Source organism: Geminocystis sp. CENA526, assembly GCF_050753365.1.
In the GTDB taxonomy this organism is placed as follows: Bacteria; Cyanobacteriota; Cyanobacteriia; order Cyanobacteriales; family Cyanobacteriaceae; genus Geminocystis.
In genome coordinates, this window is record NZ_JBLZFY010000023.1 from 1 (window position 1) to 46,128 (window position 46,128).

44 protein-coding genes are annotated in these 46,128 nt (G+C 34.0%); 30 read left to right on the plus strand and 14 right to left on the minus strand.

The window, feature by feature from the left end:
• Positions 1-98: 98 nt before the first annotated feature.
• Entirely contained in the window at positions 99-1,244 is a 1,146-nt protein-coding gene (locus tag ACN4EE_RS08710; RefSeq protein WP_431706037.1) for an HNH endonuclease domain-containing protein, read from the minus strand.
• A 126-nt stretch (positions 1,245-1,370) separates the two neighbouring features.
• On the opposite strand from ACN4EE_RS08710, the gene ACN4EE_RS08715 reads away from it, so the two are divergent.
• The 4 genes from ACN4EE_RS08715 (at position 1,371) to ACN4EE_RS08730 (ending at position 3,084) form a co-directional block, all read left to right on the plus strand.
• Positions 1,371-1,619, plus strand: coding sequence for a hypothetical protein (locus ACN4EE_RS08715; protein WP_431706081.1), 249 nt, complete (start codon positions 1,371-1,373; stop codon positions 1,617-1,619).
• On the plus strand, positions 1,619-1,918 hold the full coding sequence (locus tag ACN4EE_RS08720) for a type II toxin-antitoxin system VapC family toxin (RefSeq protein ID WP_431706038.1): 300 nt from the start codon (positions 1,619-1,621) through the stop codon (positions 1,916-1,918). Before ACN4EE_RS08715 ends, ACN4EE_RS08720 begins: the two co-directional genes overlap by 1 nt.
• Positions 1,919-2,268: 350 nt before the next feature.
• The gene (locus ACN4EE_RS08725) at positions 2,269-2,598 is read left to right on the plus strand and encodes a nucleotidyltransferase family protein (RefSeq protein WP_431706039.1); all 330 of its coding nucleotides are present in this window, start codon (positions 2,269-2,271) and stop codon (positions 2,596-2,598) included.
• 147 nt (positions 2,599-2,745) lie between these two features.
• Complete coding sequence (locus ACN4EE_RS08730) at positions 2,746-3,084, plus strand: nucleotidyltransferase domain-containing protein (RefSeq protein ID WP_431706040.1); 339 nt, start codon at positions 2,746-2,748, stop codon at positions 3,082-3,084.
• A 156-nt stretch (positions 3,085-3,240) separates the two neighbouring features.
• On the opposite strand, the gene ACN4EE_RS08735 is transcribed toward ACN4EE_RS08730, so the two are convergent.
• Entirely contained in the window at positions 3,241-3,459 is a 219-nt protein-coding gene (locus ACN4EE_RS08735; protein WP_431706041.1) for a hypothetical protein, read from the minus strand.
• A 159-nt stretch (positions 3,460-3,618) separates the two neighbouring features.
• Entirely contained in the window at positions 3,619-7,308 is a 3,690-nt protein-coding gene (locus ACN4EE_RS08740; RefSeq protein WP_431706042.1) for a hypothetical protein, read from the minus strand.
• Positions 7,309-7,478: 170 nt separating this feature from the next.
• On the opposite strand from ACN4EE_RS08740, the gene ACN4EE_RS08745 reads away from it, so the two are divergent.
• Positions 7,479-7,763 carry a BrnT family toxin gene (locus ACN4EE_RS08745; RefSeq protein ID WP_431706043.1) on the plus strand — a complete coding sequence of 95 codons (285 nt, stop codon included), beginning with the start codon at positions 7,479-7,481 and terminating at the stop codon, positions 7,761-7,763.
• Between the two features lie 4 nt (positions 7,764-7,767).
• The gene (locus tag ACN4EE_RS08750) at positions 7,768-7,974 is read left to right on the plus strand and encodes an antitoxin (protein WP_431706044.1); all 207 of its coding nucleotides are present in this window, start codon (positions 7,768-7,770) and stop codon (positions 7,972-7,974) included.
• A gap of 394 nt (positions 7,975-8,368) precedes the next feature.
• Here the strand turns inward: ACN4EE_RS08750 and chlG are convergent, their stop codons facing one another.
• On the minus strand, positions 8,369-9,367 hold the full coding sequence (chlG, locus tag ACN4EE_RS08755; RefSeq protein ID WP_431706045.1) for a chlorophyll synthase ChlG: 999 nt from the start codon (positions 9,365-9,367) through the stop codon (positions 8,369-8,371).
• A 215-nt stretch (positions 9,368-9,582) separates the two neighbouring features.
• Between chlG and ACN4EE_RS08760 the strand changes: the two genes are divergently transcribed.
• Positions 9,583-10,134 carry a response regulator gene (locus ACN4EE_RS08760; RefSeq protein ID WP_431706046.1) on the plus strand — a complete coding sequence of 184 codons (552 nt, stop codon included), beginning with the start codon at positions 9,583-9,585 and terminating at the stop codon, positions 10,132-10,134.
• A 49-nt stretch (positions 10,135-10,183) separates the two neighbouring features.
• On the opposite strand, the gene ACN4EE_RS08765 is transcribed toward ACN4EE_RS08760, so the two are convergent.
• Both ACN4EE_RS08765 and ACN4EE_RS08770 read right to left on the minus strand, forming a co-directional pair.
• On the minus strand, positions 10,184-11,323 hold the full coding sequence (locus tag ACN4EE_RS08765) for a glycosyltransferase family 4 protein (protein ID WP_431706047.1): 1,140 nt from the start codon (positions 11,321-11,323) through the stop codon (positions 10,184-10,186).
• A gap of 11 nt (positions 11,324-11,334) precedes the next feature.
• Entirely contained in the window at positions 11,335-11,751 is a 417-nt protein-coding gene (locus ACN4EE_RS08770; protein WP_431706048.1) for a GtrA family protein, read from the minus strand.
• Between the two features lie 78 nt (positions 11,752-11,829).
• Here ACN4EE_RS08770 and tyrS point away from each other — a divergent pair, with 78 nt between their 5' ends.
• From tyrS to ACN4EE_RS08830, 12 genes are all read left to right on the plus strand, one after another.
• Entirely contained in the window at positions 11,830-13,044 is a 1,215-nt protein-coding gene (gene tyrS / locus ACN4EE_RS08775) for a tyrosine--tRNA ligase (RefSeq protein ID WP_431706049.1), read from the plus strand.
• A gap of 199 nt (positions 13,045-13,243) precedes the next feature.
• Positions 13,244-13,588: a hypothetical protein gene (locus ACN4EE_RS08780; protein WP_431706050.1), complete on the plus strand. Its 345-nt coding sequence runs from the start codon at positions 13,244-13,246 to the stop codon at positions 13,586-13,588.
• Positions 13,585-13,761 (plus strand): hypothetical protein, encoded by a 177-nt coding sequence (locus ACN4EE_RS08785; RefSeq protein ID WP_431706051.1) that lies wholly within the window; start codon positions 13,585-13,587, stop codon positions 13,759-13,761. The genes ACN4EE_RS08780 and ACN4EE_RS08785 overlap by 4 nt, the downstream gene beginning before the upstream one ends.
• An 84-nt stretch (positions 13,762-13,845) precedes the next feature.
• The gene (gene moaA / locus ACN4EE_RS08790) at positions 13,846-14,829 is read left to right on the plus strand and encodes a GTP 3',8-cyclase MoaA (protein WP_431706052.1); all 984 of its coding nucleotides are present in this window, start codon (positions 13,846-13,848) and stop codon (positions 14,827-14,829) included.
• A gap of 221 nt (positions 14,830-15,050) precedes the next feature.
• Positions 15,051-16,973, plus strand: coding sequence for a transglycosylase domain-containing protein (locus tag ACN4EE_RS08795; RefSeq protein WP_431706054.1), 1,923 nt, complete (start codon positions 15,051-15,053; stop codon positions 16,971-16,973).
• 134 nt (positions 16,974-17,107) lie between these two features.
• Entirely contained in the window at positions 17,108-18,706 is a 1,599-nt protein-coding gene (locus ACN4EE_RS08800) for a protein kinase domain-containing protein (protein ID WP_431706055.1), read from the plus strand.
• Positions 18,707-18,899: 193 nt separating this feature from the next.
• Entirely contained in the window at positions 18,900-19,253 is a 354-nt protein-coding gene (locus tag ACN4EE_RS08805; protein WP_431706056.1) for a nucleotidyltransferase family protein, read from the plus strand.
• Positions 19,207-19,542, plus strand: coding sequence for a HepT-like ribonuclease domain-containing protein (locus ACN4EE_RS08810; protein ID WP_431706057.1), 336 nt, complete (start codon positions 19,207-19,209; stop codon positions 19,540-19,542). The genes ACN4EE_RS08805 and ACN4EE_RS08810 overlap by 47 nt, the downstream gene beginning before the upstream one ends.
• 145 nt (positions 19,543-19,687) lie before the next feature.
• Positions 19,688-21,220, plus strand: a complete 1,533-nt coding sequence (locus ACN4EE_RS08815) for a tetratricopeptide repeat protein (protein ID WP_431706058.1) — start codon at positions 19,688-19,690, stop codon at positions 21,218-21,220.
• 145 nt (positions 21,221-21,365) lie between these two features.
• Positions 21,366-22,010: a COP23 domain-containing protein gene (locus tag ACN4EE_RS08820; RefSeq protein ID WP_431706059.1), complete on the plus strand. Its 645-nt coding sequence runs from the start codon at positions 21,366-21,368 to the stop codon at positions 22,008-22,010.
• A gap of 450 nt (positions 22,011-22,460) precedes the next feature.
• Positions 22,461-23,255, plus strand: coding sequence for a S1 family peptidase (locus ACN4EE_RS08825; protein ID WP_431706060.1), 795 nt, complete (start codon positions 22,461-22,463; stop codon positions 23,253-23,255).
• A gap of 33 nt (positions 23,256-23,288) precedes the next feature.
• Complete coding sequence (locus ACN4EE_RS08830; RefSeq protein WP_431706061.1) at positions 23,289-24,038, plus strand: PD-(D/E)XK nuclease family protein; 750 nt, start codon at positions 23,289-23,291, stop codon at positions 24,036-24,038.
• Between the two features lie 190 nt (positions 24,039-24,228).
• Here ACN4EE_RS08830 and ACN4EE_RS08835 read toward each other — a convergent pair whose 3' ends face one another.
• Complete coding sequence (locus ACN4EE_RS08835) at positions 24,229-26,529, minus strand: ribonucleoside-diphosphate reductase subunit alpha (RefSeq protein WP_431706062.1); 2,301 nt, start codon at positions 26,527-26,529, stop codon at positions 24,229-24,231.
• Between the two features lie 416 nt (positions 26,530-26,945).
• On the opposite strand from ACN4EE_RS08835, the gene ACN4EE_RS08840 reads away from it, so the two are divergent.
• Positions 26,946-28,415 carry a TldD/PmbA family protein gene (locus ACN4EE_RS08840; protein WP_431706063.1) on the plus strand — a complete coding sequence of 490 codons (1,470 nt, stop codon included), beginning with the start codon at positions 26,946-26,948 and terminating at the stop codon, positions 28,413-28,415.
• 71 nt (positions 28,416-28,486) lie between these two features.
• Complete coding sequence (locus tag ACN4EE_RS08845; RefSeq protein ID WP_431706064.1) at positions 28,487-28,636, plus strand: hypothetical protein; 150 nt, start codon at positions 28,487-28,489, stop codon at positions 28,634-28,636.
• 92 nt (positions 28,637-28,728) lie between these two features.
• Here the strand turns inward: ACN4EE_RS08845 and ACN4EE_RS08850 are convergent, their stop codons facing one another.
• On the minus strand, positions 28,729-29,538 hold the full coding sequence (locus ACN4EE_RS08850) for a Uma2 family endonuclease (protein WP_431706065.1): 810 nt from the start codon (positions 29,536-29,538) through the stop codon (positions 28,729-28,731).
• 293 nt (positions 29,539-29,831) lie between these two features.
• Between ACN4EE_RS08850 and ACN4EE_RS08855 the strand changes: the two genes are divergently transcribed.
• Positions 29,832-31,115, plus strand: a complete 1,284-nt coding sequence (locus ACN4EE_RS08855; RefSeq protein WP_431706066.1) for a serine hydrolase — start codon at positions 29,832-29,834, stop codon at positions 31,113-31,115.
• A 266-nt stretch (positions 31,116-31,381) separates the two neighbouring features.
• Complete coding sequence (locus ACN4EE_RS08860) at positions 31,382-31,690, plus strand: hypothetical protein (protein WP_431706067.1); 309 nt, start codon at positions 31,382-31,384, stop codon at positions 31,688-31,690.
• A 7-nt stretch (positions 31,691-31,697) separates the two neighbouring features.
• Here ACN4EE_RS08860 and ACN4EE_RS08865 read toward each other — a convergent pair whose 3' ends face one another.
• The 3 genes from ACN4EE_RS08865 to ACN4EE_RS08875 all read right to left on the minus strand — a co-directional run bounded on the left by ACN4EE_RS08865 (position 31,698) and on the right by ACN4EE_RS08875 (position 34,954).
• Complete coding sequence (locus ACN4EE_RS08865; RefSeq protein ID WP_431706068.1) at positions 31,698-32,855, minus strand: pyridoxal phosphate-dependent aminotransferase; 1,158 nt, start codon at positions 32,853-32,855, stop codon at positions 31,698-31,700.
• Positions 32,856-33,044: 189 nt separating this feature from the next.
• Positions 33,045-33,854, minus strand: coding sequence for an aldo/keto reductase (locus ACN4EE_RS08870; protein WP_431706069.1), 810 nt, complete (start codon positions 33,852-33,854; stop codon positions 33,045-33,047).
• 650 nt (positions 33,855-34,504) lie between these two features.
• Positions 34,505-34,954 carry an ABA4-like family protein gene (locus ACN4EE_RS08875; protein ID WP_431706070.1) on the minus strand — a complete coding sequence of 150 codons (450 nt, stop codon included), beginning with the start codon at positions 34,952-34,954 and terminating at the stop codon, positions 34,505-34,507.
• A gap of 92 nt (positions 34,955-35,046) precedes the next feature.
• Between ACN4EE_RS08875 and ACN4EE_RS08880 the strand changes: the two genes are divergently transcribed.
• From ACN4EE_RS08880 to ACN4EE_RS08890, 3 genes are all read left to right on the plus strand, one after another.
• Entirely contained in the window at positions 35,047-36,357 is a 1,311-nt protein-coding gene (locus ACN4EE_RS08880; protein WP_431706071.1) for an efflux RND transporter periplasmic adaptor subunit, read from the plus strand.
• A 193-nt stretch (positions 36,358-36,550) separates the two neighbouring features.
• A complete protein-coding gene (locus ACN4EE_RS08885) occupies positions 36,551-37,324 on the plus strand; it encodes a TIGR01548 family HAD-type hydrolase (protein WP_431706072.1) in 774 nt (257 codons plus the stop codon).
• Entirely contained in the window at positions 37,321-37,884 is a 564-nt protein-coding gene (locus tag ACN4EE_RS08890; protein ID WP_431706073.1) for a hypothetical protein, read from the plus strand. Before ACN4EE_RS08885 ends, ACN4EE_RS08890 begins: the two co-directional genes overlap by 4 nt.
• Here ACN4EE_RS08890 and ACN4EE_RS08895 read toward each other — a convergent pair.
• Both ACN4EE_RS08895 and argS read right to left on the minus strand, forming a co-directional pair.
• A complete protein-coding gene (locus ACN4EE_RS08895; RefSeq protein WP_431706074.1) occupies positions 37,878-38,831 on the minus strand; it encodes an NAD-dependent epimerase/dehydratase family protein in 954 nt (317 codons plus the stop codon). The two genes, ACN4EE_RS08890 and ACN4EE_RS08895, sit on opposite strands and share 7 nt — an antisense overlap.
• Positions 38,832-39,353: 522 nt before the next feature.
• Positions 39,354-41,111 carry an arginine--tRNA ligase gene (gene argS / locus ACN4EE_RS08900; RefSeq protein ID WP_431706075.1) on the minus strand — a complete coding sequence of 586 codons (1,758 nt, stop codon included), beginning with the start codon at positions 41,109-41,111 and terminating at the stop codon, positions 39,354-39,356.
• Positions 41,112-41,349: 238 nt separating this feature from the next.
• Here argS and ACN4EE_RS08905 point away from each other — a divergent pair, with 238 nt between their 5' ends.
• The 4 genes from ACN4EE_RS08905 to ACN4EE_RS08920 all read left to right on the plus strand — a co-directional run bounded on the left by ACN4EE_RS08905 (position 41,350) and on the right by ACN4EE_RS08920 (position 45,053).
• Entirely contained in the window at positions 41,350-42,141 is a 792-nt protein-coding gene (locus tag ACN4EE_RS08905; protein ID WP_431706076.1) for an MBL fold metallo-hydrolase, read from the plus strand.
• A 63-nt stretch (positions 42,142-42,204) separates the two neighbouring features.
• Complete coding sequence (locus ACN4EE_RS08910; protein ID WP_431706077.1) at positions 42,205-42,765, plus strand: metal-binding protein; 561 nt, start codon at positions 42,205-42,207, stop codon at positions 42,763-42,765.
• 5 nt (positions 42,766-42,770) lie between these two features.
• Positions 42,771-43,592, plus strand: coding sequence for a nucleoside triphosphate pyrophosphohydrolase (gene mazG, locus ACN4EE_RS08915; RefSeq protein ID WP_431706078.1), 822 nt, complete (start codon positions 42,771-42,773; stop codon positions 43,590-43,592).
• Positions 43,593-43,871: 279 nt separating this feature from the next.
• Positions 43,872-45,053 carry an aspartate aminotransferase gene (locus ACN4EE_RS08920; RefSeq protein WP_431706079.1) on the plus strand — a complete coding sequence of 394 codons (1,182 nt, stop codon included), beginning with the start codon at positions 43,872-43,874 and terminating at the stop codon, positions 45,051-45,053.
• Between the two features lie 137 nt (positions 45,054-45,190).
• Here the strand turns inward: ACN4EE_RS08920 and ACN4EE_RS08925 are convergent, their stop codons facing one another.
• Positions 45,191-45,724: a late competence development ComFB family protein gene (locus ACN4EE_RS08925; RefSeq protein ID WP_431706080.1), complete on the minus strand. Its 534-nt coding sequence runs from the start codon at positions 45,722-45,724 to the stop codon at positions 45,191-45,193.
• Positions 45,725-46,128 lie beyond the last annotated feature (404 nt).

Below are 46,128 nucleotides of genomic sequence, written 5' to 3' on the forward strand. Positions count from 1 at the left end.
AGAGGGGGAAGAGGGGGAAGAGGGGGAAGATAAATAATCTTAAAAAAATCAACTTATTCACAATAATATAATACCCTGCATTTATATTTTATTTAGCTTTAATAAGTCCAATTATCGTTAAAACCTTGTATTTTTGCTAAGGATATTAAAGGCTCAAACTGACGGTTATAAATATTAGTTAATAATTCTAAATTTAATAAATCTTCGGTTTGACTTATCTTTAAATCTAGCAGATAATTTTCTGTATATTTTAGCCATTCTTTTCGAGGTAAATATTGATGAGAAATAGTTAAGCCTTGATGTTGTAATTGAATAAATTTGACTAAATATTGAGAAGATGGTATATTATTTGATTTAGAACTATTAACATTATTCATCGTTGGTATTAAATTCCAAAGTCGATCGTGAGCTACAAATGACCAAGGTAAATAATGATCGATCGAAATAGTATTTTTATCTAAAGTTTGCTGAGAATAAATACATTTAATGGGCTGTTTTTCTAGTATAAATTTCCAATAATTAGCTTGATTAGTTAAAGAGTTTCTTTTCTCAGGGGCAAATAATTTATTAACTAAATTGGGTACATTTTGATTATTTTTTTGCATATATTGTAACCATTCCCAAGCTACCCAACCTTTAATAATGATAAAATTTTGTTTAAAATAATCTACCCATTCTGGATGTAAAATAATAGCATCAGATTCTCTATAAGTATTAGCATTAAAACGATATAAAGGTTTTAAGATAGCAAAATATTGATTAGCTATTTCTGGGGTTTTTTTGACTACTTCATAGTTAACATCAAAATCCCGCAAGTTTTCTTGCAAAAAAGGGCGTAATAATCGAAAAGGTACATTCTTTTTAAAATCAGCAATAATAGCAGTTAAATTATTTTGACTAATAATTTCTTTCAACGCTATTTTATCGCTACTATTAAATTTTAAAACGGTAGTGTTTACCGTCAAATCAAGGGAGTCTAACTTATTAGCAATTTTATCTTGTTTCCCAAAGGATAGGCGAAAAAAGGTATGAGGATACCAAGCATTAGCTAACATTTCTATCATTAATTCTTGAAAACTAATTGACATTGACTCTGAATGATCAAATAATCTTTGGGATAAAATATCTAAAATAGAATAAAAAAATAGGTATTTATAAGAATTAGTGGTTGCTTGAAATAATCGAGATAATGCGGATATATTTAGATGGTTAGATTGTGGTAAAATTTGAGAATTAATATTCATATTAGTTCAACTTATTAAATTATTGAACATCATCTTTAGCTTGGGTTAGTGTTAGCCTAACCATACAAAACTTAATCTAACTCATTTATAATTAATTTATAAATTTAGTTTTAATAAAAAACTATGATGAATATTGAAAAAGCAGTGTTAGAAAATCTTAAACGACTTCCTTTACAACAACAAGAGGAGGTATTAAACTTTAGTGAATTTTTGAAACATAAAATGTCAACTTCTCTACCATCTTCCGATACCAACCTTACTCCAGAGGAAAAAATAGCACAATGGCGTAAAGTTATAGCTAAATTACCTAAAACCAGTGCTAATTTACCTGATTCTGCGTTACATCGAGATAGCATCTATGAGGATGATTATTAATGATTCAATATTTACTTGATACTAATATTTTATTACGATCGGCGGATGTTTCTTCTTTGACTCATTCTCTAGCTAATGACGCAATTGCACAAATTATCGCTGATGGTAATGAGTGTGTTATTACATCTCAAGTGTTAATCGAATTTTGGGTAGTGGCTACACGTCCAACTGATGTTAATGGTTTAGGTTGGAGTATCTCACAAACTAAAGATTATGTCAATGATTTGTTAAATAACTTTATGTTAATTACTGAAAATATAGATATTTTTGGCTCTCTTACTTTGAGTATAATAAGCTAATAGTAAATAATCCCTGAAATCATTATATAGATTACGATCGATACTAATAAAATTGAATTTTTATAAGAATTGCATTTTTAAAATTCTGTAACTATTATATATCAATAGTTTTAAGCATTATTTGGTATTAATTTATCATAACTACTGTAGAAGAGCCATATTTTTCCTCATTGGTTAAGACTGGTAACAGACTACAATATTAAAGGAAAACGTAGCCATGATATTAGACTTTTAGCAGTAATGAAAGCTAATAATATCAGTCATTTATTAACTTTTAATTCTCAAGATTTTATTCAACTTTCTGACATTATTATTATTCAACCTCAAGCTCTTATTAATAATTCTTAATAATGATTAATATATATCAAAGATTAAATACTAATCGACAAAATTTAATTAAACTATGTCAAGAGAAAAAAATCATAGAATTAGCTTTATTTGGCTCAATATTAAGAGATGATTTTAATAGTGAAAGTGATATAGATTTATTAGTTACTTTTGCTGAAGATACAAAAATAACTTTCTTTGATTTAGATAGTATCGAAAATCAATTTAGTCGATTGTTTAATCGCCCTGTAGATGTGGTAACAAAAAAGGCAATTAATAACAGTCATAACCCTATTAGAAAAAAGAATATTTTAGATAATTTAAAAGTAATTTATGAACAGAAATCAGGATAATGATTTATCCTCATCATAAGTTAACAATTATTCTATTATTTTTAATAAAATTCTTTATTCATTTTGTTAACAAAATATCACTGATACGATCGAACCTTATCTACTATAATTAAGCTACGATTTTATTAATTAAAATTTTTACACAATATGACTATAACATTAATTAAAAATAAGAATTTAGAGCCTATTATAAAAACCATAAAAGACAAATTTAGCCAAATCTATAAACAAAGATTAACACAGTTAATATTATTTGGTTCACAAGCGAGAGGAGATGCTAGAGAATATTCTGATATTGATATATTAGTGGTTTTAAAAGGGGATATTAATTGTGTTGAAGAAATAAAAAATAATAGTGATTTTATCAGCAGTTTATGTATTGAATATGATGCAGTAGTTAATTGTTTTTATATTTCAGAAAATAGGTTAAATAATGAGGATAATTTATTTATTAAAAATGTTAAACAAGATGGAATATTATTATGAATATAAAAGTAAAAAATTTACTTAATAAAAATAAAATCTGAACAAAGTATCAATGCTTCTGAATATTTACTGGGAGGAGAATTTATTGAGTTTTCTCAACAAGAATTAACTCATTTTTATCAAGAATAAATCAATTTTAGTCAAATCATTATTTATTTATTCATCTTCTAATAATTGTGTTAATATTTCGGGTATTAAACCATTTACTTTTGCTTCCTCTTTAATTTGAGTTACTATTTCTTCAAAGCTATCAGGTTTTAATAATTGTTTTAAAACTAAATTACAAATTTGGATTGCATTTTCTTGTTTAGTCGCATCAGCTTTTTGATAGGCTTTAGCTATTTCTGAATCAACTTTAATTGTTATGGTTTCCATGATTAACTCCTTGATACATTAATTTATTCTGATTATATCTCAAGAAAATTTCTTTCAATTTAGCAAAAAATAGAATTTTGTTGGGTTACGGTATCGCTAACTCCATTAGCAAAAAAAAGAAAATTTGTTGGGTTACGCTGACGCTAACCCAACCTACGTTTAGTTTAAGATTCTTTCCGTGAGTTTTGCTAATACCGCTTCTCTGAGTTTTCGATCGACCCCTTCTAATTGCGCTAGTATTTGATTAACTAAATCATCCGCTTCTTTTTCTCGACTTTCATCTATCCATACCATCCTTAAAGTTTCCTCCCCGTCATCACGGGTGACGCTAATTCTTCTCGCTGTTACTCCCTCTTGAATACCTTGAGTGTTAACCTCCGTTTGGATAGCCTCTAAATTCTCGAATTTGCGCACTATATCCGCTAATTTTACCTCAAATGCGATCGAATCCTCATCACTCCAAGACTCCGCAGGTTTATCCGCAATCACCATCACAACCGCAGACAACCATTGACTATCACTTTGGGAATCATCAATAATCGCTTGAGTAAAACGTTTCAAACTGCGCTCAACACATTTATCCTTGAGATTATAACCACGAAGGCGTAAAGTCACCCTTAACTTATCTCCCTCTACCCCAAAAGCAGTATTTAACAAAGATTGGCAATGAGTAAGTAAACTATCATAGCCTTGATTAATTTCCCGTAACCCTTTAATTAACTCCGTTTTAAAAATTTTCGTTACTTCCACACTGGGGGGGGAGTCTGGAGTAATGGCAGATAAACCACAGGCAAGGGGTAAAGCCGAAAAAAGTAACTCGTCTGGTTCAACAGTTTGCTGTAAAGAGTGTAAAATCTGAAGGGCAGTCTTACTTAAATTTTTGGTTTGTTGAGTATAACGGGGTAACTTTTTCACAAACTGATATAAAGGAGTAACGACACTTAAAAGGGTTGCGTTTCTCACTTGCAAATTATCCTTACCCTTCGCTTTACTTAAAATTGCTTCTAATTCTTTGAAGATTTCTCCCCTTAAACCTTCGATAGCAAAATATTTTACTCCATATCGATCGGGATTTTTAACTAATAACTCAAAATGCTCTTCTCCTAACACTGGTATAAAAGTACCATCTTGATAAACTCCTACTTCCTCTCGATAATATAACAACACCGAGGCAAGGATAACAGGAATAATTCCCTCTTTCACTCCATAGGGAGGTTTTGACAATAGTTGATATAACTTAGAGATGTTTTCTGGTTTTTCTGTTGCCGATAAGCAAAAATGTTCGATCGAACTCCAGACATCCGTTATATTAGGATTATCCCTACTCACAGGCGGATAAAAACCCCATTCTTCTTGATTATTTTCTCCTAAGTTGGTATTATATGTGTCGGGGGGGGTAATCAAGTTGTTTTCAGAAGTCGCATTATGGATGTTTAATTGTTCATTGTTAATTGTACATTGTTCATTGAGACGATGAATCCCTGTTTCTTGCAAAAGGGAAAAATACATAGTAACTTCTGGTCCATAACCCGTTAAACCCAACTTAGGTAGGGTAGAATTATTTATCATGGCAGAGATTAACTGTCGTCTTGCCATCATCCCTTGGGCGGTTAAATTACGGCGATTTATCAACTCATTCCACAAAATCGGGCTTTTAGGAAATATTTGCTCACAAATTCTCGATAATTCAGAGTTTAACTGACTAATACTAGAGATATTCACCAACTCTCCTTGAATCCAACATTGATTATTTTCTTCACTAACATCAAACACCGTAGCTAAAGTTTCATCTAAAAATCTTTCTGCTTCGGCGAGGCGATAACGCACTTCTTTTCTGGCAACTCCATCAGCTTGTAATTCTTTTGCCGTTTTATCTAACCAATTCAAAGCCGAAAATTCTCTCCCTCGTAACCGTAAAATTTGTAAGTTATTAGCGGTGATGATAATAAGCGGCAATCCATCAACGGTAGATGAAGGAAAAGAGGAGGGGATTTCTTCTTCTAACCAATAACCTAAGTAACCATCGGCGGTATCACTATGGCATTTTAACTTGTCTAAATCTGATGAGGAGTCGAGATAATGTCTTTCAAAATAACGTAAAGTGCCTGTTTGATAACTATGTCTTTGAGCTATGATGGGTTTTAATGGACGTAGTGTTGACAGTTTTTTCACCAAAGTCTCTACATCCTGATAAGATTCTAACTCTCGATCGACATTAAAATCTGAACCTTGCCAAATTCTTAATTCATCTAATTGACGGCGATGGGTAATTATCCCCCCTTTCAATAAACCATCTATTTTTTCCTGCCAGTAGTTAACTTCTTCGGCTTGGGGTAAATCACATAAGCCATAAGCCACCAGTTGCCTAGTTGCTTTTGTTATCCCCGTAATCGTCACCAAGTTGAGGATACCAATTACTTTTAACACCCGTAAACTATCCTCATCCAAACTCTTACTATCAGTGATTAAGTCGTGAATTTCTATCCATCTTTGCAAATTAGGGCGCGATGTTAACCCCATTCCTGCCGATTCGATAAAATAATCATAGACTCGATCGAGTTTCAGTGTCGGTAAGCTATACTTAACAAAGTCATCATTGGAATATTTCAAAAACTCCTCTTCCCTTTTCCCTCTTCCCTTTTCCCTACCTTCACCAGTGTCTTTGATTCCCTCACTGAATATAACCGTTTCTGTGAGAAAATTTTTTAAGGAAAAAGGCTCATCAGATGTGATAAAAGTAAATAAAGTTCGATCGTTTTGAGCATAACGCATACACAGAGTAGGTAAAACCAAAGCCGTCAGAGGATGCAGAGGGTAAATTTTTTCTAAGATTGACTCGTCAATTTTTTCTACCGATAAAGTCTGATAAAGACTATCAAACCATTGTTGACTATAATCTCTCACCCCCAACCCCTCAAGAGAAAAGTCTTCTTTGTTACTTTCCCCCTTTGCTAAGGGAGGATAAAGGGGGGATTCTTCTTGATGATTAATTGCTTCTCCCATTAACCGCATCATTTGCGATACCGATTCAGTAAAAGGAATATCCTCAAATCTACCTTGAATTTTTGCCCATTCGTTGCGTTGCACTTTTGCCAATCTTTGCCCATACTCAGTAAAGGCTTGATGAAGAATGCCTAAAATATAGACTCGATTGCCGTTAATTGACTCTAATTCTGCTAATTGTTGTAATAAGTATAAATCCTCTGCACCTTGATTATAAACAGCATATTCTAAATTTTTTCCTAACTCATCAATAATAAAAATTAAGTCTGTTTTACCTTGAATAATTATCTCTTTTATTAAGGCAATAATGGCACTATTATTAACAGGTTTTCCTACTGTTATTAACTCATTAAAACTCTCTAATTGTCCTTTAAATAGAGCTTTATTTTTGAGCTGAAAACTATCTAATCCTACCAATAAAGCCCTAATAATTGTACTAATAATAGGCTCTCTTTGACTAACAGCGATCGACCTAAATAAGCCTTGTTTTGGTAAATTATATATTAATTTTTGATACTCTTTATTTAACTCATTTTCTTCTCTTAAAATAGGCTTAATAATCTCAAAAGCTGATGAATAAATTTTACTATTTTGAGGAGCTAATAAACAACTTAAATAATGACAAAAAGCCGATTTTCCAGTACCATAAACCCCTGTTAAAGTCCAACAATTACTATTATTTTCTCTCGTCAAACCTCGCAAAACCCTCCCTAAAACATCAATGGCTTTATCCGTTAAAATATAACCATCTAAGGCGGTAATATCATCAAAATCTCTCTCTAAGTTGATCGATCGAGTGTAACGTCTTTCTAGGGTAAAATAATTAGCTAATGTAAGATTATTCATAAAAATTGTGATTTTAACAAAAGTAGATTAGGTTGAGGCATGAAACCTAACATCATAGACAAAAATAAACACCAGTAGGTGATGTTTTCAATTATAGTAACTTTTAAGTATATGTTACATTTTATTTAAAATACTGAAATAAATCAAGTGGTTTATTTTAAAATATAGGTATGAGTCGATTAATATTTCAGTGGGACAAAAACAAGGATTTAATCAATCAAAAAAAGCATGGTGTTTCATTTGAAGAAGCAAAATCCGTATTTTATGATGATAATGCGATACAATTTTGGGATGAAACACATTCTGAGTTAGAAGATAGATTTTTGTTGCTTGGTATGAGTTCAAAAATGCGATTATTATTAAGAGTGCATTGTTATCGAGAAGAAGAATCAGAAATTAGGATAATTTCAGCTCGTAAGGCAACGAAAAAAGAAAGTCAACAGTATAGAGGATAAAACTATGAAACCAGAATATGATTTAACTAAAATGAAAAGTTGCCCGAATCCTTATGCAAAAAAACTAAAGCAACAAGTAAATTTACCTTTAGAAATTGAGGTGGTAGAATATTTTGAAAAAAAGGCACTAGAAAAGGGTATTTCTTATCAACAATTAATTAATTTATACCTTTTAGACTGTGTAAAAACTAAACGGGAAATATCCTTCTAAAATAAATTTTTCAGCCAACTAATGTCCAACAAAAGTTTAAATGGATATAGTAACTTGATTAGACTATTTTATATACAAAATGCCAGTTAATCAAACCTCATTTCTTCAAGATTTCCCTCCCATATTTCATCACTTCAGTCTTTAAAATCATTATTATCAAAGGATGAAATAGCTATGTTGCAAGAGTTTGATATTTTTAGTAAGATTTTCTGTCAAGTTTTTTAAGAGGTTCAATCGTAAGTGTATGGAGCGTCACTACTTATAAATAAATCACCATCTGTTAACACCAAAAGGCGGACGTAAATCTGTCTTGAGACATGAGCCTGTGAAAGATGAAGCCTACACTATACCGCTAGGTTAGTGTTGGTAGTTCACCCCTCACCACAAAGACATTTTACATGACTGAATGTCCCAATGCTAATCCCATGACTAACATCCCTAATACAAGGAAAGGTTGCGCACTAGCTTGATATTTAACATCGTTGTTTAAGGGATCTCGTAAAAAGTACATATCTTGGAAAGTTATTTGTGGTATAACTAACAATAATAAAATTGTAGCATAAAGATTTTGATGAATATAAATTAAATATGCCCCCATGCCAATTTGAAACACATCAATCATAATGACGCAAATCCATGCGGCGGTAGTTACTCCAAACATGACGGGTAAGGATTTTAAACCTAATTCTCGATCGCCTTCAACACTTTTGAAATCATTTACCACTGCAATCCCTAATCCTGCCATACTATAGATTAAGGTAAGAATGATAATAGTCCAGTTTAACTCCCCGAATAAAGCATGACCAGCCCACCAAGGTAGTGCGATATAGCTCGAACCTAGTGCATAATTTCCTAACCAACCATTTTTCTTGAGCTTGAGGGGAGGTGCAGAATAAATATAGGAGATGAAAGAGCCTCCAAGGGCTAAACAAGTTAAGATAGGAAACTCATGGTTTGCCCATACATCTAAACCGTAGGCAACACCGATACCTGCAAATAGTAAAACTAGAATTTGGGTTACTACTTGGGGAATGGAAATAATTCCTGATGGAATGGGGCGATATGGCTCGTTGATTGCGTCTATATCTCGATCGTAAAAATCGTTGATAGTTTGAGTATAACCTGCTAAAAGAGGACCAGACATTAACATACAAGTTAACGCCATGAGGAAATGTTCCCAACTCCAGACATAACCCCCAGAGGATGCCGCACCACAGACAACTCCCCAAATCAAGGGAATCCATGTAATAGGTTTCATCAGTTGAAGCCTAATTTGCCAAATATTTTTGGCTTGGGTTGCCCCTTTCATGCCTAATAGTTGTCTAGCTTTCGATCCTTTATCGTCTCGATCGAGTTCCACTTTGGTATAATCTTTGTCTTCTGTATTTGTCATTATTTTAATAAAGCCTAAAAGTTAACATATTCTTTAGAGAATAGTATAACAATCACTGTCACCCTTGACGGATTACTCATTTCTACTCCTATCAGGCAAATTTAGTACATTTTTACTGACTGGAAGATTATCGAAGAGAATTTCATCAATAAAATAAGCAAAGTTTTATTATACTTAATACCATTAAGGTTTTATTTTTTGCAAGGAGTTTGATAGTGGCAAGTCACAAAATTTTACTAATTGAAGACAGCATGGTAATTAGAAAAACTGTCAGAGATATGTTACCCGAAGGTAAATTTGAAGTAGTGGAAGCCAAAGACGGACTTCTGGGAATGGAATTACTCCACAGCGCAAATCCTCACCTAATCATGTTAGATTTTTTCTTACCTAAAGTTAGTGGTTGGGAAATTTATCAAGCAATACAAGAAGATCCTCGTTTGAAACTTATTCCTCTTTTGGTAATGTCGGGAAGAAAAGATGAAGTAACTGGTAAAATTGCTGAACCTTTTGAGTATTTCTCTTTCTTGGAAAAACCCTTTGATCAAAAACAATTAATTCATGGTATCAGAGAATGTATGGAGAAATCCAAGAAATTGGCTCAATCCCTCAAGGTTTCTGTGTCTGATACCCCAACTATGGGCGGTACAAGTGGCGGTGGTGAAATTGAACAGTTACAAGCTAAGGTGATCCATTTAGAATCCGAAGTGGCACAATTGAAAAAACAATTAAATCAACTTATGAATTTCGTGAAGAAAAAATTACAATAATCAATTTACATTTTTAATTATGGGAAAGTTCGATCGATGTATTATCAATTTATAGCAATTTTTGAAAAACTTGTAGATAACTGTCGGCTGTTTTTTCCCAACACCAGTATTCTTGAGCAAAATGAGAAACTTCTGCCCTTAAATTGCTTAATAATGCAGGATTGTTGATGATTTCCTGCGTTTTGTTGTGCCATTCTTCCTCAGAATGAGGTTGATTTACCACTGCTGAGAATATCATGTTTTCTAATTGAGGATATTGATTAGCACTTTCAGTACTTACAAAAGCAGGAGTGCCACAAGCCATAGCTTCTTGAATCACGAGGGGAAAAGCCTCCCCTGTGCTTGGTAATATCAGTAAATCAGCAGTTTGATAAAGGGGTGTTAAGACACTTTTTTCCAGATTTTCCCAGACATAAACATTGGATAACCCCCAATTTTGAGGGTTTAAACTGCCCCATCCCACAAAAACCCATGTTATTTGATGATAATTTTTAGCTAATTTTTCGAGTAAATTTAAGCCTTTTTTTTCAACAAAACGCCCCACAAAAAGAATGGTTAATTTATCTTGAGGTAATGCTAATTCTTCTCTAATTTTTATTCTTGCTTGATTGTCAACGGGATAAAAAATATTAGTATCCACACCATTAGGAATAAATATTGGTTTTTGACAAAACTTAGGCTTTAATTTTAGCCAATATTCTTCTATTACTTTACTACAAAAAACTACTCGATCGACCCTAGTTAACATCAATTTTCCTAAAGTATAATTAACTAACTTTAAGAGAAAACAAAAAACAGGATTACTGAAAGGAATAAAGCCAATATGTTGAGTGATAATTATCGGTTTTTTCTGTTGTTTTGCGATATAAAAAGCGAGAATATTACCTAAATAAATATATTCGTGAATATGGATTATATCCACTTGTTTAATTTGTCGCCATAGTTGTCGATAAACTTTAAAAATATTCCACAAAGGATAAGCAAAACCTAGTTTTTTTTCGATGATATTATTTGACTCGATCGAGATACATTGTAAGTTATTATTAAGTTGGGGAGAAGGATCATTATTACTAGCTATCCACGTTACTTCTAACCCTTGATTACACCATTGAGAAATCAATTCTCCCGCCACAATTTCCACACCGCCTCGATGTGCTGGAAAATAATGAGTAACGACTAAAATTTTCATAGAATCATTGATTATTTACTAGGTAATTTCTTTTTATTAAAGCTCCAATTTTTATGAAAAATATAGTTTAAAGGAGTTAAAATTATCATCAAAATTATATTAGCATATAAGTACCAAATATTAACCAAGTCCACTAAAATAAACATGGCACAGAGATTAATAATATAACTAGATAACATGACACTATAATATTTCCAAAGTTCACGCCAAAATAACTTTTTTTTCGTTTGAAAAGTATAGTATTTATTTAGAGCAAAGCCAATAAAGTTAGTAATAATGATAGTAATAACGCTAGAAATTAAATAGTTAATCTGGAGTAAAGACGTTAAACCATACATCAAAATTAAACTTAAACCTGCACAAAATCCGCCTACTCCTAAAAACTTAAAAATTCTCAGATTTATAAAACTTTTAATTTTTTCGATCATATTTTAAAATTAAGTAATAAGATAGCAATGTCTGATGATAATATATTGTATGGAGTTTTTTTGCTGTAGAAAATAAAAATGACAAGCGACAATTTTTCATGGTTACATCGAGGGATTAGTGATATTTTTCCTCATCAACCCGAATCAGATAATATTAATGATAATTTAGAACAACTTTGCACTAAGATCGATCGACCTTTAAGGGTAAAATTAGGAATTGATCCTACGGGTACAGATTTACATTTAGGTCATAGTATCCCATTTCGTAAATTAAGAGCATTTCAAGATCAAGGACACACTGCGATCGTTATTATAGGTGATTTTACCGCACAAATTGGCGATCCGACAGGAAAAGATAAAGTAAGAAAACAGCTTACATCAGAAGAAGTCAAGGAAAACGCACAAACCTATCTCAATCAATTACGCCCCATTTTAGATTTTGATACCCCCGATCGATTGGAAATAAGATATAATTCTGAGTGGTTATCTAGCCTTAACCTCGCCAAAATACAAGAATTGTTAGCCACCATGACAGTACAACAAATGTTGGCAAAAGAAGGCTTTAACAATCGCTACACCCAAGAAACCCCCATTTATCTCCATGAATTTCTCTATCCTCTCATGCAGGGTTATGACTCCGTTGCCGTCAATGCAGATGTAGAGTTAGGGGGTACGGATCAAAAATTTAATATTGCCGTAGGTAGAGATTTACAAAAATATTTCGGACAAAAACCTCAATTTGGTGTCTTACTACCTATTCTAATCGGTACAGATGGAGAGCAAAAAATGTCAAAATCCCTTAACAATTATGTGGGTTTAAAAGAAGATGCCTTGTCGATGTATTCTAAGTTAGAAAAAACTCCCGATGCTTTGTTAACAAATTATTTCGAGTTATTGACAGATTTACCTTTAAGTGCCATGCCCGAAAATCCTAGAGAGGCACAAAAATTATTGGCGGTGGAAGTTGTCTCTCAATATCACGGTAGGGAATCGGCTTTAACTGCACAAAAAACGGCGTTAGAAATCGTTAGCAATCAAAATCTAGGGAATGTGGAAGCTGTACCCGAATTTTCCCTCAAAAATGTGGAATTTCCTGCTAAATTGTTTTATATTCTCAATGCCTGTGGTTTAGTCAATAGTAGCGGTGAAGGAAGAAGACAAATTCAAGGAGGAAGTGTACGCTTAGACGGCGATCGAATTACAGACCCCAATTTTTCGATCGAAAATGCTACAGAATTAAGTAATAAAATTATTCAAGTAGGCAAGAAAAAATTTATTCGCTTATTAGATTAATCTTAAGTTAAATAGACTGGGAGAAATTATGATTTTTGTACCGTAAAACGGGCATCTTGCCCGTATTTTTTGGAGAAGTCTAGGGTTCGATCAATTTTTAAGCAGATTGCTGATTTGCCTCGCAATGACGAGATAGAGTTCGAGCGAATCTATCGTGTATAATAAATATTTTTTAAGTCCTTTAGAAAAGCTATAAATTATGGCTGATTTATCTCCAGAAAATAAATTATTAGTTAATCATCTTCAAGATAAATTGTTAGAAATTTTGAACGAAGCTAAAAAAGTTGAGTTTTTGTTATTACAGCGTTTTGGTGAAAATTCAGAGACTTTAATCAGTTTAGAACAATTAACCGAAATTAGCGAACAAGCTAGAGAAGGCTTTTTTCAAATTAATAATTTACAAATACATATTGCAGAAGCACAACCAGTTATTTCTGCATCTTTGCTACAATTTATTCATCAAGTAATCGATAAAATTGAAAAGAGGATTCCAGCTTTACAACAAAGTATTAAAGAAATTAAATTAGATTGGAGTTTATCATGAATCAAGAACCAAAAATCCCAAATCCTGAAAAAATTGCCGAAACTCTCAAAAAAGCTCGTCGTGCTTGTCAAGAAATGGAATTAGCAAGGTTAGAACTAGACGAGGCGATCGCACTCTTAGAGCAAGAAAATCGTAATCAACGTAAACAATATTTAAACAAAGTTTTAAACTAATTACAGGAGGGGAGGGGTTGATCGATTTTAAGGAGATTGCTTCGTGCCTCGCAATGACGGGATAGGATTCGATCGAACAATAAAATGAATAAAGTAGATTATCTGAGAATAAGTTTAATTGATAAATGTAATTTTAGGTGTCAATATTGTATGCCTAATGATGCTGAATTAAGCTATATTTTATCTCAAGAATTACTCACAAAATTTGAGTTATTAACTTTGTTAAAAGAAGTATTTATTCCCTTAGGTTTTACTAAATTTCGCCTCACGGGAGGTGAACCTTTATTAAGGCAAGATATAACGGAAATTGTTGAAGAAATTGCTAATTTACCCGAAACAAAAGACTTATCTTTAACCACTAATGCTTATCTTTTATCAGAGAAAGCAGAATCATTATTTTTAGCAGGTTTAAAACGCATTAATATTAGTTTAGATTCTCTCAATCCCGATACTTTCGATCGAATTATTGGTAATACTAATAAAAGTCGTTGGCAAAAAACATGGCAGGGAATACTCAAGGCTTATGAAGTAGGCTTTAATCCCTTAAAATTAAATGTAGTCATTATTCCAGACATTAATGAGCATGAAATTTTAGATTTAGCAGAGTTAACTATTAACAAAAATTGGCACGTCAGATTTATTGAATTTATGCCCATTGGCAATAATCAATTATTCAGTGAAAAAGCGTGGATTCCTTCGTCGGAAATTCGGGAAAAAATTAAAAATAAATGGGGTTTAGAAGAAGCTAATATTACAGGAAATGGACCCGCTGATATATTTAAAATTCCTCATAGTAAAGGTACTTTAGGATTTATTTCTCAGATGTCTGAATGTTTTTGCGATCGATGTAATAGAATGCGTTTATCTGCGGATGGTTGGTTGCGCCCTTGCTTATTAAATGAAACAGGACAAATTAACTTAAAACAAGCCCTAAGAGACGGTATTAACACCTCAGAAATTAGAGAAAAAGTAGCTCAATTATTATTAATAAAACCTGATATTAATTTTAAACAAAGAGACGCAGGTACAGATATGTACGATCGAACCATGTCGCAAATTGGCGGATAATACTGAGAGTTTACCTCATAGTATTGTGATGAAGAGAGGTAATAGGTAATAGGGAAACTTCAAAAATCAAGGTTTTAAGGCTTTTTAATAGATTTTACGAGATTTTACCTAAATTTTGATTTAATTATGTTAGAATCAAGCGCAGTTATTTTTTTATTCAATAAAGATAATATAGAATTAAACTGCTATATTGTTTTTTCGATCGAAACTTGTTAAAAACTGTGTCATCAACTACTATCAAACGGCAAACTGAAAATCAAAAACCGAGTAACCCTAACTTTTTTTTAGGAGTCGCTAAAACCGCAGGAGGTACTTTTCTAGGGTTAACCCTCTTAACCACATCCGCCATTGCTGGAGGAATGGTCGGTTTAGCCATTAGTTTTCGTAACTTGCCTGATGTCAGAGTTTTAAACAATTATGTCCCCTCCCAAACTAGCTATATTTATGACATAAAAGGAGTTCTTCTGACTACGTTTCATGGAGAAGAACATCGCACTACTGTTCCCTTAAATCAAATATCTCCTCACCTAAAAAGGGCAGTAATGGCCATCGAAGATAGTAATTTTTACTACCATAAAGGAGTAAACCCCAATAGTGTAGCTAGAGCGGCAGTGGTTAACCTGCGAAGTGGAGGAGTAGAAGAAGGTGCTTCCACTTTAACCATGCAGTTAGTGAAAAATGTGTTTTTGTCTCATCAACGCAAATTCTCCCGTAAATTAGCAGAAGCCGTGTTAGCGTTACGAGTAGAGCAGGTGTTCGAGAAAGACGAAATCCTCGAAATGTATCTCAATCACATCTATTGGGGACATAATAATTATGGTGCAGAAACCGCCGCCCAAAGTTATTTTAACAAGTCGGCAAAAGACTTAACTCTCCCTGAAGGGGCATTAATGGCAGGGCTAATTCAAGCCCCCGAAGTCTATAGCCCTTTTGCTAATTATAATTTAGCTAAACAAAGACAGGCTACTGTACTCAACCGTATGGCAGACTTAGGTTGGATTACCCAAGAAGAAGCTGACGAAGCCAAAAAAGCACCCTTATTAATAGGTAAACCAAGGGCATGGCAAACCAGTAGATTACCCTACGTTACCGATGCCGTCAGACAAGAAATTATTGAAAAATTTGGACAAGATACCATTACCAAAGGTGGCGTAAACATTCAAACGACTATTGACTATAAAATGCAGACTCGTGCCGAAGAAATAGTCAGAAATGCTCACCGCAACCTACGCAATTCAGGCGTTAAAGCCGATCAAGTTGCCCTAGTGTCGATCGATCCTCGAACCCATTTTGTCAAGGCTGTAGTAGGGGGTATCGACTATGAGAAAAGCCAATTTAACCGGGTTTTGCAATCGAGAAGACAGCCGGGTTCAGCTTTTAAACCCTTTGTATTTTATACCGCTTTTGCCACAGGAAAATATACCCCTTTTACCAGTGTACCCAACTATACCAGAGGTTTTCGAGACGGTAGCGGATATTATCGCCCTCAAAACTATGGCGGTAGTCACGGAGGAGGAGATGTCAGTATAAACCACGCTTTAGCCATTTCCCTGAATATTCCTGCCGTTGTCTTAGGGCAAAGAGTCGGATTAGACAGGGTGATCGAAGTGTGTCGTACTTTAGGTATTGAAAGCCCTTTACAACCCGTTGTTTCTCTTCCTTTGGGTCCGATCGGTGTAACACCAATGGAGATGGCGAAGGCTTACGCCACCTTTGCTAATAATGGTTGGCAATCAGAGACAACTATGATCATGCAAGTTGCCGATAGTAAAGGTAATATCATGTTAGATAATACCCCTAAACCGAAGTTAGTACTCAATGAATGGGCAACCGCTTCTTTAAATAGTAGTTTGCAAAACGTTATACAAAACGGTACTGCCACCAGTGCGAATATTGGGCGCCCCGCCGCAGGTAAAACAGGTACAACATCAGGAGAAAGAGATGTGTGGTTTGTGGGTTATGTGCCACAGCTATCTACTGCCGTCTGGATTGGTAATGATGACTTTAGCCGTAGTTTAGGGAGAGGGGTAACAGGAGGGGGCTATGCCGCACCTATCTGGCGACAGTTTATGACAATGGCATTGCAAAACGAACCCGTCAGATATTTTCCCTCAGCTTCTCAGTTTACCCAACCTAAACCCTAAGTATCCTAATAAACTATCAAAAATTAATGATTGGCTATTATTCTTGATTTTTTATATTGAAATTATAGTTATGCCGAATATGTTATTCTTGAGTAACGAAGATGTTATTCTTGAGTAAAAGAAAATTCGGTTATATGAATCTTGGCATTAAACTTAAACAACGTTACGAAATTATCCAAGAGATAGGAGAAGGCTCTTTTGGACATACCTATTTAGCCAAAGATACTGATTTACCTACTTCTCCCCTATGTGTTGTTAAAGAATTAAAAGCAAACTATGAATCAGAAACCTTGACGATCGCAACCAGACTATTTGAAACCGAAGCTCTTACTTTACACAAACTAGGGAAAAATTCTCAAATCCCCGAATTATTTGCCCATTTTAATATCAATAATCAATTTTTTTTAGTACAAGAATTTATTGAAGGGCATGATTTAAGAAAAGAGATAATTTCAGGGCAAAAATGGTTAGAATTAGAAGTAATTAATCTATTGAAAGAAATCTTAGAAATATTAGTTATTGTACATGAAAATAATATTATTCATCGAGACTTAAAACCAGCTAATTTAATGAGGAGAAAAAGCGATAATAAAATAGTTATCATTGATTTTGGTGCAGTAAAACAAATCATTCAAGAACAAATCCCCTCAAATTCAACCCTTTCCACAGTAATTATTGGCACACAAGGCTTTATGCCAGACGAACAAGCCAACGGTAAACCAGTGTTTGCCAGTGATATTTATGCAGTGGGAATGATTGCCCTCAAGATGTTAACAGGTTTAGACGATTTTAATTTACCAAAACAACCTAATATTGAGCAATTAAATAAAGATTTTGGACTAAATTTAACTCTAAATTTTCAACATTTGTTAAGTAAAATGGTGGCAGAATATCATCTCGATCGCTTTCAAAATGCCCAAGAAACCCTTAACGCACTTTTACAACTTAATAACCCCCCAAAAAAATCAAATTTTACTTTAACCAAAACCATTAAAACTTCTCCGAAAAATAAAGTTAATCAAGAATATATCCACCCCACAAAAATAATTACTACCAATGAATCAGATATTAAAAATCAGGTTGTCGCTCCAAAAAAAACAACTTATGATAAACCTAAAAAAATAGATAAAAATAATTTTAATTATCAACAATTAATAATCATAATCTTAATAATTTCTAGTTTAATTGGTAGCTTTTTTCTAATAAATAAATTAAATATTTTTTCCTCCACAAATGTAGATGAAAGCACTCAAGAAAATAACTCTCCATCAGAAAATCAGTCACTCCTACCCACTATTTCTCCTAAATATCAAAACTTAGAAACGGAATTAAAAATAGGTAATTGGCAAGAAGCAAATTTAGAAACTAGCAAGATCATGTTAAGTTTAGTCGGTAGAAAAAATGAGGCTAATTTTACCACTACTTCGATCGATAATTTACCCTGTGAAGATTTAAAAACTATTAACGAACTTTGGCTTAAATATTCACAACAAAAATTCGGTTTTACCACTCAAAAAGAAATTTATTTATCCACTGGTAATAATATTGGTGAATACAAAGCTGAAAATTATCGTCAATTTATTGCACAAATAGGATGGAATAATTCTGATTTAGGTTTCACTGAAGATGTGCCGAAAGGACATTTACCAGCCCCTCTAATTAATGGCTATGATGATGTTTGGCATGATGATGTGGGCTTACTTTTTAACCGTCTTCAGGCTTGTGATTTATAGGTATTCTTTCAAAAAGAAAAAGGTTTTCTTGTTCAGCCTATCGGCGTTATGTAAAATCTTCCTCTTCTCAGGCAGATTCTTTATTAAGTCGTTTTTTAAATGACTATGGTAGTGATTCGGAAAGAGAGGATTTTCTTTATGGTAACTTGGAAAATATCCCTGATGTGGAAATTTTTGATATTTAGCAAAAAAAATGGACATCTATCAACGCTTAAATACCGATCTCACTTACATTAGTAAAATATGTCAGCAATGGCAAATTATCGAATTAGCTTTATTTGGCTCAGTTTTGAGGGATGACTTTAATCAAAATAGTGATATTGATTTATTAGTCACTTTTGCCCAAGATGCGAAAATAACTTTTTTTGATCTGGATACCATTGAGCATCAATTCAGTTTATTATTTAACCGTGCCGTTGATGTGGTGACAAAAAGATCGATCGAAAATAGCCATAACTGGATCAGAAAAAATAACATTTTACACAATTCTCAAATAATCTATGAACAGAAATCAGGAAGCAATTTTAGATTTAATAAAAGCCTGTAATTTGATTGTTAAATTCTGTGCTAATTTAGATCAAAAATCTTTTTTAAATGACGAAAAAACTCAATCATCGGTACTATATCAAATAGTCATTATCGGTGAAGCAGTTAACCGATTAACTCCTGATTTTATCGCTAAATATCCTCAAATTCCCTTTAATGCTATTCGTGGAATGCGTAATCGTGTGGTTCATGAATATAAAGAAGTTGATCTTCAAATTTTATGGGAGGTGACTCAATCTAATATCCCTGAATTATTAGCTCGAATTGAATCTATTGATCAAACAGCATAGAGATTTTGGTTGTTACAAAAAGAAATTCAAAAGTTTCAAAAAGTGCTGATTTTTGATGGTGTCGGAACTAAGGGTTCAAAAATGTGTAATCCCTACGGATAAGTTATACAATTAAAATATGTCCATAGGTTTGATCTGATAAGCAATGAATTTCAATAATTTTATCTCTCCTTTCGTGATTGGTGTGGCAACTTTGACAGTAATTCAACCACAAATGGTTTTTGCTCAAAATCGTCAAGATATTAACATCATTGCGAAATCCATTACCGTTAGAATTGATGGTAGAGAATACGGCACGGGAGTTATTGTTAATCGTCAAGGTAATACTTACACTGTGTTAACTAATTGGCACGTTGTGGGCAATGAAGGTAAACAAAGGGTTACGACTTTTGATAATCAATCCCATGAGATAAATCCCAGTAGCATCCAACGAGTGGGTAATTTTGATTTGGCTATTTTTGAGTTTACGGCGAATAAGAATTATGGTATTGCAGAAATAGTTGATGAACCTTTAACGGAAAGTGCCACGATATATATAACAGGTTATCCGAAACCACGCCCTCCCATTGATGGTAGAATTTATCAGTTTACGGAAGGTTATATCTCTGGCATTAATCCCCAAGAAAAACAGGGTTATACTCTTGTTTATACTAATCAAACTCGCCCCGGCATGAGTGGTGCACCTATTTTAAATAGTCAAGGTAAGTTAGTGGGAATACATGGTTTAAGTGAAGGTGCGGAAGTGGAAGATTCGGAAACTGGCACAACTCGCATCACTCCTTTAACGGATGGTTATAAGTTGGGAATACCCATTAACAATTATTTGGGTTGGGCAGGAAATAATCAGGTTGCCACGAATAGTAATATTAGTAATTTTAATCAGCAAGTTGATCAAGATGAAGTTACAAAGAATCTTGAAATTGATAAATATATAATTGAAGGTTTGATTTATTCTGAGCTAAAAAACCATGAAAAAGCTATCTCTGAATATGATCAAGCTATCAAACTTGACCCTAACAATACTTTAACTTATATTGCTAGAGGCGTTAGTTATGGTGAATTAGGAGAATATGATAAGGCAATCTCTGATTACACGAAGGTGATCAGTCTCGATCCTAATTATGCTGTAGCTTATAACAATAGAGGTTTTACTTATAATAGTTTGGGAGAATATGATAAGGCGATCGCTGATTATACAAAGACGATTAGTCTCGATCCTAATTATGCTGTAGCTTATAACAATAGAGGAGGTAGTTATAATGAACTAGGAGAATACCAGAAGGCGATCGCTGATTTCACCAAAGCGATTAATCTTGATCCTAATTACGCTACAGCTTATAACAACAGAGGTAGTACTTATAATAGTTTAGGAGAATATCAAAAAGCGATCCCTGACCTTACCAAAGCTATTAATCTTGATCCTAATAATGCTCCTGCTTATTATCATAGAGGTTTTAGTTATAACAATTTAGGAGAATATCAGAAAGCAATCGCTGATTTTACCAACGCGATCAGTCTTGATAGTAGTTATGCCGAAGCTTATGTAATGAGAGGTCTAAGTTATATTTCTGTAAGTCAATATGAAAAGGCTCTCTCTGATTTAACGAATGCTAAAAGTTTATTTATTCAACAAGGAAACACAGAAGCAGTGAAAATAATAGAAGACATATTACAATAACCACTATAGTAAATATAGTTTTGTTGTTGCGAAGTTAGATTGTTTATTTTCAGATAAATTTACACCAAGTAGAGTAAAAGAAACAACAATAAATATTAGGTGATACAATATAAGTAGAAAAACTCATGAACGGGAGAATATCGCCATGAAAAAGAAATTAATTACCGCTCTTGTCAGTGGAATTAGCATTACATTAGGAACTTTAACTCTTAATATGCCTAGCAGTAATGCTCGTCCAAGTTCCCATAGATTTAATTGTGTTAATATTCAAGGCATACCAGCCACTGTGGCGAGAAGGGGAACGGAACAAGTTACAATGATTCGTTGGTCAAAAAATGATGGTTATTTTGGGGATGGATGGACTCCTCAAAAACGCTGTCAACACGTCTCCGCTAAGTTTCAAGAATATGCACAACAGGGCAATTTGCGTTATATCACCCATGGGGTAAAAAATGATTATCCCATTATTTGCGTAGCGAAAACAAAAGGAGGTAATTGTGTTGGGCAGTTATTCACCCTCAGAAAAAGTGATAATCCTCGACAAAAAGTAAGCAGATTATTAGATCGCAACAGTATTTCGAGTAATCCTTTGGCTGAAAGTGATGCGTCCTATATTATCAATGTTAACGATAAAGTATATATAGACCTTAATATTTATCTTGGTACGGAGGAGGATGTTACTGCTGAAAGTGGCGAAAATACCAACAATTCTGTAAATGAAGAATCTACCTCCCCAACGGTGAATAATTCAGACACAAATCAACCCGAAAATGTTTGGTTTTTTGAATAAATAATAGGTGATACATCATAATCTGCCAAGAAATAAATTTCATGGCTTATAGCTAAAGTCTGCTAAAGCGACTAATAATCGGGCTTTTTTCGGCAAAAATTAACATATCTTTCGCAAAAAAGGAGTTTTACCAATCGCTTTAGCCGATTTCTGCTATTAGCTTTGTCAATTTATTGCAAAGCGGTTTATGAGTCGAAACCATTATCTCACAATGAAATTCATTTCATTGCTAAAGTACGATCGTTAAATAAATTTAGATATTGAAATCGTTAAATTAATATAGTTTATCGTCATTTTCAATCTAGTAAAAATAATTATTGGAAAAGTTTAATAGATTTTTTCATTTATCTGAAAATTGTTTTAAATAAAGGGAATTTAATCTGTTATCAAGAAAAAAAACTGATTTTGTTGGGTTTCGTGTTCTCAACCCAACCTACTATATGTAATGATATGAATGAGCTAGGGAAATTTTTTAATTTCAAACTGTTTTTTATCTTTATTTTCACTTTATTCTCTTTACAAATATCCCATCAAAGTTTAAGTATTATTAATTCCACGATCGAACAACAACAAATTATTAAGGATATTGTGGCAGATTTATTTCCCATTGCTAAAGCTATCACGGTGAAAGTTAATTTAGATGAGGGATTTGCTTCGGGGGTTTTAGTGGCTAGACAAGGCAAAAATTTTTTTATTGTGACTAATGCCCATGTGATTCGTGGGGGTAAATCACCCTATCAAGTTGAAACTTTTGATGGTAAGACTTATGAGGCTGAAGTGGAGGAGATGGAAAAATTAAAAGATAAGGATATGACTATTCTCAAATTCCATTCTCCTACTATGGAGTATCTGACGGCTGAAAAGGGTAAATTACCGAAAAAAGATGATTTTGTTTTGGCAGTGGGTTTTACTCAGAGACAACCACAAAACAATGAGAATGAGGAAGATTTAGAGCCTATTAAACCCAAGTTTGAAGTATTAACAGGAAAAGTTACCTTAGTTTTAGATAAACCTCTGAAACAAGGGTATCAGATAGGTTATAGCAATCCTGTGGTTGATGGTATGAGTGGAGGGGCGATTCTCAATAAAAATGGAGAGTTGGTGGGTATTAATGCCATGAGGGCTTATGCTATTTTAGGTGATCCTTATGTTTATGAGGATGATACTATCCCTAGGGATTCTTTACGGGAGTTAATGATTAAATCGAGTTGGGGAATACCGATTTTTCCTAGTGTTTTAGAATAGAATAAGAGTTACTTCTCGATCGAGTTACCTATTATGACAATCCCCGACATAAAAACGATCATTCGCCAAGAGTTACCCCAAATTATTGCCCAAGATGCTTCTATTCGGGATTTTATCCTGCGCACCGTTTCAGAATATTATTCCCCTAAACAGGAAACTGAGAGTAAATTCGATCGAATCTTAGCAGAATTACAACTCGATCGAGAAGAACAAGCCCGTAAGTGGGATGAAAATAATCGTAAGTGGGATGAAAATAATCGTCGTCTCGATAACTTCATCCATGAACAAAATCTGAAATGGGAGGAAAATACCCAACGTTTAGATAGAATGCAAAATCAAATCGATGAAACCTTACAGGAAATCAAAAAACTTAATCGCCAATATGATAGCTCCATCGGAGCTTTGGGTTCAAGATGGGGTTTATATTCTGAAGGCAGTTTTCGTAATGCCCTTAAAGGTATTTTGGAAGAATCTTTTGGGGTAGAAGTATTAAATATTAACACTTTTGATCAAGAAGGGGATGTTTTTGGCAGACCAGATCAAGTCGAAATTGATGTTATTATCAGAAATGGTACAGTAATTGTTTGTGAAATTAAGTCTTCGATCAGTAAAGCAGAAATGTATGTATTCGATCGAAAAGTTACATTCTATGAAAAACATTATCAACGTCAAGTTAATCGCAAAATAGTCATTTCCCCTATGGTGGATAAATGGGCATTGCCAGTCGCTAGAAATTTGGGTATTGAAGTTTATAGTTATGCTGAAGATGTTATTGTTGAATGAAAGAAGTTATCGAATTTACAACATTATTCCAAATGTAGAGTTAAGCTAAAACCCATTTAACTTGCATTTTTTATTAATTCTTACAAATACCTATTAGACATCTTCAAAAATACAGGCAAGATGCCTGTTCTACGTTGATAAAATCATAATTTCTGGAAAAGTCTATTACCTATTACCTATTACCTATTACCTAATTAGCACAAGCTGTACATTCTTCCTTAAAGGAATCTCTTTGCACAATGCGCACATAATAAACGGCTTTACAACCTTTAGCCCATGCCATGACTAAAGTATCATAAATGTCTTTTGCTTTTAAGGCTCTTTCTTCATCATCAGCAAAATAAACACCTTGATTAAGGTTAAAAAGCAATTCCATAGAAATACCTGTGTCAATCCATTGCTGAATCACTGCGATCGAATTTACTACGGTATCTTGATGAAGATTTTTGTTTTCTTGATAAAACCAATTTTTATCGTTGATATATGGAGGAGCTATGGGTACAGTACCTTTTGCCCATTTGTCATAGAAAAAGCGACTATAGACGGGTAAAACACTAGCTGTACAACCTTGCACTAAGGAGGAGGAGGTATTGGGTGCAATGGCAGTAATGTGAGAATTACGAATGCCAAATTGTTGAATATCTTGGGATAGTTGTAGCCAACGGGGTTTAGAGTATGCGTTTTCTTCAAACCACTCTACGGGTTTACTACCGATTAATAAGCCTTTACTCCAGTCGCTACCCTCAAAAGCAGGATAAGCGCCTCTTTCTTTGGAAATTTCCATAGAGGCACGGGTACAATAATAACCAATATCCTCGAATAGATTACTAATTTCTGTCAGGTTGTTATATCTTAACTCCCGTTTCGCTAACCAATCCGCTAACCCCATGGCACCGACTCCAATGGTACGATAACGGTTATTATGTTCCTTCGCATCCGCAAAAGGTGGTAAAGTAATCTCGATCGTATTGTCTAAAATTCTCACTGCCAAGTTGCAAGTAGATTCCATGTCTTCCTGTTCTAAATTGGCAAGGTTAAGGGAGACTAAATTACAGCAGTGGGCATATTTATCAGGAGTAACATTAGAGAAAGATTCTGTACATAAGTTTACTCCGGGGATATAACCATCATGTTTATTGGGATTAGCTTTGTTAATGGCATCCTTGAAGGCAAGATAAGGCATTCCTGTTTCTACCTGCGCCCTCATAATATGTTTAAATAACTCTCTAGCATTGACTTTTTTATAGAGTTTGATTTTGGTGTCGAGGTTTGCCTCAATAGTGGCGTAGGCTTTCTCAAACTCCTCTCCCCATAAAGGCGGTAAATCAATACCTAAATTCATCTTAACTTCAAAGGGATCAACTAAAGTCCAGTCTTGCTTACTTTCTACCCGACGCATAAATTCATCGGTAATCACCAGTTGCGGAAATACGTCATAAGCCTTACGTCTTTGATCCCCGTTTTCTGTCTGCATTTCCAGAAATTCGGGTACGTCTAAATGCCATATATCTAAACCTACAGTTACAGCACCTGCTCGTCTTCCCCCCTGATTCACAGCTATAGCGGTGTCATTGAGGAGTTTAATCCAAGGTATAACCCCCCCCGATGCGTTTTTTTTACCCATGACAGAGCTTCCTGTAGCCCTGATTCTGGACACATTTACCCCTACTCCTCCACCGTTTTTAGAAATTCTTGCAGTGTTGGTAATTTCTTGGAAAATACTTTCTAAGTTATCGTCAATACTAACGATAAAACAGCTAGTTAATGAACCATTAGGCACTCTCAAGTTTGCTAAAATCGGAGTAGCAAGGGAGATACGGCGAGATGCGATCGATTCATAAAACTTACGAGCATAAATCAATCTGTCTTCTTTTTTTTCTACCATAGCTAACAAAAGGCTACAGGTAAGGAAGGCTTCTTGAGGCAATTCTTGGGGCAGGAGATAGCGATTGCTCAATAACACAGCACCAGCATAGTCATAATCTAAATCCCAGTCGGGATTAATCCAACTATTGGCTATTTCCAATTCTTCAGGGGTATAGGTTAAAATGCGTCGATCGTACTTGCCCTGTTCTACAAAAGTGGCAACTGTTTGAGCATAATTACCATAATTATAACCTCTGGAAGCAAGGCAATCTTTCCATAAACTCCAGATGTGCAATCTTCCAGCCACATAGCGCCAATCTGGTTGATCAAGATCACACATTTCTAAGGCACAATTAATCAGATTATCCTGAATATCCCTCGTGGTGATGCCATGTCGCAAACGAGTTTTCAAACCAGATTCAAGGGCAATCGTATTAACATCCTTGCCATTACAAGCCCAATCAACTACTTTTCTGATTTTCCGAACATCGAGAGGGGCAGATTTGCCATTTCTTTTAATCACCTCAATACTTTTGCTTACAGTATCGACACTGTGATTTTGGTTACTATGACTGACGGTATAGGAGTGACTAGAGATCGTACTTTGTTGCGTATCTAATAACATTACTGATGCCTCGCTTACTTTAAGTATTTCTACTCAAAAAAAATTTACTGCTGTTAGTTCTCCTCCTTTATACCACATATCTGGGGTCATCTGTTACCCCCATACACTATATATAGAAATTAGTCAATAAAATTTTTGATGAAAAAATAGAATATAGAGAATGCAGAATTAAGAATTGAGAATTAAAAATTAATAATCTGAGGTGAATGATTGTAAACTACGCACTCTTTTTCTTGATGACTAGATAATAGCAAAATTCTTGTTAACAAAATATTAAAATTATAAGTAGCCGTTGGTGAAATACTAGGTGAGGAAAGGGAGATGTCACGAATTTAAGTTATTTTGTGAAACTCTTATATAGAACAAAAAGAAAGTAATGTACAATAAACCAATAACTGTAGAGAAAAAAAATTAATATGTCACCAATGTTATTAGTTTCCCGTGAAATACCTAACCTATCCTACCATCCCAGTATCGATCGATTTGACTTGACATGGGAAAAGCCATTATCCACATTATTAGGCATGGGGAGAGCGGCAGGAGCAGATTTTGTGGAGTTTTTTCTCGAAAAAGCCAACTATATCAGTTGTTTAGCGGAAGATGATACTATCACCAGTATAACCCCCCGACTCTCTACAGGGGCTGGAGTGCGAGTGTTTCGTGGTAAACAAGATTGTTATGTCAGCACTAACAATTTAACCTTTAACGGCTTAAAACAGGCATTGGAGAAAGCCTTATCTATTTTAGGCTTAAACTTACCCCAAGGCAGTGCATTTATTCCCGAAATTAACCTTGAAATGTTTAGAGACTATGCCACCGCTAAAAATAAGGATAGTTGGTTAAGCAACTGTAGCAATATGCAGGAAATGGGAGATATTCTACTCACTGCTAACGGTAAACTCAATAAAATTGCTAATCATGTGCAATCTCGCCGTGCGACTTATTTCCGTGACTGGCAAGAGGTTTTAGTTGCCTCCAGTGATGGTACTTTTGCTAGAGATATTCGTTTAACTCAGTCCGTAGGTTATAATCTTTTATGTGCTGATGGTGAACACAGAAGTTCGATCGGAAAGCGAGACGGTGACACCAGTAATCCCGATTTTCTGCGAACATGGAATTATGATAACGTAGCGGAGGAAGTAGCAGAATCCGCAGGAAAAATGTTATACGCTGACTATGTGGAATCTGGACAATATCCCGTCATTATGGCAAATCAATTCGGAGGGGTAATTTTCCATGAAGCCTGTGGGCATTTACTCGAAACCACTCAAATCGAAAGAAAAAGCACTCCTTTCATTGACAAAAAAGGCGAAAAAATTGCCCATGAAAACCTCACCGCATGGGATGAAGGATTAACAGATAAAGCCTTCGGTAGTATTGACATGGATGATGAAGGAATGCCTCCTCAACGCACTCTTTTAATCGAAAATGGTATTTTAAAGAACTTTATCGCCGATCGAGCAGGAGCAATACGCACAGGACACCCCCGTACTGGTAGCGGTAGAAGACAAAGCTATAGTTTCGCAGCCGCTTCTCGTATGCGCAACACATACATAGATTGTGGTCAATATACCCTCGATGAAGTATTCAATTCTATCGATAAAGGGATTTACTGCAAAAAAATGGGCGGTGGAAGCGTTGGACCTACAGGAGAGTTTAACTTTGGCGTTGATGAAGCCTATCTTGTAGAAAACGGTAAAATCACGAAACCCTTAAAAGGTGCAACTCTCATCGGTACAGCAAAAGAAATTATGACGAAAATTTCTATGTCGTCTCAAGACTTAGGATTAGCCGCAGGTTTTTGTGGGTCTGTTAGTGGTAGTGTTTATGTTACCGTTGGGCAACCCCATATTAAAGTTGATTCTATCACTGTAGGTGGAAGATAGATCAAATATTCTGTAGGTTGGGTTAAACAAAGTGCAACCCAACACCCTTTATAAATTTTTAGACAAAACTAATGAAGATAAAACGTCAATATATTATTCTTCTGACTCTTTTAATTTTAACCGCTTCGATCGTACCTAATTTTTGGCAGTTAGGAATGACAGCAATGGTAGGATTTTTTCTTGCCTATCTCACTAAAGGAAGTCGTAAAAAAAGTAATTAGGTAATAGGTAAACTAATGTTTCGCCAACAGACTCATAGATTTGAGGGCGGTTTGTAGGGGTTGAATACTATTCAACCCTTATAGCACTTGTGTTAATAATTTTCAGGATTTTCTCCCAACTCTCGTAAACGCTCGGCTAGACGTTGGGCTTTTTCTCGCTCTTTTTCTAGTTCAAGTTGGGTTTCTTGGGCTTGAATTTGAGCTTGTTGAGCTTGAATTTGGGCTTGTTGAGCTTGAATTTGGGCTTGTTGAGCTTGAAGTTGAGCAAATTCTTCAGGTAAAAGAGCTAGAGTTCCATCGTTGTGATAAAATCTCAACCAATGGGCTTGTTCTTTCAGTAAACTTCCTTCCCATGTACCTAACCATAAGTTGGTAGTTTCACACCAAAGCCAACCTTTTTCATTGGGTAATATTTCCTGATAAACAAAGTTACTATCTAAACGCCATCCTTGCAAAGAATTTCGATCGAACGGATCATAGATATAGTATTCTCTTGTTTTGAATACCTTTTGATATAGTTCTTTTTTGTCTTCTCGATCGATTTTTGCCGTACTAGGAGACATCAACTCAATAATAACATCTGGATAGCGACCATTTTCTTCCCATACTACCCACGCTTTACGAGAATTATCTCTGTGAGTATCTAATACTAAGAAAAAATCAGGTCCACGAAAATCTTTATTTTTGACTTGGGCAGTAGTATAGTAAATAAACATATTACCACCGACAAAAAAATCATCTCGATCGACAAAATCCTGTTCAATGGAGTTAATCAGTAAATTCATAGCGATACGGTGACGATTACTTTCCATAGGCTCTCCATCATCATAAATTAATTCAGTGGGGGGTAATTGTATTTCTGGAGTTGTTTCTTTCGATTCAGGGGCGATTACAGTTGTCATAATTTTTGCAGATTGCTTTTAATCGAATTTAGTACTATTCTAGCTTTTGAAACATAAAATCAAAAATCTCAATTAAATTTTGTCTTCATCATCATCTCTTTTTCCATTTTTATAGGACTTACACACTTCTAACGATATTCTGTCATTCCGAGAGTAGCGAAGGAATCTCAATCCTTTGATTTTTAGTACAAGTGCGTAATTTCTATTTCAATCAAAAAAAATTAACTTTTATACCTAATATGCCTTATAAATAAGTTAAACTTTTTACACATCGAACTATTGAGGGGATAACCTTGTCTATATTTTTATCTCGAACTCACGGCGACAACAACTTTAATCGCAAATCATCTTCTGGCAGAAAAAAAAGACAAACCACTCCGAGAAAACCGTCGGGAGTAGGTGCTAGTTCTTTGAATGGTAGAGTAATCAAAACCAGTAATGTCATAACTCCGAATCCATCAATTACCCCCGAAAATTCTACCTCTGGAAATCTTGTTAACACCATCATTAATAATATTTTCCGATTAGCTATTGTGGGAGTAGGTATGGGAACTATTTTTGGTAGTGTTTTAGCCAATATTGACTTAACTCAACCTTTATTTCCCGAAGTGAATTTACCTTTTGTTGACGATTTATTGATGAAAGTTAGCCAAAATCCCGAATCTTCGATCGAGGAAACACTACAAGCTAATACTTCAGTAACAGAAAAAGAATCATCCCCTACCATCAGAAATAGTGAATCTTTAGCATTTAGTAGGGAGTTAGGAGATTTAAAAAATAAATTTGCCCAATTACAAGCTAAATATCCTCATTTAGAAGCAGGGGCGTTTTTTGTGGATTTAGATAATGGCGCTTTTGTTAATTTTAATGGTATCACTACTTTTTCCGCCGCTAGTACGATTAAAATTCCTATCTTAGTCGCCTTTTTTCAGGATGTGGATGCAGGAAAAATATATTTAGATGAGCAATTAGCTACCAGTCCTAGTAATATAGGTGGAGGAGCAGGTGCTATGCAATATCAACCCGTTGGCACTAAATATAGTGCGATTTATACTGCTTCGGAAATGATCATTAATAGTGATAATACTGCTACTAATATGATTATTGAACGTATCGGCGGTAAAGATGAGTTAAATAGACGTTTTAAAGAGTGGGGCTTAGATGTCACCGTCATTAATAATCCTTTACCTGATTTAGAAGGTACAAATACCACTACCCCTAGGGATTTAGCCATGGTGTTGGCTAAAGTCAATCAGGGTGATTTAATTTCGGTTCGATCGCGCGATCGAATGTTAGATATAATGAGACAGACTCGTACTAGAACATTATTACCTCAAGGAATCGAAAAAGATGCCACCATTGCCCATAAAACAGGGGATATAGGGAAAGTGTTGGGAGATGCAGGAATTGTGGACATCCCCACAGGAAAACGTTATATTGGGGGGGTATTAGTCAAACGTCCTCATAATGACTATTCAGCACGAACATTAATACAAGAGATTTCTCGTACTGCTTATCAACATTTTAAATGGTATCTACCACGCCCTCCAGTAAAAACTGCTAATACTTCTAATTAAGGGGTGATGAAAATACACATTTTTTGTTACTGTAGGGGTTGAGCATTGTCCAACCCTATCAATCATTAATTTTAATCGTCTTCTAATCACCTAGGATTTACGCACCTTTAACGATATTCGATATTCCGTCATTCCGAGAGTAGCGAAGGAATCTCAACCCTTTGATTTTTGGTACAAGTGCTTAAACTTCTATTACCAATAAAAAGTCATTAGGAGGTGACGAAGCAATCTTTATTTAACAGATGCAAACTAGCTTTAGTGTAATTATGAAATATTTTTTCTTAACCGAAGGTTGGACTCATAATCGAATATGGGAAAGGGGGGGCATTTGGAATGAAACAGTGTGGCGAAGAAAACCTCATATCCAGTCTTTACCTTTAGGTATGATCGAGAATAATCAAGTTCTCTGGTTAAATGAAGTAGAAGACAATATTATTATGGTGGAAGTTATGCCTATTAGTGAAACACTCAGACAATCTTCCAATATTGGTCAAGTAGTGTTAAAAAGATTAATAGATTCAGATCAAGTTATCGAAACTTTACTCAAAGCACAACAAATTTTCAAATCTCATTAGTTTTTTCTCACTCCCTAATTAATTCTGATAAACCTTCCACTAATCTATTAATACCAATTTCGGCGGTTTCATAGTTTAATGATCCATAGGCTACTCTAAGACAACATTTATCTTCTATGCCAAAAGTAGTCCCCGGTATCACCGCCACCTGATAATTCTCAATAAGTTTTTTTGTTAAATCAAAAGAATTGATTTTTGTGTCAATTTTTAGAAAAAAATAAAATGCACCATCAGAATTACTTACTTGACAAATATCTTTAATATTGCTGAGAGAATCTAACATTTTTTCTCTCACTTTACTGATTTCTAATAAATATTTTTTACAATAATTAATCCCTATTTTTAAAGCACCTAATCCAGCATATTGAGAAATAACAGGCGGACAAATTAAGATGGTATCTTGAACTTTTTTTACTGCCATTTCTAGGTGTTTTGGAATTACCATATAACCAATTCTCCAACTAGCAAAACCATAGGCTTTTGATAAGCTAAATAAAGAAATTGTATGATTATCACTATGGGGAAAACTGGCAGGAGAATAGTGTTTTACATTATTATAAGTAAAATATTCATAAGCCTCATCACTAATATGATAAATACCTTTTTCTCGACAAATATTATTAATAGTTAATAAATCTTCCCTAGAATAAATCACCCCTGTAGGATTATTAGGAGAGATAGTAACAATCGCTTTCGTTTTTGCTGTTATTGCTTTTAAAATATTATTAATATTCGGTTGATATTCGTGATCAGTTTCGACAATTATCGGAGTACAATTTGCTAATCTAATAGCCATTTCATGATTAAAATAGTAAGGGGATAAAATTATAATTTCATCTTCGGGATCACTTAAGGCTAAAATACTATTCATAAAAGCCATATTAGAACCCGCCGTCACAAAAATTGAGGTTCGATCGTCCTGTACTAAAATATTATTATCTATTGCTAATTTATGCTTAATTTCTGTTAATAAAGCTGGTATTCCCAGCACAGATTGATATAAATTATTGTGGGGATTTTTATGAAAATTATTAATGTGATTAAATACTTCTTCTGGTGGAGAATAAAACACTACTCCTTGCCCTAATGAGATAGTATTAGGATTGTTTTTGATTAATTCATTAACTATGGGAATAACGGGTAATTGAATGGAATTTGTACGCATATTTTAATCTTTTTTACAGGATTATTTCAACAATTTTTGGTCAAAAACTAGGCACAAAAAATACAAATATTATACTATATTATAATAACTCCAAAACTATTACCTATTACTTCTCTTCATCAAAAAACTTTTTTATAATCTCCTAAATACGATCGATCTAAATTAATATTATATCCATCTAAATTAATATTAGAGCCATTGAGTTTCAAAACTATCAGTACCATTTCCATAAATTAAATCTCCGTATTTTTTCCATAAATTATATTCATCTTCCTTCATTTTAAGATTATTAAATAATTCTAAATTTTCCTTTAATTCTTCGAGTGTTTTCGGGGATGTTAAGGTTAAATTGATAGCTGAATTTTGTAAAACAAAACGGTAACAATCTACCGCTTTTGGAATGTTAAATTGCCAATTATTATGTCCTTTTAAAAGTGAACTCCAGCGAGTAGCTGTAAAACTTATGACGGGAATTTGGTTGCTTATTGCGGTGGGAAATACTTGTTTTTCTGCCTGTCGATGCGCCATATTATATCGGTGCATTAGTACATCAATTTTACCACTATTTAGAAATTTGACGGCTAAATCTCGATCGTGACTGCTAATACCGACATAACGAATTAATCCTTGTTTTTTCCATTGGTGTAAATGATATAATAACTTTTCTATCTCGACAATATTATCTTGATGATAAATATATTGTAGAAAAAAAATATCAATAATTTCTATGTTTAATAATTGACAAAAATTTCTTCTATAACTTTCTAAATCTTGAATATTTCTATGCTCACTTCCCGTTGCAATGATGATTTCTTGACGATAATTTGCAGCTAATTTAGCACATTCATTAAGTAGATGAGTAGAATTAGAATCATAAAAAAAGAAGTAATTAATTCCCCCTTGATAAGCCTGAAAAATACATTGCAAATCCATTTTTGGGTTAGCACCCAAGCCAAGAATACTAGTCTTTTTTCCAGATAAAGTAGTAATTTGATTCATTTTAAATTACAACCTTGATGAGTATAGTAAATTTAGATAACTCCTAGTTTATAAATAACAAAACCCCCCGTAGAAACTAGGAGGGTTATGCTATATGAGATGATATAAGATTCAAAAATTTATCTCAGAAAAACCGAGTTACTAAAGGTGGACACAATACTAACTTTTAGTCTGGGCTTTGAGGATTCACAAATCACATCTTGAATTTTAACTCAACTAACGTAACCTGAACCAGTAGCACATCGCCACAACGAACTATATAAACGCCTCTTCTTTTGACTTTTTTACTTCACCACAACTATAACAGTCGAGCTAAATAATCTCAGAAGTCACAGTTTTCAAGTTAGCAACCATTAGAGCAGAGGGTACAAACTCTAATGCACTTTTGGGAAAGAGATTTAACTTCTTTCTTTAGTACCTACTCTCTAATATAAAGTATCCCCTTAAAGTTCGCCACTAAAATCTTGATTTTGTAACTTTTCTTGATATTACTTAATAATTCATAACTAAATTTACGGACTTGTACCAAAAATTAAGAGATTGAGATTCCTTCGCTACTCTCGGAATGACAGAATATCCTTAGAGGTGTAAACGTCCTATTAAATCAAATTATCGATCGAGATGGAAGACAATCACCTGATAATCTTGTTTTAGCTTACTTCTACGGAGGTATTATTTTTATTGAACAAATTGAGTTGAATCGTTCTAGTTATTATATGGGATAAAAAGCCCATCGGACCTGCAAATAAGCATAAAATTAAAGAGTGAATTGTCCAAACTTTCTCTGTTTGCCCTTCCCAATAAATATATCTACCTAAGAATAAATCTAAGACTAAAAAATGTACCCATCCTGCAAAAGTTATGGTAGGATCACTAAATACTTTGGCTAAATCTGCTAGTTGTGGATTGGATAAGGTTTCGATCGAATTTGGATTTAAGCCTGTTATAAAGAGGTAAATATAGAGAAAAATCAAAGGTAAAAAGAGTAGGTAAGATTTCATTATTTTTTGAGTAATTTCCCAATTTGGTAAAAAAATCATCAATAACCAAAAAGGCAATACAAAAAAATTAGCGAGATTAAATAATAAGTTTAAGTCCATAATATTGAGGTTTCACCCTAGTTTAAATAAGACTATGATACAATGAAAAGGAATTTTTGTTTATAAATCTTTATATTTATTCCTTCAACATTATGCTATATCCTAAGTCGATCGAACCCTTATCTTCATTTATTAAGAGGAAAAAAATCCGCCAATGGGGAAGCATAACAGCTTTATTTGTTGCCTTATTGCCTTTGGGAGGGTGTTTTTGGGAGGCAAAAAGCGAAGCCCAAGAAGAAAGAGTCGTCAGACAAGCGCCTAGTATTCCTGCGGTGGATGTGGTTAAAGTAAGCACAGGAATTTTAACCCAACCTAGGGAATATATTGGTACGACTGAACCTATCAAAGAAGTAATATTAAGGTCTCAAGCCGAAGGACAGATTTTAAATTTAACGGTGGATGTAGGGGATAGAGTAACCGCAGGGCAAGTAATCGCTCAATTAGATGATACCCTTTTAAAAGCATCATTATATAGGGCTGAAGCCGAATTAGCATCTTTAAATTCTGCGGTGACGGAAGCCGAAGCGGATGTAATTTCTGCTCAAGCACAAGTTAAATCTAATCAGGTACAATTAGCCCAAGCGGAAGTTGACGCAAATCGACTAGACGAATTATACAACGAAGGTGCCATTGCTCGTAGAGAAGTGGAATTAGCGCAAACGGAAGCAAAAACTGTGCAACAAGCGGTTATATCAGCCCAATCTCAAGTTAGTGTTAGACAGGCGGCAGTGAAAACCGCAAAAGGAAGAATTACCGCTCAAAAAGCTATTATTGACGAGGAGAAAAAAAGGCTTAATTATACTCAGATAAAAGCACCTAGTAGCGGTTATGTATTAGAAAGATTAACGGAACAAGGAAACTTAATTCAACCGGGAGGAGAAGTAATTAAAATAGGGGATTTTAGTCAAGTAAAAGTTGCTGTAGCGGTATCAGAATTAGACTTAGAAAATCTGGCTTTAGGAAAGAGTGTTAACGTTACTTTAGATGCGTTTCCTAATGAAAAATTCACGGGAATAATTAATAGAATATCACCTTCTGCCGATCGAAATTCTCGACAAATTCCCATAGAAATTTTATTGAGTAATCCCCAACAAAAAATTAATGGGGGGTTATTAGCCAGAATCAAATTTTCTCAAAATAATGTTGCACCTATTGTGATACCAGAAACGGCGTTAAAAATTAATAATCCTAGAGAAAATATCCTATCTAATACAGTTTTTGTATTAAACAACAGTATAGATAATCCCCAAGTTACTACTCGACAGGTGACTTTAGGGCAATCAAGAAATGGTAAAGTTGAAATCCTTAATGGATTAACCACTAACGATCGAATTGTGGTAAGAAGTAGTGATAAATTAGAAAATGGACAAACTGTGAGATTAAGCGTTATCAGTGAATTATAAAATTAATAAGACGATTTTTAAGAAAGAATTTACCAATCTCCTTTTAAAAAATTAATTATTCTGAAAAACTATGATATTTTTTAGGGAAATTGAGTTAAATTTATTTAACTGTATCTATTAGACGTGTAACTTGTTACACTTTATAATAATAGTTTAGATTGCCTGTGTTGTTGTTTCTGTGAGGTTAAATAGAGTGAAATCCATCGTGATTTTTGATATAGACGGAGTAATCCGAGATGTAACTAATTCTTATCGTAGAGCATTAGCTGATACTGTAGAATATTTTACCAATAATGCCTATCGTCCGACTATGGCGGATATAGATAATCTCAAAGGAGAAGGTATCTGGAATAATGACTGGGAATGTTCTCAAGAATTAATCTTTCGTTATTATGAAAGTCAAGGTCAATCTCGTGAAAATCCCCCCTATACTTATGATGAGATTGTGCATTTTTTTCAATGCCGTTATCGAGGCAGTCAACCCGACAAACCCGAAACATGGGAAGGATATATTACTAATGAACCTCTTTTAGTCGATCGAACCTATTTTGACACCTTAACAAATAATAACTTAGCTTGGGGCTTTTTTAGTGGAGCTACCAACGGTTCAGCCGAATATATCTTAAAATACCGTTTAGGGTTGGAAAATCCCGTTTTAGTGGCGATGGATGACGCACCGAGTAAACCAGACCCCACGGGGTTATTTTTAGCGATAGAATTGATAGAAGCGAGATTCTCTTTACCTTCAGGCTTACCCGTAGTCTATTTAGGGGATACCGTTGCAGATATAATGACGATCGAGAATGCTAAAAACATTAAACCTCAAAGAAAGTGGATTTCGATCGGGGTTTTGCCTCCCCATGTGCAAAATGATGATATTCTTCGTGAAAATTATACTAATCAGTTACTCAAAGTTGGAGCGGATAAAGTTGTCACAAAAGTAACAGAATTTGTAAATCTTTTATGAAAAAAACCTTTATAGATGAAGACACAAAATTAAATTATGAAATAGAAATCAAGAACTTTAATTCTGCAAAAAATGAGTATATTGTCAAGCATTTAAAAGAATTATTGCCTGATTGGTTAACCTATCCTCAAACTATTATTTTTCTGTTTTTTCAATGTAAATATCCTTTAAATGGCTCTAATTTACCTCAAGAACAATTAGAAAAAGATAGATTATTATTAAAGTTTAATCAATTAGGAAAAGAATTTTATTATCAGTCTAAAAAACAAGGTATTTTATCAGAAATTATTTGTCCTAAAAGCGGTTTTCCTCAATATTCCACTCAAGGTACACAAATATTTAGTATCCCCCATCTGCTCGATCGAAACCTATCATCATTTCAAGTAAAATCAGGACAATGTGGGATTATACATCCATTATGGGGACAAGCAGTTTATCCTTGTATAATGTTTTCTATGGGCAATATCACCGAAACTAATCAGATTTTGTCTAAAATTGTGTCAATTATGAGTCTCAACGCCTTATTTTTCCATTTTTTTCATCGAAATCAGGTTTATTGAGAATTTTTCAGTGAAACATCTAAAAGACTTGTTAAATTGGGCGCAAAAGATTGTAAATTAAAAGTATGAGGATTGACAAATTTTTTATGAACAAAATGACGATAGTTTAAGCAAAAATAATCCCATTCTGCCATTTGGACGTTAAAAACTTTAATAAAAACATTTGCTAATAAAATTGATAATGGTATTTGAAAATAAACTTTTTTGCCGAAATAATTACTAATTTCTTGGATAGCTTCATTAACTTTTAAGGAAGGATTTGCTAAGACAAATTTTTGCTCATAACTACTGTCTAAATTAGCTCTATTTTCGATTAAATAAACAATCATAGTTGCTATATCTTGAGCATGAATAAAATGAAAACTACCGTCTGCTTGAAACCAACGAATGAGGTTAATTAATTTAGGTAAATCTTTTAATCCAGCCGATAGATGAGAATAGGGTTTATTTTCTTCTCCACCAAACACCAGAGTAGGATAAACTGTGATGATTCGATCGAATAATGGTAATTCTGAGAGTTTAGTATAACATTGATATTTTGTCTTAATATAGTCTGTCCCAATTTCTCCTGCTTGGTGTAAAAGTTGGTTATCTTGGTTTAAAATACTGGCGGTAGAAAAGTAGATTATTTGTTGGCAATTATCGGGATTTAAACTGTTAATTAAATTTATATTTGCCTCCACATTTATCTGGTAAGACTCTTCTTCTCCTCCCCAACAAGTAGCGGTTAAAATGGCGATATTTATGGTACTTAATAATTCTTGATAGTCGAGAATATGACTTAAATCTCCTTCAATTATATTAACTCCAGTTCGATGGAGATAATTAAATTTTAATTTGCTAGGATTTCTGACTAAAAAAAACAATTCATGCTCAGTATTTTGGATTAATAAATCAGCAATATAATGACCAATACATCCACTACCACCTGTTATAAAAATACGCATATTATTAATTTGATTTATCAAAATTTATTTTAGGGTAAATTGTAATTATTTTAACTTATAAAAGTTTAATTTATTGTATCATTTCATTCTTTGATAATTGAACCAAATACTCTAACATTAGAAGAATGATATTTTTCTGTTAATGCTATAATGCTCGATCGGTATTCTCTCAGTTTTTCTAAGTTCATATAATTATATAGCGATCCTATTTGAGTTGTAAGATTATCATAAAGGTAGGTGTCAGGTATCAGGTGTCAGGTAAAATACTGATAAATCAAAGTGTTTAGTCTAATTGTTGGTTTTAAGAGATGTTTCTTATCACGCTATTATTTCTCATAAATGATTTAGGATTGCTATAATTCTTAATTCTTAATTCTTAATTCTGATTTATTCAGCAAACCCTAAATATATTTAGTCATTGCGAGGCACGAAGCAATCTCTCAAAGTTAGTGTATTAAGGTTAAAATCGTGTCAGGGTTGAATAATATTAAACCCCTACGAAGGATTAAAAAAGTCTCTTAGTTACATTCTTTCTAAAACAGAAATACCTAATAAAGATAACCCTTGTTTAAGCACTTTTGCTGTTAAATCGGCTAACACTAAACGAGATAATTTTACTTTTTCTTCCGCTTGTAAAATGGGACATTGATCATAAAATTGATTAAATTTTTGGCTTAATTCAAACAAGTATAAACAAAGGCGATTAGGTAATAAATCTTTTTCTACTTCGTGAAGAATAAAGTCTAGTTGTAAAAGATGTTTTGCTAATAATAATTCACTATCTTCTGTGAGGATAATATTATCATTAGAAGTTAAACTATTTAAGTCAATATTGCCTTTTCTACTGATACCTTGTACTCGCACATAGGCATATAAAAGATAGGGTGCAGTGTTGCCTTGAAGGGCTAACATTTTATCGAAACTAAATTTATAATCTGTCGTGCGATTTTGGCTTAAATCTGCATATTTTACGGCACTTAAACCGACTATTTTACTCACTTGATTAATGAAGTCTTCACTTTCATTTCTATCCTCGTTGGTTAAGCGATTTTCTAAGTCTTTTTTCGATCGAACTACGGCTTCATCTAACAAATCTTTTAAACGGATAGTTTCCCCCGATCGAGTCTTGATTTTTTTACCATCTTCTGCTAAAACTAAACCAAAAGGAACATGAACTAAATCCACATTTTCAGGAATAAAATTAGCTTTTTTTGCTACTTGAAAAACTTGAGTAAAATGATTAGATTGCCCTGCATCAGTTACATAGATTATGCGAGTAGCTTTATCTTGATTGACTCGATATTTTAAAGCCGCTAAGTCAGTGGTGGCATAGTTATAACCGCCGTCAGATTTTTGAACAATTAAAGGTAAAGGGTTGCCTTCTTTATTGACAAAACCATCAAGAAATACACATTTTGCTCCTTGATCTTCTTTTAAAAGTTCCGCTTTTTCTAAGTCTTCTATTACTTGGGGTAAAAAGGGATTATAAAAAGACTCTCCTCTTTCGGTTAATTTGATGTCTAATAATTGATAAATAACTTCAAATTCTTTCCTAGATTGTTCACATAATAACGTCCATGCTTGGATACTTTCTGCATCTTTACTTTGCAATTTAACTACTTCATTTCGTGCCGTTTCTTGAAATTCTATATCTCGATCGAACTTTAATTTAGCTTGTTTATATAAAGTAACTAAATCTCCAATATCCACCGCATTAGCAGTAGTTAAAACTTCGGGTTTTTCCAGACGTAAATAGGCAATTAACATCCCAAATTGAGTACCCCAATCCCCCACATGATTTAGTCTTAAAACATCATGCCCTCTAAACTCTAATATTCGGGCTATACTATCTCCTATAATAGTCGATCGAAGATGACCAACGTGCATTTCTTTGGCAATATTGGGGCTAGAAAAATCCACAATAACTCGCTGAGGTTTTACAGTTTTTGCTACTCCTAGCCTTGTATCTTGATAAACTAAATTAATTTGTTGACAGATGTAATTAGGTTTAATCGTAATGTTAATAAAACCAGCACCTGCTATTTCTAAAGGTTCACAAAAATTTTCTATATTAACCTTATCAATATTATCAATAATTGTCTGAGCGATCGATCTGGGGGGCTGTTTTAAAGTTTTAGCAAGGGATAAAGCAACATTACATTGATAATCACCAAATTTAGGATTACTAGCAGGTACAACCAAAGGTTCAATAAAAGTGATATTATCTCCAAAAGCCTTAATTAAAGCCGTAATAAAAATATGTCTCAGTTTTTCTATCATGAAAAAGTCAAGTTAATATATATCTTAAATATAATGAAATATTATATCATTAATTGGTGAAGATATTTTAATTATGACTGATTAAAATACTTTAAAGTCCTGAAATCTAGCCTATGGGAAATTAAAAATAACTCGATCGCTAAAAGCGGTGCTGTGCGATCGAACTTTCATACTTCTTAAGAAAATCTCAAAAATTTTTTTATATTATAAAATACAATTATCTTTTATCTTTGACATTATGATTAATCGCCGTGATTGGATTCGCTTAACTGGTACAGGAGTATTAACTACCCTTTTAACCGCTAAATACTCCCAAGGAAAAAGAGCGATGGCATCGACTAACCAAGTAAGTATAGAATGGTTTGGTCACAGTGCCTTTTTATTTTCCAATGATCAAATCAGAGTTTTAGCTAATCCTTTTACTCCTTTGGGTTGTATCGCTAAATATCAAGCCCCCCGTCCTGTAGTGGATTTAGTAATGATTAGCAGTAGGTTACTAGATGAAGGTTCGGTGGCAGGATTGCCTAATAATCCTCAATTAATGGTTGAACCGGGGGTTTATAATGTAAGAAATATTGAATTTCAGGGTATTAGAACTCTCCACGATCGAGAAGGGGGTAGAAGATTCGGTGATAATATAGTATGGAGATGGACTCAAGGCGGAGTGAATTTATTGCATTTAGGCGGTATTGCTTCCCCGATTTCGATCGAACAACGTATTTTAATGGGTTCACCTGATATAGTATTTATTCCAGTGGGAGGAGGTGCAAAAGTTTATAACGCCGAAGAAGCCATGAAAGCGATCGAAGTCTTAAAGCCTCGCATGGTAATTCCTACTCAATATTTAACCAATGCCACCGAAGCAGATGTTTGTGAGTTGCAGGGGGTACAAAGATTTGTGGATTTAGCCAAAGAAGCTAATTTTAATATCAACATCGTTAAGGGTAATCGTATCACCGTTCGTCCTCAAGATTTACCTTCAGAGGGTACTTTGGTTCGAGTTTTTGACGGCAGTAATTTAATTAGTTGATAAAGGAATTAATGAAGGAATTAGGACTACTATTGACTAATTTTTTATTTTGAAAAGTGCAAGATGCCTTCGGGAAAAACTCACGATCGAATCACATGGTACAGTTTACCATTAGTAATTATTGTTTTTGGGATCATTACCAGACAATTAAGTTCAACATTATTAGCTAGTGTTGGCTTTGTTTTTAGCGGTTTAATGTTTGGACCTGATTTAGATATTTATTCGGTACAATTCAAACGTTGGGGAGTTTTGCGCTTTATTTGGCTTCCCTATCAAAAACAATTAAAACATCGATCGATCATCTCTCATGGTTTTATTATAGGTACGATCGTGCGGGTTTTATATCTGAGTCTGATACTATTTATCGTGGCTATTTTTGCAGTGACGATTACTCAATTAATATTCGGTTTTGAGTGGCATTGGCAAAAAGCTATAATTAACACTTTTATCATAGTTAAAAATCAATATTGGCAAGAAGTGCTATCTTTATTTATTGGTTTAGAATTAGGGGCGATGAGTCATTACTTAGCTGATACTATTGGTAGTTGGTGGAAATCGAAGAAGCAACCCTCTCCTCCCCGTAAAACTAAAAAACGCCGAAAAGTTGTCAAAAAGAAATCTTAACATTTATGAATATTACCGATTCCGTTAATCACAAGATTCTCAATGCCTTAGATAAATTAATTCAAGTTGTCGCACAACTTCGATCGCCCGAAGGGGGATGCCTTTGGGATTTAGCTCAAACTCAACAATCTTTGATACCCTATATTATTGAGGAAGCCTACGAAGTAGTCGATGCTTTACACTCTCAAAATCAAGAAGCCATAGCCGAAGAATTAGGAGATTTGTTATTGCAGGTAGTTTTACAAGCTCAAATTGCTCAAGAAAAAGACTATTTTAACTTAGAAAATATAGCAGAAATTATCACTGCTAAATTAATTCGTCGTCATCCCCACGTTTTTGATAATTTAGAAGTTACTTCCGAAGCAGAAGTTCATCATAATTGGGAGTTGATTAAACAACAGGAAAAAGCAGAAAAAAAAGAGTCTAATTTGCTCAGTGATAAGCTGAAAACTTATGCTCGTAGTTTACCTCCTTTAATGGCTAGTCAAAAAATCTCGAAACAGGCAGCAAAAGCAGGTTTTGAATGGGAAAATGCCGAAGGTGTTTGGGATAAATTTAAGGAAGAATTAGCAGAGTTTCAAGAGGCTATTGAAAACAATAATATGACTCATGCAGAAGAAGAATTAGGGGACTTATTATTTACGATCGTGAACATTGCAAGATGGTATAAATTAGACCCGACTATTGCTTTACAAGGTACAAATAATCGCTTTATTCAACGTCTTTCTTTGATGGAAAAATTTGTCGATCGACCCTTAGAAGAATATAATATTGTAGAATTAGAATCCCTTTGGCAACAAGCGAAGAAACATCTTAGAAAAGAGTAAAATCGTGATGTAGGATGTAAGTTAAATGGATAATGTAAGTACTCATGCAAAATAGATTGTGAATTTTAAAATTAATTAAAATAACCTACATCTTTGTTGCCTCTTGTCTTTTGCCTTTTGCATTTCATAAAGTAAACATACAATTAATTTTGCCTACTCACTTATATTGCCATTACGATTAATAACATGGTAAAATGAAAGGTTATCTTAGTTGTTTCTACCTAAAAAATATAGGAATATAGACAACTTTTTTCAATGCCTTAAAGATAAAAATTACCCATGAAAATTAGCTGGATTAACCGTGCCGATCGTTTGAGTGCCTTACCGCCCTATGTTTTTGCTCGTTTAGATGAATTGAAAATCAAAGCCAGAGAACAAGGTTTAGATTTAATCGACTTAGGTATGGGCAACCCTGACGGTGCAACCCCACAGCCTATTATCGACTCCGCAAAAGAGGCTTTAAATATCACCAAATATCACGGTTATCCCCCTTTTGAAGGAACGGCTAATTTTCGCCAAGCCATTGCCAATTGGTATCAAAGACGCTACCAAGTGGACTTAAGTGCCGATAGCGAAGCATTACCCCTATTAGGTTCAAAAGAAGGCTTATCTCATCTAGCGTTAGCCTACATCAACCCCGGTGATACAGTGATTGTACCAAGTCCATCTTATCCTGCTCATTATCGAGGACCAGCCATTGCGGGGGCAAATATCTATGCACCCATTTTAAAAGCAGAACAAGATTGGGTATTAGATTTAAAAAGTATTCCTGAAGATGTTGCTCAAAAAGCAAAAATTCTCTACTTCAACTACCCTAATAACCCCACCAGTGCCACAGCACCCCGTAGCTTTTTTGAAGAAGTCGTATCTTGGGCAAAACATTATGAGATTATGTTAGTTCACGATCTCGCCTATGCTGAATTAGCTTTTGAAGGTTACGAACCAACTAGCTTATTACAAATTGAAGGAGCAAAGGATATAGGAGTAGAATTTCATACTCTTTCAAAAACCTATAATATGGCGGGGTGGCGTGTCGGTTTTGTGGTGGGCAACAGCGACATTATTCAAGGGTTGCGTACCCTCAAGACTAATCTTGATTATGGCATTTTCAGTGTGATTCAGACTGCCGCACAGACAGCTTTACAACTTCCTGATACCTATATTCAAGAGGTACAAAATCGTTATCAACAAAGACGAGATTTTGTCATTGACAGATTAAGTAAATTAGGTTGGAATATGCAACCTTCTAAAGCTACGATGTATTTATGGGTACAAGTGCCTCGTAACTCTAATTCCACTGATTTTGCCCTTGATTTGCTACAAAAAACAGGGGTAGTAGTAACCCCCGGCAACGCCTTTGGAGAGGGGGGAGAAGGTTATGTGCGTTTGAGTTTGATTGCTGATTGCGATCGACTTGGAGAAGCCCTGAAACGTTGGGAAAATGCAGGAATACATTATTAATTAGGGGGTACTTAAAAAATGTCCAAATTTTGAATAAAAATTGTTGAAACCGCTCACTTTTTGTTCAATGTAGTTTGTCTAAACCATTGATTTTAATGGTCTTCAGATTTTTTTCAGCAGACCCTACTTAAGTGTTATTAACCATACCAAAAGACTTTTTGATTGGAGGCTGTTAACCCTCCTCCTTCTTCTTCCCAATAAAAATCTAATAAATAATATAACTTAATTACTTCGTGTTCTGTAATTTCTTGATTTTTTACCTTTTCTAAAAAAGATTCCATAAAATTAACGATCGTACCTAATTCTTCTTTCGGTAAATCTTCATCAAGATTAGTCAAGGTTTTTCTAGCGTCTAAAATAGTATCACTTTTTTGTTGCAGAGGAGTGGACTTTCTTAAGGGATCTCTTGTAACCGCCGCTATCCCTTGAGTAACCGCTTGTTTAATTTGCTGTTTGAATTGTACTGTACCCCTTGCCTTTTGTTTGCCTATACCTTCTTTAGAGGAAGCATATAAACTTGGTAAACGATTAAGGGCAAAAGTAGCTATTTCTACTAAACTAATCGTATCTGCCATATTACTTAAGGCTTTATTATTAAGCAATTGATACTCGATTTCCTCATCTACGAGTAATTCCATGACATTTTTATAAGTAGTTTTTCTTGTGGACATAGCAGTTAATTTTATGTTGACAATAAACAGCAATAGTAAAAAATTGAGACAGGAAAGAGGCAGGGCGTGTCCATTCTCAGAGTGAATTTATCAAATGTAAGTGTTTTTTCAACTTAAAATAAAAATTAGCACTTACTTATATTCAAAATAAATATAATAATATCTAGTCTAATGGCAAAATATAAAACTGTCAAAGATTTTCGTTGATCTCAGAATAAAGATATGACTTCAAGGAAAGCAATAGGTAAGCTAAGACGCATTTAACTTACATTTTTTGGTTTTTCTACTTCTTGTCGTGATAAATTAATCGAAAAGGGTGTTAGGTATCAGGTTGCAGGTATTAGGTTAAATTCAAACTGTTAATTTATAACAATTGCATTTTTAAAATAATCAAAGCTATAGAT

Bases quoted from the DNA above. Each gene is read 5' to 3' on its own strand.
- ACN4EE_RS08890 (WP_431706073.1), top strand. From the start codon at position 37,321: ATGAAAAAAACCTTTATAGATGAAGACACAAAATTAAATTATGAAATA.
- ACN4EE_RS08720 (WP_431706038.1), top strand. From the start codon at position 1,619: ATGATTCAATATTTACTTGATACTAATATTTTATTACGATCGGCGGAT.
- ACN4EE_RS08710 (WP_431706037.1), bottom strand. From the start codon at position 1,244: ATGAATATTAATTCTCAAATTTTACCACAATCTAACCATCTAAATATA.
- ACN4EE_RS08735 (WP_431706041.1), bottom strand. From the start codon at position 3,459: ATGGAAACCATAACAATTAAAGTTGATTCAGAAATAGCTAAAGCCTAT.
- ACN4EE_RS08820 (WP_431706059.1), top strand. From the start codon at position 21,366: ATGAAAAAGAAATTAATTACCGCTCTTGTCAGTGGAATTAGCATTACA.
- ACN4EE_RS08880 (WP_431706071.1), top strand. From the start codon at position 35,047: ATGCTATATCCTAAGTCGATCGAACCCTTATCTTCATTTATTAAGAGG.
- ACN4EE_RS08765 (WP_431706047.1), bottom strand. From the start codon at position 11,323: ATGAAAATTTTAGTCGTTACTCATTATTTTCCAGCACATCGAGGCGGT.
- moaA (WP_431706052.1), top strand. From the start codon at position 13,846: ATGAATAAAGTAGATTATCTGAGAATAAGTTTAATTGATAAATGTAAT.
- ACN4EE_RS08925 (WP_431706080.1), bottom strand. From the start codon at position 45,724: ATGTCCACAAGAAAAACTACTTATAAAAATGTCATGGAATTACTCGTA.
- ACN4EE_RS08865 (WP_431706068.1), bottom strand. From the start codon at position 32,855: ATGCGTACAAATTCCATTCAATTACCCGTTATTCCCATAGTTAATGAA.
- ACN4EE_RS08850 (WP_431706065.1), bottom strand. From the start codon at position 29,538: ATGACAACTGTAATCGCCCCTGAATCGAAAGAAACAACTCCAGAAATA.
- chlG (WP_431706045.1), bottom strand. From the start codon at position 9,367: ATGACAAATACAGAAGACAAAGATTATACCAAAGTGGAACTCGATCGA.
- ACN4EE_RS08905 (WP_431706076.1), top strand. From the start codon at position 41,350: ATGATTAATCGCCGTGATTGGATTCGCTTAACTGGTACAGGAGTATTA.
- ACN4EE_RS08910 (WP_431706077.1), top strand. From the start codon at position 42,205: ATGCCTTCGGGAAAAACTCACGATCGAATCACATGGTACAGTTTACCA.
- ACN4EE_RS08835 (WP_431706062.1), bottom strand. From the start codon at position 26,529: ATGTTATTAGATACGCAACAAAGTACGATCTCTAGTCACTCCTATACC.
- ACN4EE_RS08800 (WP_431706055.1), top strand. From the start codon at position 17,108: ATGAATCTTGGCATTAAACTTAAACAACGTTACGAAATTATCCAAGAG.
- ACN4EE_RS08785 (WP_431706051.1), top strand. From the start codon at position 13,585: ATGAATCAAGAACCAAAAATCCCAAATCCTGAAAAAATTGCCGAAACT.
- ACN4EE_RS08860 (WP_431706067.1), top strand. From the start codon at position 31,382: ATGAAATATTTTTTCTTAACCGAAGGTTGGACTCATAATCGAATATGG.
- ACN4EE_RS08780 (WP_431706050.1), top strand. From the start codon at position 13,244: ATGGCTGATTTATCTCCAGAAAATAAATTATTAGTTAATCATCTTCAA.
- ACN4EE_RS08815 (WP_431706058.1), top strand. From the start codon at position 19,688: ATGAATTTCAATAATTTTATCTCTCCTTTCGTGATTGGTGTGGCAACT.
- ACN4EE_RS08745 (WP_431706043.1), top strand. From the start codon at position 7,479: ATGAGTCGATTAATATTTCAGTGGGACAAAAACAAGGATTTAATCAAT.
- tyrS (WP_431706049.1), top strand. From the start codon at position 11,830: ATGACAAGCGACAATTTTTCATGGTTACATCGAGGGATTAGTGATATT.
- ACN4EE_RS08715 (WP_431706081.1), top strand. From the start codon at position 1,371: ATGAATATTGAAAAAGCAGTGTTAGAAAATCTTAAACGACTTCCTTTA.
- ACN4EE_RS08810 (WP_431706057.1), top strand. From the start codon at position 19,207: ATGAACAGAAATCAGGAAGCAATTTTAGATTTAATAAAAGCCTGTAAT.
- argS (WP_431706075.1), bottom strand. From the start codon at position 41,111: ATGATAGAAAAACTGAGACATATTTTTATTACGGCTTTAATTAAGGCT.
- ACN4EE_RS08750 (WP_431706044.1), top strand. From the start codon at position 7,768: ATGAAACCAGAATATGATTTAACTAAAATGAAAAGTTGCCCGAATCCT.
- ACN4EE_RS08770 (WP_431706048.1), bottom strand. From the start codon at position 11,751: ATGATCGAAAAAATTAAAAGTTTTATAAATCTGAGAATTTTTAAGTTT.
- ACN4EE_RS08825 (WP_431706060.1), top strand. From the start codon at position 22,461: ATGAATGAGCTAGGGAAATTTTTTAATTTCAAACTGTTTTTTATCTTT.
- ACN4EE_RS08845 (WP_431706064.1), top strand. From the start codon at position 28,487: ATGAAGATAAAACGTCAATATATTATTCTTCTGACTCTTTTAATTTTA.
- ACN4EE_RS08920 (WP_431706079.1), top strand. From the start codon at position 43,872: ATGAAAATTAGCTGGATTAACCGTGCCGATCGTTTGAGTGCCTTACCG.
- ACN4EE_RS08875 (WP_431706070.1), bottom strand. From the start codon at position 34,954: ATGGACTTAAACTTATTATTTAATCTCGCTAATTTTTTTGTATTGCCT.
- mazG (WP_431706078.1), top strand. From the start codon at position 42,771: ATGAATATTACCGATTCCGTTAATCACAAGATTCTCAATGCCTTAGAT.
- ACN4EE_RS08740 (WP_431706042.1), bottom strand. From the start codon at position 7,308: ATGAATAATCTTACATTAGCTAATTATTTTACCCTAGAAAGACGTTAC.
- ACN4EE_RS08895 (WP_431706074.1), bottom strand. From the start codon at position 38,831: ATGCGTATTTTTATAACAGGTGGTAGTGGATGTATTGGTCATTATATT.
- ACN4EE_RS08840 (WP_431706063.1), top strand. From the start codon at position 26,946: ATGTCACCAATGTTATTAGTTTCCCGTGAAATACCTAACCTATCCTAC.
- ACN4EE_RS08805 (WP_431706056.1), top strand. From the start codon at position 18,900: ATGGACATCTATCAACGCTTAAATACCGATCTCACTTACATTAGTAAA.
- ACN4EE_RS08725 (WP_431706039.1), top strand. From the start codon at position 2,269: ATGATTAATATATATCAAAGATTAAATACTAATCGACAAAATTTAATT.
- ACN4EE_RS08730 (WP_431706040.1), top strand. From the start codon at position 2,746: ATGACTATAACATTAATTAAAAATAAGAATTTAGAGCCTATTATAAAA.
- ACN4EE_RS08870 (WP_431706069.1), bottom strand. From the start codon at position 33,854: ATGAATCAAATTACTACTTTATCTGGAAAAAAGACTAGTATTCTTGGC.
- ACN4EE_RS08830 (WP_431706061.1), top strand. From the start codon at position 23,289: ATGACAATCCCCGACATAAAAACGATCATTCGCCAAGAGTTACCCCAA.